The sequence below is a fragment of the Pseudomonas antarctica genome, from assembly GCF_001647715.1.
GTDB lineage: Bacteria > Pseudomonadota > Gammaproteobacteria > Pseudomonadales > Pseudomonadaceae > Aquipseudomonas > Aquipseudomonas antarctica_A.
The window spans coordinates 172,281-229,951 of record NZ_CP015600.1 but is presented as its reverse complement, the minus strand read 5'-3'; the positions used below and the strand labels follow the sequence as shown (position 1 = coordinate 229,951).

Annotated in this window: 34 protein-coding genes (2 of these 34 cut by a window edge); 5 read left to right on the top strand and 29 right to left on the bottom strand. The window is 61.5% G+C overall.

All coding sequences use genetic code 11. The annotated features are described in order from the left end of the window. A protein-coding gene (locus tag A7J50_RS00860; protein WP_064450124.1) for an IS4 family transposase crosses the window boundary here: on the top strand, window positions 1-511 show its end. The gene continues 683 nt to the left of window position 1, outside the view; only the last 511 of its 1,194 coding nucleotides appear in the window; its start codon lies off the left edge, out of view; the stop codon is at window positions 509-511. A 322-nt stretch (window positions 512-833) separates the two neighbouring features. Here A7J50_RS00860 and A7J50_RS30285 read toward each other — a convergent pair whose 3' ends face one another. The 20 genes from A7J50_RS30285 to A7J50_RS00765 all read right to left on the bottom strand — a co-directional run bounded on the left by A7J50_RS30285 (window position 834) and on the right by A7J50_RS00765 (window position 42,450). Further along, a complete protein-coding gene (locus A7J50_RS30285) occupies window positions 834-1,370 on the bottom strand; it encodes a transposase (protein ID WP_237140872.1) in 537 nt (178 codons plus the stop codon). Window positions 1,371-1,719: 349 nt separating this feature from the next. Then, window positions 1,720-2,049, bottom strand: coding sequence for a hypothetical protein (locus tag A7J50_RS00855; protein ID WP_017135223.1), 330 nt, complete (start codon window positions 2,047-2,049; stop codon window positions 1,720-1,722). Beyond that, the gene (locus A7J50_RS31795) at window positions 2,049-12,488 is read right to left on the bottom strand and encodes a hemagglutinin repeat-containing protein (RefSeq protein ID WP_064450123.1); all 10,440 of its coding nucleotides are present in this window, start codon (window positions 12,486-12,488) and stop codon (window positions 2,049-2,051) included. Before A7J50_RS31795 ends, A7J50_RS00855 begins: the two co-directional genes overlap by 1 nt. Before the next feature lie 31 nt (window positions 12,489-12,519). After that, entirely contained in the window at window positions 12,520-14,244 is a 1,725-nt protein-coding gene (locus tag A7J50_RS00845; RefSeq protein ID WP_064450122.1) for a ShlB/FhaC/HecB family hemolysin secretion/activation protein, read from the bottom strand. A gap of 449 nt (window positions 14,245-14,693) precedes the next feature. Continuing rightward, complete coding sequence (gene pgaD / locus A7J50_RS00840) at window positions 14,694-15,176, bottom strand: poly-beta-1,6-N-acetyl-D-glucosamine biosynthesis protein PgaD (RefSeq protein ID WP_064450121.1); 483 nt, start codon at window positions 15,174-15,176, stop codon at window positions 14,694-14,696. Window positions 15,177-15,178: 2 nt separating this feature from the next. Next, window positions 15,179-16,519: a poly-beta-1,6-N-acetyl-D-glucosamine synthase gene (gene pgaC, locus A7J50_RS00835; RefSeq protein WP_064450120.1), complete on the bottom strand. Its 1,341-nt coding sequence runs from the start codon at window positions 16,517-16,519 to the stop codon at window positions 15,179-15,181. 2 nt (window positions 16,520-16,521) lie between these two features. After that, entirely contained in the window at window positions 16,522-18,519 is a 1,998-nt protein-coding gene (gene pgaB / locus A7J50_RS00830) for a poly-beta-1,6-N-acetyl-D-glucosamine N-deacetylase PgaB (protein WP_064450119.1), read from the bottom strand. Window positions 18,520-18,531: 12 nt separating this feature from the next. Beyond that, window positions 18,532-21,012: a poly-beta-1,6 N-acetyl-D-glucosamine export porin PgaA gene (gene pgaA / locus A7J50_RS00825; RefSeq protein ID WP_064450118.1), complete on the bottom strand. Its 2,481-nt coding sequence runs from the start codon at window positions 21,010-21,012 to the stop codon at window positions 18,532-18,534. Between the two features lie 300 nt (window positions 21,013-21,312). Further along, the gene (locus A7J50_RS00820) at window positions 21,313-22,809 is read right to left on the bottom strand and encodes a YdgA family protein (protein ID WP_064450117.1); all 1,497 of its coding nucleotides are present in this window, start codon (window positions 22,807-22,809) and stop codon (window positions 21,313-21,315) included. A gap of 147 nt (window positions 22,810-22,956) precedes the next feature. Next, window positions 22,957-23,589: a hypothetical protein gene (locus A7J50_RS00815; protein WP_064450116.1), complete on the bottom strand. Its 633-nt coding sequence runs from the start codon at window positions 23,587-23,589 to the stop codon at window positions 22,957-22,959. A 96-nt stretch (window positions 23,590-23,685) separates the two neighbouring features. Next, complete coding sequence (locus A7J50_RS00810) at window positions 23,686-25,134, bottom strand: efflux transporter outer membrane subunit (protein WP_064450115.1); 1,449 nt, start codon at window positions 25,132-25,134, stop codon at window positions 23,686-23,688. After that, window positions 25,131-26,039, bottom strand: coding sequence for an efflux RND transporter periplasmic adaptor subunit (locus A7J50_RS00805; protein WP_064450114.1), 909 nt, complete (start codon window positions 26,037-26,039; stop codon window positions 25,131-25,133). Before A7J50_RS00805 ends, A7J50_RS00810 begins: the two co-directional genes overlap by 4 nt. Continuing rightward, entirely contained in the window at window positions 26,036-26,245 is a 210-nt protein-coding gene (locus A7J50_RS00800; RefSeq protein ID WP_016969155.1) for a DUF1656 domain-containing protein, read from the bottom strand. The genes A7J50_RS00805 and A7J50_RS00800 overlap by 4 nt, the downstream gene beginning before the upstream one ends. Beyond that, window positions 26,242-28,320, bottom strand: coding sequence for an FUSC family protein (locus A7J50_RS00795; protein WP_064450113.1), 2,079 nt, complete (start codon window positions 28,318-28,320; stop codon window positions 26,242-26,244). Before A7J50_RS00795 ends, A7J50_RS00800 begins: the two co-directional genes overlap by 4 nt. Beyond that, the gene (locus A7J50_RS00790; protein ID WP_064450112.1) at window positions 28,317-28,736 is read right to left on the bottom strand and encodes a MarR family winged helix-turn-helix transcriptional regulator; all 420 of its coding nucleotides are present in this window, start codon (window positions 28,734-28,736) and stop codon (window positions 28,317-28,319) included. Before A7J50_RS00790 ends, A7J50_RS00795 begins: the two co-directional genes overlap by 4 nt. Window positions 28,737-29,121: 385 nt before the next feature. Beyond that, entirely contained in the window at window positions 29,122-29,367 is a 246-nt protein-coding gene (locus tag A7J50_RS00785; RefSeq protein ID WP_064450111.1) for a DUF2789 domain-containing protein, read from the bottom strand. Between the two features lie 90 nt (window positions 29,368-29,457). Next, complete coding sequence (locus tag A7J50_RS00780; RefSeq protein ID WP_064450110.1) at window positions 29,458-30,972, bottom strand: TolC family protein; 1,515 nt, start codon at window positions 30,970-30,972, stop codon at window positions 29,458-29,460. 41 nt (window positions 30,973-31,013) lie between these two features. Next, a complete protein-coding gene (locus A7J50_RS00775) occupies window positions 31,014-39,746 on the bottom strand; it encodes an Ig-like domain-containing protein (protein WP_420492087.1) in 8,733 nt (2,910 codons plus the stop codon). A gap of 138 nt (window positions 39,747-39,884) precedes the next feature. Beyond that, window positions 39,885-40,727, bottom strand: coding sequence for a sulfotransferase family protein (locus tag A7J50_RS00770; protein ID WP_064454833.1), 843 nt, complete (start codon window positions 40,725-40,727; stop codon window positions 39,885-39,887). A gap of 109 nt (window positions 40,728-40,836) precedes the next feature. Then, window positions 40,837-42,450, bottom strand: a complete 1,614-nt coding sequence (locus A7J50_RS00765) for a glycosyltransferase family 39 protein (protein ID WP_064450109.1) — start codon at window positions 42,448-42,450, stop codon at window positions 40,837-40,839. A gap of 201 nt (window positions 42,451-42,651) precedes the next feature. Between A7J50_RS00765 and A7J50_RS00760 the strand changes: the two genes are divergently transcribed. Then, window positions 42,652-43,239: a phage tail protein gene (locus tag A7J50_RS00760; protein WP_064450108.1), complete on the top strand. Its 588-nt coding sequence runs from the start codon at window positions 42,652-42,654 to the stop codon at window positions 43,237-43,239. 49 nt (window positions 43,240-43,288) lie between these two features. Next, window positions 43,289-43,597, top strand: coding sequence for a hypothetical protein (locus A7J50_RS00755; RefSeq protein ID WP_064450107.1), 309 nt, complete (start codon window positions 43,289-43,291; stop codon window positions 43,595-43,597). Here the strand turns inward: A7J50_RS00755 and A7J50_RS00750 are convergent. The 4 genes from A7J50_RS00750 to A7J50_RS00735 are packed head-to-tail and all read right to left on the bottom strand — an operon-like array spanning window position 43,573 to window position 48,289. Then, window positions 43,573-44,088: a GNAT family N-acetyltransferase gene (locus A7J50_RS00750; RefSeq protein ID WP_064450106.1), complete on the bottom strand. Its 516-nt coding sequence runs from the start codon at window positions 44,086-44,088 to the stop codon at window positions 43,573-43,575. The two genes, A7J50_RS00755 and A7J50_RS00750, sit on opposite strands and share 25 nt — an antisense overlap. Window positions 44,089-44,103: 15 nt before the next feature. Further along, the gene (locus A7J50_RS00745) at window positions 44,104-46,200 is read right to left on the bottom strand and encodes an HlyD family efflux transporter periplasmic adaptor subunit (protein ID WP_064450105.1); all 2,097 of its coding nucleotides are present in this window, start codon (window positions 46,198-46,200) and stop codon (window positions 44,104-44,106) included. Next, window positions 46,200-47,519, bottom strand: coding sequence for an efflux RND transporter periplasmic adaptor subunit (locus A7J50_RS00740; protein ID WP_064450104.1), 1,320 nt, complete (start codon window positions 47,517-47,519; stop codon window positions 46,200-46,202). Before A7J50_RS00740 ends, A7J50_RS00745 begins: the two co-directional genes overlap by 1 nt. Then, window positions 47,516-48,289, bottom strand: coding sequence for an efflux RND transporter periplasmic adaptor subunit (locus A7J50_RS00735; RefSeq protein WP_064450103.1), 774 nt, complete (start codon window positions 48,287-48,289; stop codon window positions 47,516-47,518). Before A7J50_RS00735 ends, A7J50_RS00740 begins: the two co-directional genes overlap by 4 nt. A gap of 164 nt (window positions 48,290-48,453) precedes the next feature. Here A7J50_RS00735 and A7J50_RS00730 point away from each other — a divergent pair, with 164 nt between their 5' ends. Both A7J50_RS00730 and A7J50_RS00725 read left to right on the top strand, forming a co-directional pair. Next, on the top strand, window positions 48,454-50,610 hold the full coding sequence (locus A7J50_RS00730; RefSeq protein ID WP_064450102.1) for a hypothetical protein: 2,157 nt from the start codon (window positions 48,454-48,456) through the stop codon (window positions 50,608-50,610). After that, window positions 50,607-51,311 carry a DUF3142 domain-containing protein gene (locus A7J50_RS00725; protein WP_064450101.1) on the top strand — a complete coding sequence of 235 codons (705 nt, stop codon included), beginning with the start codon at window positions 50,607-50,609 and terminating at the stop codon, window positions 51,309-51,311. Before A7J50_RS00730 ends, A7J50_RS00725 begins: the two co-directional genes overlap by 4 nt. A 535-nt stretch (window positions 51,312-51,846) precedes the next feature. Here A7J50_RS00725 and A7J50_RS00720 read toward each other — a convergent pair. From A7J50_RS00720 to A7J50_RS00700, 5 genes are all read right to left on the bottom strand, one after another. Next, window positions 51,847-53,298 (bottom strand): efflux transporter outer membrane subunit, encoded by a 1,452-nt coding sequence (locus tag A7J50_RS00720; protein ID WP_064450100.1) that lies wholly within the window; start codon window positions 53,296-53,298, stop codon window positions 51,847-51,849. Continuing rightward, the gene (locus A7J50_RS00715) at window positions 53,295-54,353 is read right to left on the bottom strand and encodes an HlyD family secretion protein (RefSeq protein ID WP_064450099.1); all 1,059 of its coding nucleotides are present in this window, start codon (window positions 54,351-54,353) and stop codon (window positions 53,295-53,297) included. The genes A7J50_RS00720 and A7J50_RS00715 overlap by 4 nt, the downstream gene beginning before the upstream one ends. Window positions 54,354-54,368: 15 nt before the next feature. Next, the gene (locus A7J50_RS00710; protein WP_064450098.1) at window positions 54,369-55,904 is read right to left on the bottom strand and encodes an MFS transporter; all 1,536 of its coding nucleotides are present in this window, start codon (window positions 55,902-55,904) and stop codon (window positions 54,369-54,371) included. 211 nt (window positions 55,905-56,115) lie between these two features. Further along, complete coding sequence (locus tag A7J50_RS00705; RefSeq protein ID WP_064450097.1) at window positions 56,116-57,036, bottom strand: LysR family transcriptional regulator; 921 nt, start codon at window positions 57,034-57,036, stop codon at window positions 56,116-56,118. Window positions 57,037-57,088: 52 nt separating this feature from the next. Then, window positions 57,089-57,671, bottom strand: the 3' portion of a protein-coding gene (locus tag A7J50_RS00700) for a TonB family protein (protein ID WP_064450096.1). Its footprint extends 44 nt past the window's final position; only the last 583 of its 627 coding nucleotides appear in the window; its start codon lies beyond the right edge, outside the window — the gene reads right to left on this strand; the stop codon is at window positions 57,089-57,091.

Sequence of the window (57,671 nt, the reverse complement as noted above, 5' to 3'; positions counted from 1 at the left end):
CGTCCGCCATTCAGCCAAGGGTCGCAAGCATCAACGCGTCACCGGCTCAATTGCCAGAAGCAAGCTCAGCCGGCAGTCTGCCAGACGTGAGCGTGAACCGTGGTTGCTTGCCAGCAACCTGAAGCAAGAGGAGTGGAATCCAGCAAAAGTCGTGGCGATTTATAAGCGCCGTATGCAGATCGAAGAAGGCTTCCGAGACGTAAAAAGTGAGCACCTGGGATTGGGCCTGAATCTGCATCGAAGCCATTGTCCAAAGCGCATCGAAGTGTTGTTGTTGATTGCCGCTTTGGCCAACTACCTCATCTTCTTAACGGGGTTGCAGGCGCGGGAGAACCAATTGGAGCGGCGCTATCAAAGCAACAGCCTCAAAGAGAGGCGAGTACTTTCATTGTGGCGATTAGGTTTGGAATACTGGCGCAGTTGCACCGATTTTGGTGGCCGGGAACACTTGGAAATATTGGAGCATGCTCTGCGTGATGAGGTGCATCATCAGGCGCAGAGCTTGGAGTAAATTTGTGGGGATCCCTCAGGGTCAGACCACTATTCTTATAACTCATACTTTTTTGGGCGTCCTGACACGCCCTGCGAAACTCTTTGAGAAAATAGGGGTCAGACCACTATTACTACTCGGCTAATGTATCAATGTAAAAAATATAGTCTTCATCTGAATAAAAACATGCAGACCAATTGTTTCCCCGCTGAATAATATACAACGGGATATCCGGCAGTAAAACTCTAGGATGGCGAGCCATATAAACCCCTAACTGGATAAGAGCTTACAGCTTAGCCGCCCTTCAACAAGCCAACAGATTGGAATAATTACAAAAAATAAATCATGTTTTTAAAGAGCAACTCTGCTGAACTCTAAAAAACGAAAAACGTGGTCTGACCCCTATTTCGCCCGGGCTTATAAAGCCTGATAGCTCGCCCTGTGCGTTTGCCCTATAGCTGGTCCAGCAATAGTCGCCCGGATGAGCAACCATACCGGCTCTGACCGGGTTCGTTTCGATATATCGATAGCAAGCTAAAACATAGTTTTCTTGTTGAACCAAACAGGAGCGGAAACAGCCTTCCCACAACGTGCCCGTTCGTTGATATGTTCGATTGACATATTGAACGTAGCGCTGCCCCAGTCCCTTCATAAGCAAGCCAGCCCCTGCGCAGCAGCTGGGAGTCAACAACAAATGAACATGATTTGTCATCAAGCACAATGCGTGAACTTTACAGCCATACAATTCAGCAAGCACGGCTAATGTATCAATGTAAAAAATATAGTCTTCATCTGAATAAAAACACGCATACCGATTGTTTCCCCGCTGAATAATATGCAACGGGATATCCGGCAGTAAAACCCTAGGACGGCGAGCCATATAAACCCCTAACTGGATAAGAGCTTACAGCTTAGCCGCCCTTCAACAGGCCAACAGATTGGAATAATTACAAAAAATAAATCACATTTTTAAAGAGCAACTCTGCTTAACTCTAAAAAACAAAACCGTGGTCTGACCCCTATTTCCCTATTTCTCTACAAGTCCTTTCTCAACCATTTCTAAACGCATAATCATTGTTTAGCCTTTGGCAGTAGTTTTAATTAAGAAAATAGGGGTCAGACCACTATTCTTTTAATGAGGTGTGCCATCAAGCGCAGAGCTTAGGGTAAATTTTTGGGGATCCCTCAGGGTCTGCCCCCTATTTCCCTTCAAACTTGCCGCTTAATTATCAAGGATAAACAAAGTCTATACTAATTTTAACTTCAACTAAATCCAAGGTCACCTCACAGCCACTCCACGCTGGCAGCCCTCCTGTAAGTTTATTCTCAACATACCAACTACGCAGCTCTGTTAAAAGAGCTAAAATATCTGTATTGGCTCGCCCGCCTGCCGTGAACCAGGCAACGTTACCTTGTTTATCAATGTAGTCATACTCATACTCACAGCTATCTAGCTCTTGGGATAGCTGTGCACGCATTATAATTTTACATGCTCCATCGGGAGCAATCTGAAATAAAATACTCCCAATGTCATTGTAGATATCATCATCACTACGCATCAATTTCCACCCGGTGAGTTTTTAAATACAATCTCTTTTGGACGAGCACCGCCTATTGAATACTCCACATTAAAGCTATCTGGCCGAACACTTTTACCAGAATACACAGGCTCAATCTTCACGCTAACCTGTTTGCCCTCCTTAAGTGCGGACGCCCATGTATTCTCCATAGTTTTCCAAGTACCTTTATTCAAGTTTCCATTCATGGGAAGGAGGTTCAATCTCTCCCCAGGTCCGTTGAATATACTAGCAATCAAGTGCCCACCCTCGTCCCCAGTGACACCGCACTTTCCTGCCACACATTGCTGATATGTATTCCGATCATTTTTAGTCAATGAAAGATTTGACTCGACTTTTTCAACGCGGCCCAAGCCATCTGTTTGGAAGGTTTTATTCCCATCGACTTTATATACGGTATTCGGCACAGGATTATTCAGCTCTTTATTCCATGCACCTTTACCACCAGAACTAATCTCGACTTCCCGTAAAACTTGCTCTGTTCCTTTTTCACCAGCCTCCTTTACCGGGTGGGCATACGGCATGCCAGCCTCAGCATCCGGCGAGGAAATCGAGGTGTATGGCGCCTTTGCACCCTGAATCTCATTACTGGCGCTGCTAATCAGCTTCGATGCTTCGCTGATATCGCCCCTGTTCAGAGCTTTGCGTGCCATTTTCAAGGTGCCGGAAATAATCCGTTCACCTGGAATAAGAGATGCTGCTACCTCAAGGTAATCAAGTGCACTCTCAGCCTCCGCTACGCTTTTAACTGTGCCGATAACTGGTACAAAATTTGCGCCTTCTGACAGGGCACCTTTGAGCTCTTCACGCCGCTGAGTATACATCTTGACCGAGCACGCTTGCTCACTCATGCCAGCGCAGTTTTGCTCCTTGTAGTGTTGGTTTTCTGCTTTGACGCGGTCTTCAGCCTGCTGCTCAAGTGTCTTATGTGCGGCTAATGCTTCTGCAATATCACTGAGGGAGTTGTTCTCCACCGCATTGCTTCCCGCCTTTGCCCCAGTAACCGCACCGCCCAGATCACCACCAGCAATCCCCCCAGCCAACCCTGCTGCTAGACCCGAAAGTGCAACAACCGTCTCTCTCTCCTCCTCCGTCAACTCGATTGTATTCTTGCCCGGATACAACTGATGGGCGATGAATTCACCCGTCGCAGCTCCCGCAGCCCCCGCCCCCGCAGAGTTGCCTTGCGCCTGCGCCACCACTGCACCCAATACGGCATGCGCCATGGTGTTGAGTACAGCGTTGTCTCCGGTGGTTTTCCTAATGACTTGCGCCATGTACGGCGCCGACGCGCCCGCAATGGCGGAACCGATATCGCCGCCCACCAACCCTTGCAACGCTGCTGTCACCGCCTGCGCTACACGTGGGTAATTGCCGCCGACCCCGTAGTCCGCCATGATCCGTTGATAAGCGTCAGTGGCAATCAGTTGTTTCTTGTAGGCATCGACGTCCTCTTTTTTGGCATCTTTTCCAGGGTCCTTGATGCCACGCTTATCAAGTTCAGCACGCGCCTCTTTATCAGCATCGATCTGGCCTTGGGTTCGAACGATGTCTACTGCCTGAGTACCAATATCCGCAATCAACTGCACCTGGCGCAGGCGCTTCTGCTCTTTTTCCTTATCAAAGATGGGGCTGATGCTGCCGTTGGCGTGTTCAACATCGTGGCTCAGCGTTGCAACGTCCTGCTGCTGTTTGGCAGGGTCGCGGATGTCGAGGGTACCGTTGGAAATGGCCGATGAGGTGGTGCCGCTGTCACTGTCGCCGTGATTGAATGCGATCAAGCTGCCGGAGGGCATATTGCTGATGAACGCATTGGCGCCATCGCTGCCGCTACCGCTACCGCTACCGCTGCTCACACTGGCGCTCTGCAACTGGCTTGTGTACTCAGCCTTGTTCTTTAAAACGCTCCATCCCAGCGTGCCGGTGCTCAGGCGGTTTTTGTCCGGCGTGGCTGTGCTGCCGATCACGCTACCATCGAGTTGCGTGTGGTTGCCTACGTCAATCTGGTAGCCGCCCTTACCGCCGAACAGGCCGGTTTGCTCCTGCACACTCTGGTATTTGGAGTCGATCTTGCTTTTACTGATGCTCAGGTTTGCACTGCCACCGGTGCCGATGATGGCGAAGCTGACGCCCCCACTTACGTCCGTCTGCTTGGACTTGTAGTTATCGGTGTCTTGCAGACTTTGCAGCGTAAGGTCACGCCCCACAGTAGCGGTAATTTTGTCTGCGCTGACCTGCGCGCCCTTCAGGGCGGTGTCTCGGCCGCTGATCAGGCTGACCTGTTTGCCTGCGTCCAGGGTCGTTTCCGTCCAGGTGGTGCCGGTGCCCTTCTCTTTACCAGTGCCCTTGTTTGCATTGGCGAAAATGCTCAGGCCACTTTCATCTGAGCCCACCCCCAAGCTGATGCCAATCGCACCGCCACTGCTGTTGTTTTTGCCATCCAGTTTTTGATTATTCGCCGCAGCTTCCAGGCGAATATCGCGCTCCGCCGCCAGTTGCATTTCGTTGCCGGCCTGCAGCTTGCTGCCTTGTACATGGATATCACCTGCGGCCCCAGGCGTGCCGTTGCCGTCCGCCACGATGGTGAGGTTGTTGCCGGCCGTCAGGCTGCTGCCCTGGCTGAGTGTCTGCTCCTGGGTCTGTTTGGAATCGGATTTTTGCGAACCCAGGGAGAGGCTGATCCCCACAAACTGCGAAGCATTCCCGCTGTTCATACCGCCATCTTTCTGCGCCGCTTGCCACGCTTGCACGCCCGTCAAACCTGCCTTCACACCTTGCAGCGCCGAGAGACGGCTGTCGTCCTCGTTCTTGGCTTGCTTGGCAGTCCGGTAAGCGGCGTCAACCGCGCTACCCACGGTGCCGGACAACGCCAGGGTCAAACCACTGGTTTTGCTCTTGGAGGTCTGCTCGCTGCGGTTGTTGTTCTCGGAAGCCAGGATGCTGACATTTTGCCCAACCAGGCTGATGTCCTTACCGGCAACCACGTCAGAGCCGCGAATGGTCAGGTCTTTGCCAGCCTGAATATCCACGCTGCCCAGCACACTGCCGATGTTGCTGGCCCGGGTGGTTTCGGTGCTGCTGGTGAAGGTGTTCTGGTTGCTGCTTGAGCCCAACGTCACGCCGATGCCGCCGCTGCTCATCAAGCCCGATTTTTTGGTCGAGGACGAATGGCTTTGTTCAAAGGTTTCCGTTGCCCCATCAATCACCACATTGCGACCGGCAATCAGGCTGGTGGCGTTGGTGGAAACCACGTCGCTGGCGGTAGTGCCGATGTCACGGCCAGCACGCACGACCACGGTATCAGCGCTGATGGAAGAGCCCTGCTGGCTGATCTGGTTACTGCTGTCGATGCGCGTTTTCTGGCTGCTGGACAGCAACCCTTTGCTGGTTTTGGTTTTGCGGTAATAGCTGTAGTCGCTGTCTTGCGCGGCGTTCAGCGCCAGGTCATTGCCTGCGTACAGGTAGGCTTCCTTGCCGGCACTCGCACGGCTGGCGCTGACGACGAGGTCGTTGCCGGCACTCAGGGAGAGGTTCTCACCGGCCACCAACGATGTGCCCACTTGCTGGACGTGGTCTTCCTGGCTGGTGACCTTCTTGGAATTAAACGCCGAATGCTGTTCATTCGCCGCCGACGCCAGGTTCACATTGCCCTTGGCCACCAGCGCCAGATCACGCGTGGCATTGAGCTGGCTGCCGATGGCGCTGATATCCCGCGCAGCCACCACCTGGAAGTCGCGCCCGGCTTCGATCACGGTGCCGTACTGGTTTGCGCTGCTGCTGCGCATGTAGGTGCTGACGGTGTTGGCATTGCGCTGTTCGGCGGTGGCCAGGTTCACATCGCGCCCGGCTTGAACGCCCAGGTCGGCGCCGCTTTTGAAGGCGCCGCCGGTGCTGTTGACGTCGCGCCCGGCTTGCAGGGTGAGGGTGTTGGCGGCTTCGATGCGGGCGGCGTTGTCGACGAAGTCGGTGCGTTCGGTGCGGTAGCCGCTGCTGCTTTGGTGGCTGGTGACGGTGCGTTCGTTGAGCACATCGCCATTCACTGCGCTGACGCTGACGTCGCGCCCGGCGATGATGCCGCCGGCGCGGTTGGTGAGGTTGTTGCCGGCGAGCAGGTCGAGGCGGTTGCCCGCTTGCACGAGGCCGCTGTTGACCATGTTGCGCCCGGCGCTGGCCGCCAGGTTGTTGGTGGCGCGCAGGGTGCCGACGTTGTTGAGGTCGGTGCCGCTGACCAGGTTAAGGTCGCTGCCGGTGATGAGTGCGCCGTTGGGCGCCAGGCGGTTGTTGGCCTGGGCCAGGTACAGCACGGGCACCAGCACTTGCTGGCCGGCGACGGTGGCGTTTTCCATCCACACGATGTCGTGGGTCAGGGCCGCGACTTGCTCAGCGGTGAGGCTCACGCCTACGGCCAGGTTAAGTGCCTGCTTGGTGCCGATGGCGTTGTCCATCAGGTACTTGAACGTCGAGGCGTCGCTGGTCTGGCCATCAATGAAGCGCTGGCCGGTACGGGCGATGACCGCTTGCTGGATCAGGCGCTGTTCATACAGGCCGTCACCCAGGCGCTTTTGTGCCTGGTCCGGGTCGAAGCCCAGTTTGGACAGCATGTAATCAGAGCTTAAAAACTGGCTGAGGTTGGTCAGCAGCGGGTTGGTTTCGATCAGGTATTTCTGTGGGTTGGAGACGAACTGGCTGTCTGGCAGGCCTTGCACGCGGTTGATCACCACGCCGTCGGCCGAGGTGCCGCTGCCGGGTACGACCGGGCCGGTCACCGGCGTGCGGTCGACGCTGCCGCCGCCCAGGGTCCAGCCTTGCGGGCCAGTAGTGGCCGGCGCGCTGGCGCTTTCGCCACTGAGGCGGAACAGCCCGCCTTGGCCAGTAGGCAAGGTGAAGCCGGGCAGGCTCAACGGGTTGATCTGCTGTTGGGCGAGGTCAGGCGGCAGTTGCTGGTTGAGGGTGACCCGGGTCGAGTAACCGGCTGCGCCACTGGCACCGGTGGCGCCGGTAGTGGTTTTGGCGCCCGCACCGATGTAGTTGTAGCCCAGGCGCACCACGCTGTTGTCGATACCGGCTTGCGCCTTGACGTCTACCGCGCCGGCGGCCTGAATCACCGCAGCGTAACGTTGGTCGTCACTGGCGATTTTGGTGACTTTGCCGAACTGGGTGTTCTCTTTCTCCATCAGGCCGACGAAGTTGGCCACGGTGGCTTCCAGGCCGCCGAGGTCATTGGGGTTGTAGCCGGCGCTTTGGTACCAGTATTTGTTGGTGAGTGCAGCGGCGGCGCTGAACCAGCCTTCCGGGTGTTTGGTGCGGGCGGAGGTAAAGAGCCGGTAGGTCTCGGTTTCGCCGGTTTCGATGCCGGTGTTGACCAGGTTGTTCAGGCGCGCGGTGAAGTTGCCACCGGCCGCAATCGAGCTGCTGCTGTTGAGCAGGTCGCCGCCCGCCAGGGTCATGTTACCGCCCGAGGTGATGCTCGAACCGGCGCTGGCGGCGGTCACTTCCAGTTTGTCGCGGGTCACCAGTTCCCACACGTAGTTGCGCGGTGTGCCACCGGCGTGGCAGTCACCGGCGTTGACGTACTCGATGCACGTGCCTAGGGTGGCGGAGGCGGTGTAGACACCTGCGTCGTTGACGGTGAGTACCGCCCGTTCATTTTTGATCGAATTGGCGGACAGGCTGAGGTTGCCGTCACTCTGGATCGTCGACGAACTGTTGAGGATGCTGCTGGCCAGGCCGCCCTTGCCGTCGCGGTCGACGCTCAGGTTGCCCATGCTGTAGAGGTCGGCGTAGCTGTTGTTCAGCGCATCGACACGCAGGCTCATGTCGCCGCCGCTGAAGATCAGGCCGTGGTCGTTGAGCAAGGCGCCGGTGGTGGCGACCAGTCGTTGGCCACTGCCCAGGGTCGCGTAGTTGTTGAGCGTGCCCGCGTTGAGCAACAGGTCGGTGGCGGCGGTGATGCGCCCGCGGTTGTTGAGCGTGCCGCCGATGTTGGCGGTGGTGACGCCGCCGCCGGCAATGCTTGCCGTGTCGCTGAGGGTGGCTTGGGCCGCGCTGAGGTTGAGGTTGCCCAGGCTGCTGATGCGCCCGGTACTGTTCAATGCGCCGCTCAAGGTCAGGTCGAGTGTGCCGTCGCTGGCAATCAGGCCATGGGTGGTCCAGTTGGCGCCATTGCCGACAAAGCGTCGGGCGCCGAGCAATTGGCCGGTGGCGGTCTGGTCGAGGCTGTCGACATTGACCGTGAGTTGCCCGGCCTGGATCACACTGCTGTTGGTCCAGTTGCCCTGGGTGATGGTCAAGTCGCCACGGGTGACCAGGCTGCCGCCCACGTCGTTGAGGTTGGCGGGTGCAATGCCGAAATTGCCGGTGCCCACGTGCAGTACATTGCCGCCCAGGTTCTGGAAGCTGCCGGCGTTGAGGGTCAGGTCGTTGTTGGCGGTTTCCACCACACCGTTGCGGTTGTCGAACAAGCCGCCGATGGCAAATTCGGTGGTGCCCGCCGTGCCCAGCGCACGCAGGCGCCCGGTCTGGTTATCGAGGCTGGCGGCGCGCACCTTGAGGGTGGTTTCGCTTTCGATGATGCCCAGGCGGTTGTTGAGCGCCCCGCTCAGGTCCAGGTCGATGTGTTGGCCGGCAATCTGGCCGTCGTTGTCGCCGCTGTTATCAAAGTCATGCCCGACCACACGCATCAGGCCTTTGGCATAGAGCCCGCCGTTGCGGTTGTCGAAATTGCCGGTAGTGACCAGCGCGTTGCCGCCCTGCGCCGCGATGCGCCCGCCATAGTTATCCACGCTGCCGGCTTGCAGGTTGAGGCTTTGCCCCTGCATCACGCCGCCCTGGCGGTTGTTGTTGAGGTCGTAACCGTTGCGCAGCACGCCGACCACTTGGGTTTGCAGTGCGGCCTTGAGGCTGGCGAGGGTGCCGCCACGGTTGTCGAGGCTGGCTGCGTTGACACTCAGGTCGCCCGCCTGGGCGATCAGTTTGCCGCTCTGGTTATCCAGCGTATCGGCCACGTCGACGCGCATGCCGCCCTGGCTTTGCACGGTGCCTTTGCCATTGTCCACGCGGTTGGCCGTGAGGCTGAGGTCGGCGTTCTGGCTGTAGATCAAGCCATCGTTGCCGTTCTGCACCAGGCCGCTGGCGGTGAGGCTCAAGCGGTCGTTGGCGGCCAGCGTGCCACGGTTGCGGTTGTCCAGGCCGCCAGTCAGCAGGGTCAACAGGCCCTGGCTGGCAATCTGGCCGCCCTGGTTGTTGATCTGCGCCGCGCGGCTGATCAGCAGCGGGCCGCCGCTGGCCAACTTGCCATTGGTGTTGGTCAGCGTCGCCAACAGGTCGAGGCTGGTGGCGGTGCCGCCGCTGATGCTGCCGGCGCTGTTGTCCAGGTTTTGCGCATTCAGGGTCAGGGCTGCGCCGCTGTCGATCACGCCGCCTTGGGCGTTATTCAGCAAACCGCCCACGGTGAGGCGCTGGCCCGATGCGCTGGAGAGAACGCCTTTGTTGCTGTTGTCCAATTCGCCGGCGCTGACGTACAGCGCCTTTTGGCTGACCAGTGCACCGCCCGCGCTGTTGAGCAGGCTGGCGGTCAGCGTGGCATTGAGGTCGCCGTAACGGCTCGACAAGGTGCCGCTGTTGCGGTTGTCGAGGTTCGCGCCGCTGACGGTGAGGCCCTGCCAGCCGGACATCAGGCCATTCTGGTTGATCAGGTTTTCGGCATTGAGCACCAGCAGGTTATTGCTGATCAGCTTGCCGTTGCTGTTGTTCAACGTGCGACCGCTGAGGTTCAGGGTTTGCGCGCTGGAGAGTTCGCCGCCCTGGTTGCTGAGGTCGCGCAGGTGGTTGATGGTCAGGTTGCCGGCGGTGGTGATCAGGCCACCGGTGTTGTTCAGGTCGCCAGTGGCAGTGCCGAAGTCGAGGGCAATCGCGCTGCCCAGCAGTGAGCCGTTCTGGTTGTCCAGCTCGGCGCTGTTGAGCGTCAAGGCGTTGCTGGCGTTGAGCAGGCCCTGGTCGCGGTTGGCGAGGCGGCCAGCCACGTTGAGTACGGTGTCGCCACGGCTGGTGAGCGTGCCACCGCTGTTGTCGAGGTCGGTGGCCTGCGCATCGACCGAGGCGGCGGCAATCAGGCCTTTGACGTTGGCCAGGGCCTGGCCGATGCGCAGGGTCAGCGCGGCGTTGCTCAGCAATTTGCCGCGGCTGTTGTCGAGGTTGTCGGCGGTGAGTGTGAACGCCTGGCTGCTGGAGATCTCGCCGCCCTGGTTATGCACGTTCTTGAGGTTGTTGAGCATCAACAGCGGTGCGTTGATCAGGCCGTTCTGGTTGTTGAACTCGCCCCGGTTGAGGTCCAGGGTCAGGGCCTCGGCGCTGGTGATCTGGCCGCCTTGCTGGTTGTTCAGGTCGGCGGTGCCGAGGGACAGGGCCTGGCGCGCGCTCAGGGTGCCGTTCTGGCTGTTGTCGACGCTGGCGGCGTTGAGGATCAGGCTGCCGTCGGTGACCAGGCGCCCGCCTCGGTTGTCCAGCGCGCCAAGGGTGCTGAGGGTCAGCGGGCCGGCGCTGGACAGCGTACCGGCGTTGTTGGCCAGGGTGCGCGCCGAGATGCTCAGCAGCCCTTCGCTGCTGATCAGGCCCTGGTTGCGGTTGAGCAACTGATCGATATTCAGGGCTGCGCCGCCACCGGCAACCACCAGCCCGCCATCGCTGTTATCCAGTTGTGTAGCCGTCACCAGCACGCCCGAACGGCTGGACAGCTCGCCGTTGCGGTTGTCGATATTGACGACATTGGCCTGCACACCGCCGATACCGGCGACCAAGCCTTTCTGGCGGTTGTCGAGGCTGTTACCGGCCACGTTGACGACGCCCTGGCTGGTGACCAGGCCGCCCTGGTTGTTGAGGCTGCCGACGTTGAGGCTCAAGGCCTTGCCCGCCGTGATCAGGCCCGCAACGTTGTCGAGGGTGGCGACCGTCAGCGCTGCGGTGTCGAGGCTTGAGACTTCACCGCCCTGGTTGTGCAATTCACCGACCACCGCCGTCAGCGGCCCGTCGCTGGTGACCAGCCCACCTTGGGTGTTCTGCAGGCGATCTGCGGTAATAGCCAAGCCATTATTGCTGAGGATGCGACCTTTGCTCTGGTTGTCGACCGAGGCGGCGGTTATCTGGGTGCGCTGTTTGGCGCCCAGTGTGCCGCCCTGGTTATTCAGGGCTTGGGCATCCACGCTCAACGTGCGGCTGGCGATGACACTCGCGCCGGTGTTGTTGACGGCCTTGCCGCGCAGGCTCACATCGCCTGCTGCGTTGCGGGTGTTATCGGTGTTGACGCCGGCTTCGATGATGTCGCCGTTGGTCAAGGTGCCACCGGCGGACAGCGCAATGCGGTCACGGGCGGCCAGGCTTTGGCGGTTGGTGAGATCGCCCTGGGTGTTCACGTTCAGGGCTGTACCGGCATATACCGGCCCTTTGGCGTCCAGGCTTGCGGCGTTGACGTTGACCGCACCGCTGGCGGCAGCTTGCGCCATGCTCAAATGCCCATTGGCATCGAGCTGGATATCGCCGCCACTGGCCGCCAGCGTGCCGTCGAGCTTCACGCCCACACCGGCTTCGGTGCCCACCAGTTTGATCGCGCCGGCGTACATGCCGCCCAGGGCGGTGGAGTCGATGGCCAGCTCGGGTTTGGTGCTGCCGTCGTCGGCGCGCGGGGTGGCGTTGAGGGTTTTTGCATCAACGTCGTTGCGCCCGGCGATCACCGCCAGTTCGCGGGCGTTGATCTGTGCGTTGATCTTGGCGGTACGGGTGATGATTTCGAAGCGGTCGACGTTGCTGGCGTTCAGGCCCTGGCCGTCGATGGTCACGGCGCCGCCGTCAACCTGGTAGCGCTGCAACTGGCCGCTCGCGTCGAGCACCGGTTTACCGGTGGTCAGGGTCACGTTAGGCGTGTTGATAAAGCCGCAGCCGCTGCAGGTGATGCCGTACGGGTTGGCGACGATGACTTTGGCCGACTGCCCCGCCACTTCGGTGTAACCGCGCAACTGGCTCGGGCTGCCGCCGTTGACTTCGTTGAGGATGACGCTGGCGGCGCCGCCCTTGAGGTTCGGGTTGCCGACGATGTAGCCGCCGAGCTGGGTGTTTTGCACCGCGCCGGTGGCGTTGTTGAGGATCACGCCGTTGGGGCCGACGTTGTAGTCCTTGAACTGGTTGTGGGACAAGCCACTGCCATTGGGCGCGGCGATGTTCACCACCGGCACGCCGTTGCCGGCCTGGCCGACGCTGGTGGCCGGGTTGCTCACCACAATGCCTTCGGCCTGGGCCAGCAACGGCTGCCAGAACAGCGCGTTGACCAGGATCAGCACCAGGCCGCGCTTGGGCAGGCCGAAGAACGCGTCGCGGCGCTTCAGGGCAGCAGAAGGTTGGCGGGCCAAAAAGGCAAAGTGGCGAACATCCATGGTCAAATTCTCGTTGCAGCTGGGCGTTGAATTACAGGAAGAAATCCATGCGGAAGTAGATCGGCGCTTCGCGCTCCGTCACGACTCCCGGTCTTTCTAACGAGTGGGCAAATGTCACGCTGGTGCTGACGTATTTGCCACGGGCGAACAGTTCCACGGAGTTGCTCGAGACGCGGCCGTGGTTGTCGCCGTTGTAACGGTCGTTGCGGATCACGCCCTGGTCGTAACCGAGGCTGGTGCCGTATTCGGCGAAGGCCGGGCGCAGCCATTCCAGGGTGACCGGGCGGGCCCAGCGCACTTCATTGCGCCAGTAGCCACCGCTGTCGCCGGACAGCTGCTGATCCTTGAAACCGCGTACCGACGACGAGCCGCCAAGGCTGATGCGTTGCGGCGAGAACAGCACGTCTTCACTGCGTTGCCCGGTGGCCAGGCTGGTGAAGCTGAACGACTCGCCCCACAGACGAAACGGCTGCAAATAGCTGACGGTGGCGGTGTATTTGCGGTAATCCGGGGTAGGCGTGAGGTTGCCGTACTGATCGCGATGCTGGTCGTCACGCTGAGCGTCAAAGGCGCCGATGCCGTTCTGCACACCCAGGTCGACGTTGACGAAAGCACTGCCGATGCGCCGGCCGTGGTTGATGCCAAACTGTAGTTCGCTGATGCGATTACTGCTGACTTCGAGGTGGGCGTCGTTGACGTAGTTGTTGGTGCGCAGGTGAGCCACACCCACGTTGACCGAGGTCTTGCTGACGTCATCGCGGTGGATCACGCGTTCGGCGCGCAGTTGGTGGTTCTGGTTGTCGCCCGACTGTTTGAACTTGAAGGTGTCGGTCTGGCCGAGGGCGCGGTAATCGCTCTCGCTGTAGGTGTACGTGAAGTTCCACCAGCCCCACGGCACGTTGTAGTAGAGCATGGTGTTTTTCGAGGTTTTCTGGTGGTCGCTGATGGCGTCGTGGCCGCCGCGCAGCACCAGTTGGTCGGCCAGGCCGAGCGGGCTGTCCCACTCCAGGCCCGCGCCCCATTGCTGTTCGCCGGTGCTGCGTTGCCCGTCGTTATTGCGCGACAGGCTGGCGCGCCAAGGCTTCTGTGGGGTGTTCTTGACCACCACGTCGCTGCCGCCAACCTGGCTGCCGGGGGTCAGTTCCATTTGCGCTTGCTTGGACGGCAGGCGGTTGAGCTGGTCCACCAGTTGCTCGACTTCACGCAGGTTCAGCGCCTCACCAACCTTGCCGGGAAACGCCATGGCCAGTTCGCGGTCGGTCACGGTGCTGCCTTCGGCGCTGCGCAACGCTTCGAGTTTGCCCTCGACCACCAGCACTTGCAGGTGGCCGCTGCCGAGGTCTTGTTGCGGCAAGTAGGCGCGGCTGGTGACGCGACCTTTGGCGATGTAATAGTCGGTGATGACCTTGAGCAGTTCATTGAGCTGCGAGACGCCCAGGCATTGGCCGACATAGGGTTTGAGCAAGAGCGTACGGTCGCCGGCGGGCAGGCTGTCGGCGCCTTTGAGTTCGATGTCCTTGATCGGGAAGCAACGGGTGTCGGCAGGCGTGGCCGGTGCCTGGGGCTTGGCCTCTTTGCCGGGCAAGTCCTGCAGTTCTTGCAGGCGACGGCTTTGCTCTTCGAGCAGACGGTTTTGCCGGTCGCGGATCAAGTCCTGATCCCCTGGCGTGGGAGCGGCCGTGGCAGTGTTCAGGCTCAAGCAGGTGAGCAGGAAAGTGCACAGCAAATACCGAGTCCGTGGCAATAACAAAGACATGTTCGATCCATCGAAAATCAAGGGGCGGCAAACTAACATCGAACTCGCGCCGGCCCAAGAAACTGGGACAGTTGCACATTCGCCAACATTAGTTAGGCAACACTTTGATTAATAACAATAAAGAATTATCAAAAAGAGCTTGAGCCTGTCGTTGAAACTTTTTATTCCGACAAGCGGCAACTGTTTTGATAGTCATTCGGCAAAGAAGTGACAAGCGGCCATTATTTAGCCATCAACTGCTTTCCGAGTTAGCTTAGTGCGGGGGAATACAGAAAAGTTCGCGGGAGTTTTGTGAATTGGATCCCATTTATCGGAATTCCAAGCGACGCCGGCGGAATGTGGGAGCTGGCTTGCCTGCGATGGCGGCGTGTCAGGTATTTACTGGTTGTTGGCCCACCGCTATCGCAGGCAAGCCAGCTCCCACATGGGTCTTGGGTGCTTTGGAATTTCTAGCCCGCGCCTTTGTCTTTTTCTGCGCCGGGCACCAGGCTCAGGCCCGGGCGCTCCACGTCGCGCGAAACATGGGCCTTCACGTCCTCCACACCGCCGTCTTCGTCATTGTGGATCACCAGCACACCCGGCTTGCGAAACTGCTCCAGGTGGCCGTCGCCCAGGTTGAAACTTTCACTCAGGCTCTTGTCGCTGAGCGCATTGGCCTCGGCGCGACGCTGGGCGAACTTGCGCCCGCGACGTTGTTGATAGCGCGCCCAACTGATCAGGATCAACGCATTGAACAAGGCGATCCACAGGTAGATCTGCAAGGTGTTGAGCGCGGCAAAAATCGGCGCTTCAATGCGTGGGCCGCCATGGGTTTCCAGCATCGCAGTAATCCCGCGCGCCAACAGCCAAACCAGCCCGCCCCACGCCAATAGCGTGAGCAGCACATCGATGATCCACATCAGGGTGTTCTGGCGAGTTCTGACCAGTTTCATGATCACGCCTCCTCTTCACTGGGTTTGATGCCGCGATCCGGGCTGACCCAACGCGCACGCTTCTGATGCTGGTTAAACAGCACCTTGGGAAAGCTGACCAGGGTGGTGAGCAGGCTGATCAGCCAGAACACCATCGGGTACCACACGGTCCAGAACAGGCTTTTCCACAGGTCTTTCTCATAGCGCCGGTCGATCAGGATGCTCACCGCAAACTGCAACAGGCAGACCATCGCCAGCACCAGGCCGGTAAAGGCCGGTGGCACCAGGGAGTCGACGGCGATCGCCTGTGGCAGCACCACGAATTTGCCCACGCCCCAGAAAATCACCGAGAGCAGGAAGGTGAAGGCCCAACCGGTGGACAGGCAGTATTCGAACAGCAGCGGCCACAGGTAGCGATGGCGCCATTGCCAGATGCCACGGATGTTCTTGAACAGCACCTCGGCACCGCCCTGGGCCCAGCGCAGGCGTTGTTTCCACAGGCCGCCGACGGTTTCGGGCATCAGGATCCAGCACAGGGCGCGGGGCTCGTAGAAGATCGCCCAGTGGTCGAGTTGCAGCTTCCAACTGACATCGATGTCCTCGGTGATCATGTCGGTGCTCCAGTAGTCGATGCGGTCCAGGGCTTTCTTGCGAAACGCCACCACCACACCGGACACCGTGAAGATCCGGCCGAACACGCGCTGGGTACGCTTGATCAAACCGATGATCGAAGAGAACTCGCCCACCTGCACCCGGCCGATCAAGGTTGAGCGCGTGCGGATGCGTGGGTTGCCGGTCACGGCGCCCAGGCGCGGGTTGTCGAGCATCGGCGCGACCATATACGCCGCCGCGTTTTTATCGAGCAAGGCATCGCCGTCGATGCACACCAGGTACTCACTGCGCGCGGCCACGGCGCCCATGCGCAGGGCCACCGCCTTGCCCTGGTTCTGCGCCAGGTGTAGCACCCGCAGGCGTGGGTGTTGCAAGGCCAGGGCGTCGAGCACCGCGGCGGTGTTGTCCTTGGAGCCGTCGTTGACGGCGATGACTTCGATATTCGGGTACAGCTGGTTCAGGGCCGCATGAATGGTGTCGGCGGCGTTATCGCCCTCGTTGTAGCAAGGGATGATGATCGAGATCAGCGGGTTGCCGGCCAGGGTTGGTGCTGGCGTGTCTTCCTTCCACGGCCAGTGACGCTCCCAGTGCAGCCAGAAATACAGGCCGCCGGCGATCCACAGTGCCGACATGAACAACGGGTAGAAAAACACGAAGTCCATCAGGAACTGCCCGGTGACCAGGAAAATCAGGCCAAGGGGCACGCCCAACACCAACGCCAACACGAATAAAGCCAGGATTCTGTCGAACATGGTCAAGGGTTCCATTGGTTGGAAAGGGCCGGACGTACTGTCTTCAGGTCCGGTGAGTTTTCCAGGAAGTTATCCGGGTAGTAGCCAAAGCTCCTGACCCCCTGGCGTTTGAGCACCCCCATCCATTCAGCCATCTGCGCGCCGCTGATATCGGGCGCCTCTTTGGTCCGCCAGTCTTTGGCTTGCAATTCGAACACGGTGCGCTGCAAGGCGTCGGGACGTGCCTTGACCGTGGCCACCAGCTTTTCCAGCCAGGCATTGGAGTTCTTCAGCGTCTCGCCTTCCATCAGCGGCATGGCCATCGGCGCGGTCCAGTCGTAGGTCTGGAGGAAGTCATCGAGGTTCTGCGCGAACCAGGCTTCGCTGCCAGGGTTGAGCATCGGCTCGGCGAAGATGTTGCGCGCGGTCTGCACCTGCGGCCCGCGAATGGCGCGGACTTTACCGGCCAGCTCCTGGGTGAAGTCGATCAGGTAGCGGCTCTTGAAGCGTGTCCAGCGCTGCATCACGGCCGGCTCGGCGCGCAATGCGCCAATGCTGCTCGGCAGGCCGTTGGCGGCATAGGCTTTGAGCGCGGCCGGGCTTGCGTCTTCGAAGTCCGAGAAGAGTGCGTCGTCGTGGAACAGCACGCCATCGATGGCGGTGTTGCGCGCCAGGTCTTCGTAGATCTCACCGATCTGCTGGCGCACCTTGGGATCAAACGGTGACAGGCGCTTGTACTGGTCGGGGTCGATGCCGACCTGGCCGGTCTGCGGGTCCCAACGGGTAACGCGTGGCAACGCCGGGTCGAGGGCAAAGCTCAGCACCGGCATCCAGGCGAAGATGTTCACGTGGCCACGGGTGCGCAGTTGCCAGGTCACGCGGTTGAACAGGTCGCGGCGCACCGGCAGGTGGCGGTTGGGGAAGTACAGCGAGTGCACCAGGCCATCGCCCTTGGGGTCGGCGAAGGCTTGCAGGAACACGGTGCTGGCGCCCATGTCGACTACGCGCTGGATCAACTGGTCGAGGTTGCGCGCCTCTTGGGCCGGGTCGGGGTCATAGACATTATCCAGGTCGACGTGCAGCACGCGCATCGAGGTCTTGGCCTGGGTGCCGACAATCGCATTGGCGTAGTGCTCGCCATCCGGGTCGGATGCCACCAGGAAACGCGGGCTGCTCTTGAGGTTGGCGAGGTCGTCGAGGCCATCGTCCAGGGTCAAAGCCATCTGGTAGCCCTGTTCACCCACCACGGCCAACGAAGTGCCATCGGCCGCGCCGTAAGGCCACACCCACACGCGCGGAGCCTTGCCGGTGACGGCCCGCAGTTTGTTGGAAATGGCGGTTACGTCGGCGCGCATCCGCGCCTGGAACTGGGCTTCGGTTTCGTATTTGCCGGTGGCGGCATCGTATCGACGTGTCGCGGCGGCCGGCTCCAGGTTGCCCTGCGGGTTGGCCAGAATGCCCATGTGGCTGGCGTCGGTATGGGCGGCGATTTCCACCAGGTTCGATTTGGAAACTTCGCGCACTTGCTCCCAGGTCAGGAAGTCGGAACGGGCGCGCGGCGTGCCGGCAAAATCCACCGGTTTGTTCAAGGGCGTGTCGATCCAATACCCGACCGGCGCCAGGATTACCGGCCAGTTATAGGCACGCAAAATCGGCATCACACGGGTATAGAAGCTTGAGTAACCATCGTCGAAGCTGAGCATGATGGCTTTGGGCGGCAGCTCACGCCCGCCACTGCGTGCCGCCAGGATCTGGTCGACACTGACCGCCTGGTAACCGTTTTCGCGCAGCCAGGCCAACTGGTCGATCAAACGCTCGGTGCGCACCGCCACCACGGCCTGATCAGGGTCGCGATCTTCGACGTCGTGGTAGGCGATGCCCAGGAAGTGGTTTTTCGGCCACGGCGCTTCGCGTGCCGGTATCGGCCGCTCGGCGGGGGGAGTATAGGGCGCGGGTTGCTGGGCGCAGGCACCGGCCAGCAATACACCCAGGACCAACAAGCAACGGCTGAGGACAGTCATGGTCAGGCTCTTTTAGAAACGGTAAATGAGGTCGACGAGCAGGCGCAGATCGCGTTCGCGAACGCCGTCGTAAGGTCGGCTGATCAGGCTCAGGTTGGCGCCGGCTTCGAGTACGTCGTTCCAGCGAACGCGTTGGCCGTAGCCGATCAAACCAACGCCACCGGTGGAATAATCCCGCTGGCTGTACGTACCTGCACCGACCTGGAACTGCTGACTCCACTGGGTCTCGTAGCGGTGATAGAGCACATGGTTGACCGTGACGGTGGGCAACACGCTGAAGTCCGATTTCGGGTTGAAATACACCACGTCTTCCTTCGAGTTGCGGCTGGCACCGACCTCCAGGCCCAAGTCCACTTGCACGTGCGGCGAGCTGTAGATGCCCTCGCGCCCGGTCAGCAACGCTTCGAGCCGGTTGTTGCCGTCGCTGAAACGGGACGGGCTGAGGGACAGTTTCCATTCGCGGCTTTCATTCGCACGCCAGCGGATAAACCCGCTGCCGCCGTTGGCCGTGACATCGGCATTCAAGGCCCGCAGCGGCGTGCTGGCCAGGAGGTAGCCGAGGCTGCCGCCGTACTGCCAGTTGTCGTTGATATCGCGGGCAATCGACACGCTTGCGCCTTGTTTGGAGCCATAGCCGTAGGAATGGTTGGAGACTTCGGCTTGCAGGGTCATGTCGCGGGTACGCTGCTCCACGCCGACGCGCTGCCAGCGGTGCTGGCCGGTACCTTCGGTAAAGTCGGCGGTGGCATAACCGGCTCCGGCGAAGACCCGCCAGTCTTCGTCGATGGGCGGGCTGTAGAGCACGCTTTCGATGCCCCAATCACGGCTACCGGCGACCGCGCCGACGTCGCCGTTATTGCCCCCGCCATAGCTTTTACCGGTGTAGGCCTCAACGCGCAGTTCAGCCATGTCGTGCACATCGCGCAGACGGCTGAGGCGCTGAACCTGGCGGCTGTCCGGGTTGCGGGCCAGCACGTCATCGGTCAGCGCGTCCATTTGGCGCCATTCCTGAAGGTCCATGGCGGTGTAGGCCTGGGACACTTCCAGGCCGATATCACGCGGGACCTGGGTTTCGGTTTCCTTGAGGGCGCCTTCGGCCCGGCGCGGCCAATCACGGGCGCGATACATGTCAGCCTGGGCCAGGCGCAGGCCGACGTTACCCGGGGCTTTTTGCACCAGTGCCTCAAGGCCGGTTTCACTGCCCGGCAGGTCACCTCCGTAGGTGCCGGCCTGGGCCGCCAGCTGTTGCGCGTCCATCCAACTGTCGTTGGGGTTGCCGATGGGCAAGCCCTTGAGTTCGACGCGAGGTTTCTGAGTGGTGGCCAGGCTGTTGGCGACGTCGCGCGCTTCCATCACTTTGTCGCTTTCGAGCAGGGCGTAGAACAACGCGGTGCTGTCTTCGACGTGATCGCCAGGGTCGGCATCCGGCGCAGTCAGCACACTGCGATACAACGGCTCGGCTTTTTCCGGCTGGCGCTGGTCGAGGTAAGACGCGGCGACCCAACGCACGGCGTAGGTCGGCAATTGCACGCCTTCACCAGTGAGGGTTTCGTACTCGCGTATCACATCGGCGGTGCGTGCCCGCGCCTTGAGGGCGCCCAGGCGGTCGATGCGCCAGCGCACCACGTCGTCATGGGCGCTGGCGTCCGGGGTCCAGCGCGCGAGCAGTTTGTCGTAATCGTTGAGGGCGCGGTCGGCGACCACGTAGCGTTCTTTTTCGGTACGCGTGGCGAACTCGGCCATACGCACACGCTCGGCGGCGAGGTCGCCTTCCAGGCGGCGCTGGGTGACCGCGTCCAGCACGCCCGGATGTTTGGCCGACAGGCGCAGAGCGGGCTCCGGCAAGCGAGCCTTTTGCAGGGCGACGATGTATTCGCGGACCACTTCGGGCTTATCACCGGCGCGGATGAAGGCTTGGTCGAATTCGAACAGCGCGTCGTAGTTCAAGCCCGCGCGCGTCAGTGCATAGCCCAGGGCCATGCGGCGGTTCGGATCATCGGGTTGCGCCGCCACCAGCGCGCGCAAGCGTTGCACCGCCTCGGTAGCTTGACCACCGTCGGCCTGGGTCAGGGCCTGGCCCAGTTGCAGGTCGATATTTTTCGGTTCACGCAGCAATGCCTGCTGATAGACCGCCAAGGCCTGCGGCCACTGCTTTTGATTGCGATACGTGCGCGCGACCGTGGCCAGGGCTTGGGTGGTGAGGTTACGATTTTTGCCCTGAGCCTCGTACACCTTGAGCACTTCAGTGTCTTGACCGGCCCAACCGGCAATCACCAGGTGATCACTGATCTGGCCGGGTGTCTGGCGTTCGGCAGGCAGTTGGCGCAATTGGGTAAGGGCGGGCGTGAAGTTGCCGTTACGCGCCTGGATGATCAGGGCATCGTAGGCCGGGTCGGCCAACGCGAGGCTGGGCATCAGCAGTTGGCTGCACAAGGCGGCCCCGATGAGCAGTCGCAACCGGCCTGAAGCACTGATGGGTAGGTTTCGCAGCATATCGTGAGCTTCCTTACACAAGGAAAGCTGTAACGATAGGTGGTCCTGAGCAAAACGCATCAGGGTGCCGACGTCTAGTGACCCGGCCTAGCTTTCCTATAGGAACTATCCCTTAGGAACGTAGGCAGAAGGCCAATTCAGAACAATTGTTCAGAATTGCAGGGCCTGCCGGAAATATGAATGTGGGGGCGGACTTGCCCGCGACGATAAGGTGTCAACCGGCATCAACGCCGGTCGTTTGACCCCTGTCGCGAGCCCTTCCGCCCCCACATTATTTATTTCTTACTGATGTAAGAAATCTTACTGCGCGCCGCTGACCGCACCCATTTTGGCCATGACAAAACCAATGAATTGCTCAACGGTCATCTTCTGGCCGTTGAACATCACTTCATTGTTGGCGTAGTGCAGTTTGGAGACCACGTCGGTGCCCACCAGGGTCGCCAGTTGCGTGCCGACCGCCATGCCGCTGACCATCTCGGCAGCCATCTGCGATTGCTGCTCGATGGCTTTAGGGTCGGTCACACCGCCCACTTCGGCCTGCAGGGCGGCAACATCACCAACCATTGGCTTGGACAGGGTCAGGTTGGCGTCCAGCATGGCGATAACTTGTTTGCCCAGCTCAACCGGCGGCAGTTCCATGGACGCAGGCTTGGTCAGGTCCAGCACCAGGTTGAATTTGCTTTCGCCATGGGTGGTTTTCAGCGACAGGTTTTCCACCGCCAGTTGCGGCTTGGCGGCCAGCACCTGGTTGACATTCGCCTCTGCCAGGGTCTGCTCGGCTTCGGTCAGTTGCAGCTCAGGCACGGGCTGGCCGGCAGCGGCAGCGGCTTGCACCGGTTGCATCTTGTCCTGGTAAAGCTTGGTCAGCACCAACATCGCCGGGATGTCGACGTTCTTCATGCTCAAGGCCATGGCCGCCGAGCCGACAGGTTTACCCTGGTAACCAATTTCGTCGATTTTGTAGTCGACACGGCCGGCCAGGTTGTTGTCCTTGGTCTGGCTGGTGTCTTTTTGCTCGAAGCCCTTGAGGGTCAGCACCGCTTTCTGCGGGCCGAAGGTGACCTTGGTGTCGGTCAGCTCAACGGTGTTTTGCCCGGTGTAAAAACCGAAAGTGGATTTTTCCAGCTTACTGGCCACGGTCAGGCCAGCCAGTTCGGCTTCAAACGGCGCACCGTTGGCATCGATTGCGGCGACCTTGAGGCTGTTCATGTAGCCGTCGGCCTTGACCTTCTGGCCCTCGGCGGTGCTGTCGAAGTCCAGGTTGGCGCCGGAGAAACTCACCGAGGACTTGTCGTCCTTGAACTCCAGAGGCAGCAACTCGACGTTGCCGTTGACCGAACGGTTGTAGCCGATATTGGCCACGCCTTTGAGCGGCGACACGTCTTTGCTGGCGGCGAACCACTTTTCGGCGGTGGCGTTTTTTTCCAGCGCGTAGTGACTGGTGGCCATGACCGGCAACCATTTCAGCGACACCAGGCGGGAAAACGGCAGCGGGCCGTGTTCGATATGGTCGACAAACAGCAGCTCAGGGTTCGGGTTTTCTTCGCCGAAGACGCTGCCTTGGCCCTTGAGACGGTAATGGGCGGTGCTGCTGAACAGGCCACGATCCAGGGAGACCAGCTCCAGGTTCACGGTGCCATCGACGCCGGCCATGGAGGTCTGCAGTTCCTTGTTGGCGTTCTGGATCGCGGTTTGCAGCACCGGCTCCAGCTGCTTACCGGTGTACCAGGCGCCGCCTGCACTGACGACGCCGACGGCGACAACAAAACCCAAAAGAACAACTGCTGGCTTATTCATGAAGTGACCTGATCAAATCCTGTGAGAAGTGGGCTGTCTTCCTTGAACCCCGAGGGGGTTGGCTCAAGCCCGCCGAAACGGGGGGAAGATTAGCACTGGCGACCGCGAACGGCCCAGCTTTTCAGAGGGGTCAGGTCAGTAGTTGGTTCACGAGTACTCCAATTCGACTTCATCGAGTTGGTGATCGAAACTCTTCAACCGGGCGGTCCAGGTGTACACCAACACCTCAAACTCGCGGTGTATGACGGCATTGCCGGGGGTGTCGGCCTTGGGGTCGCAGAAGTCCAACTGGTAACGTTCGCGGGCCATGGCGTTGGCCACATCGGACAATTCCCGTGCGTTATTCAGCCAATGCCTGCCATCAGCGACCTGCTGGTCGAGCAGCACGCATTGTTTTTTCAGTGCTTCGAGGCTTTTTTCCAGGGGGGTGCCGGTCAGTTCGCCCATGACCTCCTGGAAAGTACGGCCGGGCTGCCAATAGCTGCCCCAGAAATAACGGTCGAACACGGTTTCAACGCGGCGTAGCGCAACCTTGGTGTCCCAGATCGCCACACGGGTCTTGCCTTGCTCAAGCAGCTTCTTCTTCACCCGTTGATTTTGATAAGACGCCCACGCCACCACACCAATGGACAACGTGCCGATCACCAGGCAGGCACTGTCGAGAAAGACCATGGCCTTGTCGATTTGGTGGGCGAGCATGACGCCGTAGAAATAGGCGGCCGATAACAGCACCAGTGCGAAGAACACGCACCAAAAAGCGGGAGCATAAGGGTTTTTCATTATTGGAATCCCCATGAGCAAACGCGAGCAGTGACAGGTAAGTCGGCCCTCATGCGAAGCGCATGGCGACTCACCTGTCAAAGCATAGCTTTTAGCTCAGGGTTTGCCGGATTGTGACGCTTGCGTTCGTCCGCTTTCCCAACCACCGCCCAACGCCAGGAATAGATCGATCTGGCTCATGGCAACCTGGGTGTTCGCCGCCGCCAGCTGCGCGCGTACATCCGTGTAGGTGCGGGTGGCTTGCAGGTCGGCCAGGAAGGACGCGCGGCCGGCCTGGAAGAAGCGGTGCGTCTGCTCCGATGCCTCTTTGGCGGACTCACCGGCATCGGCCAGCGCATCGCGGCGTTGCAACTGCGCGGTGTATTGCGCAAGGCCGGTCTGGGTTTCGCGGATGGCGTTGAGCACCACCCCGTCGAAGTGCGCCAGGGCGCCCTGGGTCGCGGCTTCAGCTTCGTGAATACGCGCACGGGCACCGTTGGTCGGCACTGACCAACTGATCAGCGGGCCAAAGCCCCAACGGTTAGTGGCCGGCGTGCCCAGGTCATCGAGAAGACCGACGGTGCCTACCGTGGCCCCAATGCTGATGTCCGGGTACAACGCGCCGGTGGCCACGCCGATACGCGCAGTGGCGGCGGCGAGTTGGCGTTCGGCCTGGCGCACGTCCGGGCGGCGTTTGAGCAACGCGGCACCGTCGCCCACCGGCAGCAGTTGGGCGATGTGCGGCAGCTCGGCGCAGGTGTTGGTGCCTGCCGGTAGTTGGTTCACCGGCTTGGCGAGCAGCATCGACAAGCGGAACAAGCCCGCCTGGCGCGACGCTTCATAGCGCGGCATATCGGCGCGCAAGGATTTGTATTGGGTCTGCGAGCGGGTCACCTGGGTTTCATCACCACGCCCGGCGTCGCGCAGGCGTTGGGTCAGCTTGGTGCTCTGACCTTGCAGGTCGAGGGATTGGTTGGCAATCGCCAGCTCTTCGTTGGCTGCGCACACTTGGGTGTAGGACCGCACCACGTCTGCCACCAGGGTGATTCGCGCGACATCGGCAGCCGCCTGCGCCGCGTCGGCGCTGGCCTGGGCGCTTTCAATGCCGCGTTGCAAGGTGCCGAACAGATCGAACTGATACGAGGTGCTGATACCAACGCTGCCGATATTCCCTACCGGGACTTTTTCCGTCAGCAAAAAGGCTTCACCGGATTCCTGCAGGCGCTGGGCTTCGGCCTTGACCCCGGCGCTCCAACCACCGGCGGATTCAGCCTGTTGCGTCTGGTAGCGTGCGCGTTGCAGGTTGGCAGCGGCCACGCGCAGGTCGGTGTTGGAGGCCATGGCCTGGCGCACCAGCTCATCCAGGCGCGGGTCTTTGTACAGTTTCCACCAGTCAGCCGGCACCGGGGCCGACACGACGTTGCTGCCTTCGCCCGCAATCTGCCCTTGCAGGTCGCCCCGGTTGATCGCCGAGGTTTGCGGCAATTTGTAGTCCGGGCCTACCACCTGGCACGCCGACAGCAGCACACCCAAGCTGGCCGTGGCCAGCAACGCCGCCGGTTTCATGGTTGTTCTCCCTGCTGCGCGCGGTCTTTGGCAGCGCTCCGGTCATCGATGATCGACACCGTGGCCGTGCGCCCGGCGATCATGCGAAAGTCCGCCGGTACATCATCAAAGGCGATCCGCACCGGAATCCGCTGGGCCAGGCGCACCCAACTGAACGCCGGGTTGACGTTGGGCAGCAGGTTGGAGCCGCTGGTGCGGTCACGGTCTTCAATACCGGCAACGATGCTCTGCACATGGCCCTGCAGGCGGGTATTGTCGCCGATCACGCGGATATCCACCGGCATACCCACGTGAATGCCGTCGAGCTTGGTCTCTTCGAAATAGCCGTCGATGTGGAAGGAATTGCTGTCCACCACCGAGAGCACCGGGCGCCCGGCCGTGACGAACTCCTGCGCACGCGGCGCACGGTCGTTGACGTAGCCGTCGACGGGGCTGCGGATCACCGAGCGGTCGAGGTTGAGCTGGGCGGCGTCCACGGTCACTTGCGCCTCGGCCAGGGCCGATTGGGCGCGGGCCACGCGGGACTGGCTTTCCTCCAGTTGCTCACTCGGCACCAAATTGCCGAGGCCACGGTTACGTTTGTTCTCACGCTGGGCCTGGGCCAGCGTTTCCTGGCGGTCAGCCACGGCGGCCTGGGCTTGGCGCAGGGCCAGCTTGAAGCGGTCCTGGTCAACGGCGAACAGCACTTGGCCCTTGGCTACCAACTGGTTATCGCGCACGTCCACCTGCTGGATCAACCCGGAGACGTCCGGGGCGATCTGCACAATGTCGGCACGGATATGCCCGTCACGGGTCCATGGCGCAAACATGTAGTACATGACCATGCGCCACACAACGACGACCGCGAACGTCACGATCAACAGCGTGAGGACGACACGGCCGATGGTCAAAAAAGGTTTTTTCATGTCATCAGGTATCGACTGAGTGAGTCCACCGCGCCCAGCAACAGCGCGTAGAGCCCCACATTGAACAATGCCCGGTGCCAGACCAGGCGATAGAAGTGAATGCGCGTCAACAGCCCGTGCACCACCAGAAACAACACATACGTAATGCCCATCAGCACCAACAGCGTGGGCAGGAACACCCCGCTGATATCCAGATCACCGATCATAAAGGCGCTCCATCAGGTAACGGCGCTTCCCGCTCGGTGCCGTCAATAAATTCCACGCCAGGCAGCAACGACAAGCGCAGGCCAGCCAATGCGTGCAACAGATGCAGGCGGGTGTCTTCTTCATTTTGCAGGCCCTGGCCATTGAGGGCGCGGCGTGTGCGGTCGAGGGTCATCAGCAGACCACCGGGCGCGGGCAAGCGTTCACCGGCCTTGAGGCAGGCCTTGAAGTAACCGCCGACGCCTTCGACCACCTGGTTGAGCAACACCCGTGGCACGCCGTAGATGCGTGGCGAATAGGCCAACAGGTCGAGCAGGTTCAGCGCCACACGCAAATCGCGCAGGGCACTGCCGGTGTCCTGGCCGATGAGGGCCAGGCGCGGCAGGTGCTGCATCAGGCGGTCAAGCATTTGCACGGCCATGTGCCGGTGCTCGGCCAGGGTTGCGGGCTCGGTCAGGCTGACAATGTCGCGCCAGCTGAAACGGGTCAGGCGCTTGGCCGCCAGTTCGGCGCCGAACGGCCGTGCGATCAGCGTCCACACAAAGGCAAACAACAGGCCCACCGGCCCCGCCAGGTTGACGTTGGCGAAGTTCAGGAAGTCCGCGTCGTAGGCGCCCTGAATGCTGATGAACGATGAGGTGTTGACCAACGTCAGCAGCATGCCCAAGTAAAACCGCGGCTGCACCGTGAGCGTGCCGATGCAGATAAACGGCACCGCAAACGCCAGCACCAGCATCGGGAAATCGTGCAGGTTGGGCAGCACCAGAAACAGATACAGGCTGGCGAACAGCACCGACATCGCGGTCCAGAAAAAGAACCGATAGATCTGCGGCGCCGGGTCGTCCATTGAGGCGAAAAAGCTGCACGCCACGGCGGCCAGAATCACTGCGCTGCCGCCGTCGGTCCAGCCCAGCAGAATCCACAGCACCGAGGCGACGATGATCGCAGTGACGGTGGAAAACGCTGAATAGAACATCAGGCCATGATCGAGAAATGGCTTGAGCCGACCCAGGCGCCAATGGCGGTAGACGGCGCGCCAGGTGTCCTGGCTTTCGCACTGGATGGCGGCTTGCAGGCTGCGGCAGTCTTGCCACAGATCGACCCATTCGCCGAGGCGATACAGCGCGTTGGAAAACAGCAGCGTGTGGCGGTCGTCCAGTGCTTCGCCCTGGGGTTGGGCGGCGTCGATCTTGTCACGCAGTACGCGCCAACGCTCCAGGGGCGCCTCGTCGGTGGTGCTGTCCAGCCAGGCGCTGGCCGCTTGCAGCAAGGGTGTGAACTGATCAAGAAACTCCGGGGCGCGGTGTTCGATGGCGTAGATCGCATCGTCCAGGGCATCGATCACCGGCAGCAGGTGAATCATGCGCCCGCGCAGTTCCTTGGTATTACGCACCGTCTGCGGCCGCGCGCCCTCGTGGGGCAACTGGCCGATCATCAATTCCAGGGTGTTGAAGGTGGCGACCATGCCGCCGCGCAAGGTGCTGATTTCTTCAGGCGCCACGTTGCGCGTCAGAAAGCGCTGGCTATAGACCTGAGCATCGGCAAACCACTTGGCCACCGAGCCATCAAACACCGGCATCAGGCGCCGCGGCCAGAACATTGCGCCGACTACGGCGGCTACAGCGATGCCGAGGAAAATCTCTTCGGTACGCGCCTCGGCCACATCCCACACCGCCAGCGGGTTATCCACCACCGGCAAGGCAATCAGCGGCAAGGTGTAGCCGGCCAACATCAACGCGTAGTTGTTCGCGGTACGCAGGTGCATGGACAGGAACAGCAAAATGCCCGTCCACAACGCAATCACCACCACCAGCACATACGGCGACTGCACAAACATCGGCACAAAAATCACCGCCGCTGCGGCGCCCATAAAGGTGCCGATAGCGCGATACAACGCCTTGGAGCTGGTAGGGCCGACAAACGGGCTGGAGACGATATACACGGTGGCCATCGCCCAATACGGACGCGGCATTTGCATGAGCATGGCGATGTACAGGGCGATCATCGACGCCGCAAACGTACGCACACCATAGAACCAGTCGCGGGCCGGCGGGAAACCGGCAAAAAATCCGTTCAAGGCGTTGCAACCTCAGCCGCTTCAAACGCGCGCAGTACGCGCAGCGCGGCCTCAAGATCGCCGTGGGCGATATCTGCCAACACGTCCTTACGCAACCGAACCAGTTGCACTTCCACCGCCTGCACCAGCTCACGGCCACGCTCGGTAAGGCTCAAGGCCTTGGCGCGGCGGTCGTGCACGTCTTCGGTACGGCACACGTAACCGCCACTGCACAGTTGGTCGAGCAGGCGCACCAGCGACGGGCTTTCCATCCCGGACGCCTGGGCGACTTTTACCTGGTGCACACCGTCGCCCAAGCGGCCGATCATCAAGAGCGGCACGGCGCAGGCTTCGGAAATACCGTAGCTCACCAGCGTGGTCTGGCAGATTTTGCGCCAGTTACGGGCGCCCACCACCATGCTGCTGCTGAGGTTCATCTGGAGTTGTTCGAGGGTTTGAGGCACTGGATTGTTCGCATACAGTTAGTTTGCTAACTATCAATATGGTGGATGCATCCAAAGCCGTCAAGTTTTGAAACAAATTTATGGATGGGTGGCGAGAAGGTGAAGGTAAGTAAAGCGGGTTTGAGCGCGAGCGTCGGGTTTTCAGCGACACGACTTCGATGTCTGCAACACCGACGACTACCAGTGGGAGCGGGCTTGCCCGCGATGACGGTAGTTCAGTCAATGCAGATGGCGACTGTCACTGCGCTATCGCGGGCAAGCCCGCTCCTACAGTTGGATCAGCGTTGGCATCCGGCCTGCCGTTCGGCCTGAGCATTGAGGCGGCGCTGGATTTCCTCCACCGGGAGGGAAAGGTTTTTTATAGCCCGCGCCCTTTACGCAACAACACATTCAACTCATCCACCACCTCGGCCCAATCCGCATCGTCCAGAATTTCCTCGCGTAAAAACGCGCTCTGGCTGGGCGTCCAGAAAAACGCATCCGCCAGATGCAGATCAGGCTTGAGCGGCGAATGCACGGCCACAAACTTCTCAATACTGACCGGGTCATCCGGCAGCCCAAGCTGTTTGAACAGTGACGGCAAGCTGTGCACCGGCAATTCCATGGCTAACTCCTGGGAAGACGTTTCCCAGGAGTCTAGTCCACGCGCCAGCCAGACTGACGACGAGTGAGGCTCGCCGTCAGTGCTGCCTGGCTATTTGGCGACAGCGTGCGGCGCAGGCGTGGTGATGTTGCCGGCGGCCCATGCCGATTCGCGGCTCGCCAACGCCGTGGCGATAGCTTGCACGCGGTCGGAATCCAACTGCTCGGGCAGCGGGTCGAGACCCGCGCTGGCAAAAATCTGGCCGTAGGCGTTGCGCAGGTCGGCGTAGGCCAGGTCGCGCCGCAGGTCGGCCTGCAGCGTATTGAGTTCGCCCTGGATCAGGTCAAGTTCGCCGAGGCCAGCCGCTTCATGACGGTTGCGCAGCTGGGTGAGGATCTGCCCGTCGATGTTGGCCAACTGGTCGTTGGTCTTGAACTGACGCACGGCGTCCTGGTAGTTGGCGTTGGCCACGTAGATTTGTGCCAGCACAGCGATGGACATCGCCTGGCGGCGTGCGGTGGCGACTTCCTCACCGGCCTTGGCAACGTCGATGGCAGCGGGTGCGGAAATCACGTTGAACAGGTTCCAGGTGATCTTGGCGCCGTAGTCGGCCCAGCGGTTGTCGGTCAGGAACGAGTTACTGTCGTAGTGCCCGCCGGCCGAGAACTCCAGGCCTGGCAACAGGCGCAGCATGGCTTTGCGGGTCTCGGCGGCACTGATGCGGGTCTGGTAGTCCTGCTCGCGCAATTCCGGGCGGTTAGCCAGGGCTTCCTGTTCCAGGCTGGCCAGGTCGACCTTAAGCTCGGGCACGCTGTAGTTGTCCGGCGTGGCCAGCTTGAGGTCGGTGCCCATAGGCAGGTTGATCAAGGTTGCGAGCTCGGTCTTGGCCAGGGACAACGCGCGGCGCTGTTCCTGCAATTGGCGTGTGGCTTCGATCAGCGCGCGCTGGTAACCGAGGGCCTGCACCGGGTCGCCGATACGCTGCTCGCTCATGCTCTGGCTGTTGGTCTGAGCCTGGTCGACACGCGCCATCAGGCTGTCGATCTGGGTCAGTAAACGTTCGGCCGCCACCGCTCGCCAATAGGCCGAGCGCACGTCCTGGACGATGGTGTTGATCACCTTGCGCCGACGTTCCTGGATGATCAGTCGCTGGTCGCCTTGCTGCTTGGCGCTGATGTAGCTGACGCCGAAGTCGAGCACGTTCCACACCATGGTCAGGTCGGCCACGCGGCGGTCGCGATCCTGGGAGGTCGACGGTTCCAGGGATTGGGTGCCGGTGCGTACGCTTTGGCTGCTGGAGGCGTTGGTGTTGTTGCGCCCGGCGTAACCCGCCGAGAGTGCCATGCGCGGCAGCATGTCAAAACTCGAGAGGTCCGACTGGCGTTTGGCCAGGGCCTCTTCCATCACTTTCAAACGGCCTTCGAGGTTGTATTTGACGGCACGGGCCATGGCCTGGTGCAGCGTCAGCGGGCCGTTCAACGGCTCCTGGTCCTTGTACATGCCTTGCAGATCGCTGCGGGCTCGCTGCTCACTGACACTGCGTTCAATCGGCTCACTGGTGACCGCACAACCGCTGATCGCCAGCGCCAGCAAGCTGGCGCCGAACAACTTATGACCTGTTTTCATCCTTGGACTGCCCCTGTTACTGCGCCTTGAATTAAGTGTGTTCAAGCCTGCATTTCGCTGATGCCGACTTGTTGCAGTGCCTGTGCCAGGTCCATCACCTGGCGTTTTTCAGTGTCTTTGAGCTGCTGCAATTGTTGGCCGAGCGTCGGCGCCCCAAATACCCCGCGCAGCGCTTGGGTCGGGTCGCCCTGGCCTTTGATCGATTTGCTGTCGAAGGCCTTTAGTGAGCTACCGTCGCCGCCGGTTTCACGGTTAAACAGGCTGGAGAGAGTGCTTGTACCGAACACCCCGCCATCGCCGCCGCCAAAACCGAGGAAGCCCTTGCCGGAACCGTCTCCGACGTTATCGGTGCTGGTAAACACCTGAGCGATAAAGCTCGGGCTGGTGGCGCCGTTGTTGATAAAAATGTCCCCCAACGGGCGAACACCGTCGCCCAGTACGCGCTGCTCAAACAGCGGCGCAAACGTCAGCGGTGAACCCAGGTTGCCGATAGGCGGGGCGAAGACACCCGGTTGCAGCGGCAGGTGCGGCATGTCAGTCACCGGCCTTGCGATACCGCCGGTGAGGGTCAGAGGGTCGGCCGTGACCGTGACACTATTGATCGCGTAGGCGTTGGACTGGCTGATGCCTTCGCCGACGTTACCGGCCAGGTCGCGAACCGTGCTGTTGTCTACCGTGATGATGTTGCCGCTGACATTGACGTTGTTGTTCGGCGTCAGGGTCGCGGTCCAGTAATAGCCGCCCTCGCCACTTTGCAGGTTGGACAGCGTGCCGTTCGGCACTTTCAGGCTGGACAGGTCGAAGCCGCGCACGGGTTCGCTGAACCAGATAAACACCTGGGTGCCCTGCCCGGCCTTGAGCTGGGTATCCGATACCTCGATGTACACCTGCGGGCCTTGGGTATCGACGGCAAAATAACTCGAGTAGGCATACGTGTTGGCTGACGAGTTACCTGCCGCATCCGTTACCCCTTTGCCATCCAGTACTACCGTGTCATACCAGTTCTGCAGATGATCTTTAGGCGTCAGCGTGGCGGTCCAGGTGATGCCGCCATCGACACTTTTCAAGTTGCTCAACACGCCACTGGCGACACTCAGGTTGTCCAGTTTAAGGCCCGACACCGCCTCGTTGAAGGTGATCGTGACGTTGGCCGTTTCGCCGCTGGCAAGCTCGGCCTTGTCGACCACAATCGTGGCAGTGGCCGGGCGGGTATCGATCGCGTAGCTGTTCGACGTACTGGTCCCCAGGCCCGCGTTGCCGCTGAGGTCATGCACCTGGGTATTGTCCAGGCTCACCACGTTGCTGGTGTCTTCGATGTAGCGCTGCGGCGTGAGCGTAGCGGTCCAGGTGATGCCGCCGTCCACGCTTTTCAGGCCGCTGAGCCAGGCGTTCTGCGCCTGTGGGCTGTTGTAGAACTCAACGGCTTCACTGAAGGTAATGGTCACTGTGGCCTTCTCGCTGCCGCCCAGGCTGGTCTTGTCGACCACAATGGTGGAGGTCGGGCGTTGGGTATCGACCGTGTAGTTGCGCGAAGTGGTGATACCTGCACCGGTGCTGCCGCCGTAGTAGGTCACGCCGGCGTTGTTGAGCCGCACCACGTTCTGGGCACTGGTGGTATTGGCAAATGGCGTCAGTGTTGCCTGCCAGCTGATACCACCATCACTGGTGCGCAGGTTGGACAGCACGCCGTTGTCGGCGCTGAGGTCGCTCAGGTCAAAGTTGCTGACCGCCTTGTTGAAGTAGATAGACACCGTGCTCGTTGCGCCGACCGCCAAACGCTCGGAGCTCAAGTAAACATTGGAACTCAGCGGTGTGTGGTCGACCGTGTAGGCGATCATTGAGCCGGCATCGAACGCGTAGTTGGTATTGCCGGCCCTGTCTTTGACGTAAGCCAGGGACAAACCAATGAGGTAGCTGCCCGAGGAACCCGCGCCCGGCGTCGGCGTCAGTGTCGCCTGCCAGGTCCTGCCACCGTCGAGGCTGTAGAACGGACTCAATGTGGCCGCTTGCAGGTTGACGATTGCGCGGTTGTCGAACCCGGTGACCCACTCGGAGAAGGTGACGGTGACGGTGGCGGTCTCGCCCGGTTCCAGCAACTTATCGGACAGCGTCCAGGTCGCCGTGGGTATAACCGTATCGATTGCAAAAACCGGCGACAGCGCATTCACAACGCCTCTATTACCGAAGGCGTTTTGAACGCTGCTGGTGTCCAGCGTGATCAAATTGGCGGGGGCCGTCACGTTTGCATTCGGCGTGAACACCGCCGTGTAAAGCGTGTCGCTGTAGCGGGTGAGTTGGCTGAAAGTGCCGTCCGGGGCATGCAGACTGCTAAGGTTGAAGCCCTGCACCGCCTCGGAGAAACGCACCGTTACGATCTGTATTTCGTCCTTATTGATAACCGTGTCGGAGATCTCGAGGGTCGCGGTAGGGTGTGAGGTCTGGACGTTGAACGCATTGGAGTTGATCCAACCCCAACCGCTGTTGCCTGCAAGATCGCTCACACCGACGTTGTTCAGCGAAATGGTACTGCTGCTGGCCTGAATGCCATCGGCGGGCGTGAATATCCCAGTCCAGGTGCGCCCGCCATCGCTGGACGTCATTCTGCTGATTCTGCCGGTGGCAACGATCAGGTCGCTGTTGTCGAAATTCGTCACAGGCTCCGAGAACGTTACCGTAAGGAGGCTGGTGCTGCCGGCCGTCAGGAGCGGGTTGGCAATCACGACGGTGGCAGTCGGCGGCTGGGTGTCGATGCTGAAAATGTTGGAGTCTGTGGTACCCGTGCCCGCGTTGCCCGCCAGGTCGTAGACACCCGTGTTGTTCAACGTGATCAGGTTGCGGGTGGCCGTGATACCGGCATCCGGTTTGAACATTGCGGTCCAGGTGATACCGACATCGACGTTGCGCACCGCGGTCAAGGTGCCGTTGGCGATGGTCAGGTCGGCATTGGTAAAGCCTGTGACCGCCTCGGAGAACTTCACCGTTACCTGAGTCCACTGGCCGACTGTAATCGTCGGTCCGGCGACCACAATAGTGGCGGTTGGGCGCTGGGTATCAATCGCGTAGTTGTTGGAGTCGGTGTTGCCGGCACCGCTATTGCCCGCGGCGTTTTGTACGCCGCGGTTATCCAGGGTGATCAAGTTGGTGCTGTCGGTGATATTGCTGGTCGGAGTGAAGCTGGCCGTCCAGGTGATACCGCCGTCGCGGCTGCTGACCGCGCTCAATGTGCCGTTGGCAATGGTCAGGTCGGCGTTGTTGAAGCCGGTGACCGCTTCGCTGAAGGTGATGGTCACCAGGGATGTCTCGCCGACCTTGAGGGCGTTATCGGCAACCACGATGCTGGCGGTCGGCAACACCGTATCGATGGTGTAGTTGCCGGAATTGGTCGTGCCGGTGCCGGCGTTACCCGCAATATCGCTGACGCCGCTGTTGTTCAGGGTGATCAGGTTGGTGGTGTCCCGGACGCCGACCGTCGGCGTGAAGGTCGCGATCCAGGTGATGCCGCCATCGCTGCTGCTGACTGCACTTAAAGTACCGTTGGCGACGCTCAGGTCGCTGTTGTCGAAGCCCGAAATCGCTTCGGAGAAGGTCACGGTGACCAAGGTGGTTTCGCCAGCGCTCAAGGACGGGTCGGCAATCACGATGGTCGCGGTGGGCCGCTGGCTGTCGATTGCATAGTTGTTGGAGTCGGTGGTGCCCGTGCCGGTGTTGCCGGCCAGGTCTTGCACGCCGGTATTGTCCAGGCGCACGACGTTGCTGGTGTCGGTGATGCCGGCGTTCGGCGTGAGGGTCGCGGTCCAGGTCACGCCGCCATCGCTGCTGCTGACTGCGCTCAAGGTGCCATTGGCGACCGTCAGGTCGGCGTTGGTGAAACCGGTGACCGCCTCAGAGAAAGTAATGGTCACCAGCGAGGTCTGGCCAACGCCGAGGGCCGCATCCGCGACCACGAGGGTGGCGGTCGGGCGCGCCGTATCGATGGCGTAATTGTTGGAGTTGGTGGTGCCGGCGCCCGCATTGCCCGAGGCGTTTTGTACGCCGCTGTTATCCAGCGTGATCAGGTTGGTGGTGTCAGTGACATTGCTGGTCGGCGTGAAAGTCGCCGTCCAGGTAATGCCACCGTCGCTGCTGCTGACCGCACTCAAGGTGCCGTTGGCGATGGTCAGGTCGGCGTTGTTGAAGCCGGTGACCGCTTCGCTGAAGGTGATGGTCACCAAGGATGTCTCGCCGGCGTTGAGCGCGTTATCGGCAACCACGATGCTGGCGGTCGGCAAGAGGGTATCGATGGTGTAGTTGCCGGAGTTGGTCGTGCCGGTGCCGGTGTTACCGGCAATGTCGCTGACGCCGCTGTTGTTCAAAATGATCAGGTTGGTGGTGTCCCGGACGCCAACCGTCGGCGTGAAGGTCGCGGTCCAGGTGATGCCGCCATCGCTGCTGCTGACTGCACTCAACGTGCCATTGGCAACGCTCAGGTCGCTGTTGTCGAAACCCGTCACCGCTTCGGAGAAGGTCACCGTGACCAGGGTAGTTTCGCCGGCCTTCAGGGTCGGGTCGGCAATCACGACGGTCGCGGTGGGCCGCTGGCTGTCGATTGCATAGTTGTTGGAGTCGGTGGTGCCGCTGCCGGCGTTGCCCGCCTGGTCGGTGACGCCGGTGTTGTCCAGGGTGATCAGGTTGGTGCTGTCGGTAACGTTGCTGGTCGGCGTAAAGGTCGCGGTCCAGGTGAGGCCGCCATTGCTGCTGCTCACCGCGCTCAGGGTGCCGTTGGCGATGGTCAGGTCGGCGTTGGTGAAACCAGTGACCGCCTCGGAGAAGGTGATGGTCACCTGTGAGGTCTCGCCAATCGCCAATGCGCTGTCGGAGACCACGATGGTGGCCGTGGGTCGCTGGGTATCGATCGCGTAATTATTAGAGTTGGTGGTGCCGACGCCAGTGTTACCCGAGCCGTTTTGTACGCCGCTGTTGTCCAGCGTGATCAGGTTGGTGGTGTCGGTGATGGCATTGGTCGGTGTCAGCGTCGCGGTCCAGGTGATACCGCCGTCAGCGCTGCTCACTGCCGTCAAGGTGCCATTGGCGACGGTCAGGTCGGCGTTGCTGAAACCGGTGACAGCCTCGGAGAAGGTGATGGTCACCAGCGAGGTCTCGCCTATGGTCAGCGAATTGTCCGCGACCACGATGGTAGCAGTCGGCGCCCTGGTATCGATCATGTAGTTGCCGGAGTTAGATGTGCCAAAACCATCGTTACCCGCCAGGTCACTCACGCCGGTGTTCTGCAGCGTGATGATATTGGTGGCGCTACGGATATTCGCCGTCGGCGTGAAGGTCGCGGTCCAGGTGATGCCGCCGTCGGCGCTGCTGACCGCGCTCAAGTTGCCGTTGGCAACGGCCAGGTCGGCGTTAGTGAACCCAGTGACCGCTTCGGAAAAGGTAATGGTCACCAACGAGGTTTCGCCCGCGCTCAGCGTCGGGTCGGCCAAAATAATGGTCGCGGTCGGGCGCTGGGTATCGATGGCGTAATTGTTGGAATCGGTCGTGCCGCTGCCGGCGTTGCCAGCCTGGTCAGCAATGCCGGTGTTGTCCAGGGTGATCAGGTTGGTGCTGTCGGTGATGTTGCTGTTTGGCGTAAAGGTCGCGGTCCAGGTGACGCCGCCGTCGGCAGTGCTCACAGCGGTCAAGGTGCCGTTAGCGATGGTCAGGTCGGCGTTGGTGAGGCCGGTGACTGCTTCGCTGAAGGTGATGGTCACCAGCGAGGTTCCGCCGATTTTCAGCGCGTTTTCGGCCAGCACAATCGTTGCCGTTGGCCGTTGCGTGTCGACCGCATAGTTGTTGGAGTTGGTGCTGCCGGTGCCGGTGTTGCCGGCCCCGTCGCTGACGCCGGTGTTATCCAGGGTGATCAGGTTGGTGGTATCGGTAATGTTGCTGGTCGGCGTGAAAGTCGCGGTCCAGGTGACGCCGCCGTCGGCAGTGCTCACAGCGGTCAAGGTGCCGTTAGCGATGGTCAGGTCGGCGTTGGTAAGGCCGGTGACTGCTTCGCTGAAGGTAATGGTCACCAGCGAGGTTTCGCCAAGCTTCAATGCGTTGTCGGCGACCACAATGGTTGCGGTCGGCCGCTGCGTGTCGATGACGTAGTTGTTGGAGTCGGTGGTGCCAGTGCCGGTGTTGCCCGCCGCATCGCTGACGCCGTTGTTGGCCAGGGTAATCACGTTGGTGGTGTCGGTGATGCCGGCGGTGGCCGCGAGTGTGCCGGTCCAGGTCACGCCGCCATCGCTGCTGCTGAGCCCGCTGACGGTGCCGTTGGCAACGGTCAAATCAGCCGAGGTAAAGCCGGTGACGGCCTCGCTGAAGGTGATGGTCACCAGGGAGGTACCGCCGATGTTTAGCGCGGTAGTGGCCACCACGATACTGGCGGTCGGCCGCAGCGTGTCGATGCCATAGGTATTGGAGGTGGTAGTGCCGGTGCCTGCGTTGGTTGCAACGTCGGTATAGAGAGCGTTGTCCAGCGTCACCACGTTGCCACTGCTGGTGTTGCTGGCGTTCGGCGTCAGGGTGGCGGTCCAGTGAATATTGTCGCTGGTGGCCAGGTTGCTCAGGGTACCGTTGGACGCCGTCATGTCAGACAGGCTGAAACCGGCCACGGCTTCGCTGAAGGTAATAGTCACCGTGCCGTTGGCCGTGGTGCTCAGCGTAGGAGCGCTGACCGAGAGGGTCGCGGTCGGCCGCACGGTATCGATGGCATAGTTGTTGGACGTGGTGGTGCCAACCCCCGCGGTGCTCGTCGAAACGCTGCTGACACCGGTATTGTCCAGGACGATGTGGTTGGTAGCACTGGTGGTATCCGCGCTCGGGGTAAAGGTCGCGTTCCAGGTGACGCCGCCGTCGAGGGAGTTGACCGCGCTCAGAGTGCCGTTGGCAATCGTCAGGTCGGCGTTGGTGAACCCCGTCACGGCCTGGTTGAAGGTAATCGTCACCGGTGACGTGCTGCCTATATGTTGGGCAACGGTGCCGATCACGATGGTCGCGGTCGGCGCCGGGCTGTAAGCGGTGTTCGCCGTTGCGCCGATATCGTTGAACAGCCCGTTGACGGCTGTCGGCTTGTTGCCTGCCGAGGCGGCGGTGGCCAAGCCACCGTTGCCACTGGCACCGGTGTTGGACGTACCACCCAAGGTCGCGAAGTTGGCCGCCGTGATCAATACCGAGCCTTTGTTCCAAATGGCACCGACACCCAGGCCACCGTCACCACCATTGAGCGTAGTGCCGCTGCCAGCCGCCGAACCGCCACCACCACCGCCGCCCGCACCGATGTTACCGGTAATCGAGCTGGTGCCGACGATGGTCAGGGTGGCGCCGCTGGCGTTGTAGATACCGCCGGCCGCTGCGCCGCCCTTGCCACCGGCAGCATTCCAGCCGGAACCACCGCCGCCGCCGCCGATCGACAAGGCGCCAGAGGCCGCTGTGCCGCCAGCGGAACCGTTGGTATAGCCATAGATGCCGGTCGAACCGGCACCGCCGCTGCTCGAACCGCCGATGCCGCCCATGGTGCGGTAGCCACCGCCCGTGCCACCCTGGTTAGCGGTGCCCGCTGTGCCGGCATAGATACCGCTCCCGTTGCCGGTAATGCCGCCATGCCCACCGGTGCCGCCGCCCACTGCGCCGCCCCCGCCGCCAGCACCGCCGACATCCCCACCGGCCACGCCACCACCGCCACCGCCACCCGAGGCTGCGTTGGCAGTCACACTGACGTTATTCAACGTCAGGTGGCCGAAGTTACTGATCCCGGCCCCGAGCAAATTGGCCGCGGTAGTCGCGCTACCGCCACTGCCGCCGTTGCCAGCCATCAGGCCCTTGGTAATGACCAGTCCGTCCAGGGTCGCGGTAACTCCGGAATTGACCGTGAGCACTTGAGTCTTGTACTGCCCGCTGATGGTCACATCCGGCGTGCCATTGTGGTCGAGGTCGCCTTCGACGGTGAGGTTTTTGGTGATCACCAACTGCGAGTTGAGATTGACCGTCATGCCTGGCGTGTTGAAGGTGACGGTATCGCCCGCCACCGCACTGCTAAGGGCCGCACGCAGCGAACCGACGCCGCTGTCAGCTCCGCTGGTCACCGTGATCGTCGCCAGGCCGTACTGATACGCCGACATCGCCTGATACGACAACGCTGTGTGGCTCTCTATAGAGCCCGTGGCAATCTCCAGCGTCCAGTCGCCGCCCGCGCCGGTGCGGTTGCTGGACGCGGCAATATCACGCCCGGTCAGGCTGGCCAGGGAGTCGACAAAGCTGATGCCCTTGTCGCCCTCTGCCGTGTTGCAGGCATAGATCAGGATATCGCCACCGACATTCATGTCCTGACCGATCTGCGCCAGCACCGCGCTGCGGGCCGCGACGTTATCGGCCGACAGGTAAGTGCTGCCCAACCACAAGTCACCCGAATTACCGTGAGCGATTATCTGCACCGAACTCACGCCCTGGTGGCTGCCCAGGTAGTCGGCAATCTGTTGCAGACCCTCTTTACTGGCATCCAGTTGCACCACCTGGGTGCCGGGAGCGACGCCTTTGAGCAGGTCGGCGGAGTCCTTCACGCGCGCATCGACGAACACCACCGCCTGCCCCGGCACGGCAACCGGTGCCGGTGTGGCCGGCGCGTCGGTTTGCGCGTGGGTGTCTTTGCTGGCAGTCGCGTGATCAACCGTCGACGCCTTGGCCGCCGCATCCGCAGTGGCATGGCTGTCCGCCTGGGCGGCATCGACCACTGTGGCCGCGACCGCGCCGTCAAACAACATGCGGGGCTCAAGGAACATAATCATCGGCGATGCCGGGCTGGTGGCGCCTGTTGTTGCCTGCCGTGCCTTACCTTTGCTCCACCACATGCTGCTCACCCGCTTGTCGAAGACTGTTACTCGTAACGAAAAAAGCCGCACTCAACTGATCGCGGCGTCGGTTTTGATGCGAATGACATTGGCCGCGCTCAACGATCCATCGCGCCAGAATTCCATGTGCGCATACTGCTCGAAGAGGTCAGGCGGCAGGATGGTGCGCCGAGGCTGCAACGCGACCTTGGATTTGACCCGATGCAACCCGCTGACGCCCAAGGCGTCATCAAAGTCCGGCGCGTCATAGCTGAGGTTGTCGAAATCATGCTCGAACCACGGCTCGCCGATAAATTCGTAGACCAGCCGCATCACCCGCTCAGGCGCCTGGGACAGCAAGTCGTAGTCGACGACCAGCATGGAGTCGGCGTTTTCCCCGTAGTACGCCTCTTTGAGCGCCGACCAGGCATAGCCCACAAGGCGATTGCGCTGGCCCAGCGTTTCAACGCGGCTGTAGACCGTGTTGCGCTCGACGTCATCGTTGAACAGCTTGGTGTTCTCGAACGGGTTGGCGCGATACAGCCGCTCAAGGCTGTCCATGATCCAGGCCACATTGCGCACGCAGGCGATCACTTTGGCCTGGGGGAACAGGTCATGCAGCGCGGGCATGCGCGCGCACCATTGGCGATTGGTGTCAAAGACTATCGGGAGAGAGGTCTTGTCGGCGTAGTAGGAATCGAACAAGCCTCGCAGCAAACGGCGACGGGTGTCGGCGTCAATCACCGAGCCAAACTCACTGCCGGCGCTGCATTGCCCCAGCACGCCGTTGAACAGGGTGCCTACAGGGCTGCTCATGCCGGCGTGAAAACGCGGGTTCTGCAACAGGATCGCAGAGAGCAAAGTGGAACCGGAACGCGGTAATCCGGAGATAAAGTGATACTGCAATCCGTTCACCACTTTGTAGGACGAAAATCCATTTATCCGCCAAGCGTAGCTGAGGATTGCAGTGCCGACTAGTGGTCATTTGCCACTATTTTGGCATTCGCCCAATGCCGATTTGAAATTAGCGGCAACCCTCTGGTTGCAAAGGTTCTGGACCGCGGCACAGTACGAACAACCGCGCGCGCGCCCCGCCGCCATCCTGACGCAGAAGCTCTCGCCAACCTTCAGGAATCGGTGCGAAATCATCCGGCGGCTCGGTGCTGCTGATCAGCCACGCACGCCGCGTATCGGCGGGTAATGCCGACAGGCGGTCAAGGTAAATACGCCCACCGTTCTGGTCCACCAGCGTGCCGAACCCGTACGCGTTGGGTCTGGTCGAGCTGCCATCAGGTTTAGGCGGTGTGTAAAGCTGCAATTGGGCGTCGGTCTGGTCGTAATACACGTAGCTGAGGTACCACATCATGTCGCTGAGGACGATGCGGTCGTCTTCCTGGTAATTACGGTTGACGAACTCCACCGGGACATTGAACTGGTCATGCACGTCCACCGTGGCGTTGTTCTTCAGCCCCAACAATTCCACGCCTGCGAACAACACGAACAGCGCCGCCCCCAGCCACGACAGGCGCTTCGGCAGGCGGTCGATGGCCACTGCCACGAGGATCGGCAAACCGAGTGCGTACACCGTGAGGTAGCGCTCGATAAAGACCGGTGAGATGAACGAAACACCGTACACCAGCAGCATCGGCAGCAGAAAGAACGAGGCCAGCAAGCAAGTCGGGCGATAACGCTCGCGGTCACGCCATACGGTGAAACCCACCACGGCGATCAACAACAGTGGGAACAGCCAGAACAACGGCGGCCAGAAACCGATGCCTTCGTCCTGAAGCACGAACTGCCAGATCATCGACGGCACCGAAATCAGTGAAACCGGATCTTCCCAGCCGATATCACCGCCGACCTTGAGCTGCTCGACGTGCCGGATCAGGTCCAGCAGGTTCGGCAGCCAGGGCAGGTACAACACCACAATTAATGCGTTGGCGCACCACCACGACGGACGAAGTACCAGGCGTTGGCCGCGCGCTTGAGACGTACACAACACGCCCAGCCACGCCCAATGCACCAACACGCACAAAGCGGTGAAGTAGTGGGTGTAGAAACCGGCCGCCATCAGCAGCAAATAGGCCACCAGGTAGCGCGTGCGCTCAGGCTGACGTACCCAATACACCAGCGCCAGCGTGGCGCCCAGCAGCCACACGGCCAGCAACGAGTACATGCGCACTTCCTGGCTGTAACGCACTGCCGTCGGAAACAGCGCCAGAAAGACGCCCGCCAGCACGGCCGCGCGATGGGTAGACAACTGTCGTGTTAGCGCGATGCCAAGCCCGACCGCCACCACGCCGGGAATGGCACTCATACCGCGAATCGACCAGATGCCGTCGCTAAACAAGCCGATCCAACCGCGTAGCATGAAAAAGTACAGCGGCGGGTGCACGTCATGGGCCGCGTGAAACCACAGGTCATCCATGGCGTATTCACTGAGCAACAGGCTCGAGCCTTCATCGCCCCAGATCGCCGAGGCGGTCAGGCCATAGAAACGCACGGCCATGGCCAGCGCCAGGATCGGCACCCACCATAAGCGGCTCAGCCAGCCGGCACCCTCCCAGGCGGCCGAGAGGCGATTGACTGCGGGAAATGCCCCAACTTTGTCGTCTTGCTCTACCACAGACCGTCGCACCTCAAATCCCCTCATACCGCCCGTTAACCGGGGCGAAACCTGCACTCGCGCAAACAAGCGCCACTCTAGGACAAAAGCCCCGTTTTCGCTCGCTGTTTTGCAACCGCCAGGCGGCGTGCAAAACCGCCGACTACGCTCTGCGATGACGCCAGATCGATTGGCGTCACACCCTCGCAAATCCCACCACAAGGATGAAAGAGCATGGAAGTATTCCTCGGCACCATTCAACCCTTTGCGTTTAACTTTGCCCCACAAGGCTGGGCCTTGTGCGAAGGTCAGATCCTCTCGCTCAATCAATACCAGGCGCTGTTCGCCCTGATTGGCACCACTTACGGCGGCAACGGCACCCAAAATTTCGGGTTGCCGAACCTGCAAGGCCGCTTGCCCATCGGCCAGGGCAACGGCGTAAACTTGTCACCGCGTGTTGTCGGTGAGTTTTCAGGCACCGAAAGCGTCACCGCCACCCTGGCCAACCTGCCCACCCATACCCACGGCACCACAACCCTCGCGGCCAGCACCGCAGTGCAACTGACCAGCGCCGTCAGCAATCCGGTGACAACGCCGACCGCCACCAACGCCTATATCGGTGCTTCCGGCACCGGCCCCGGCAGTGCTTCGATCTACTCCGACCAACAAGGCGCCAACCCGGTGACGCTCAAAGGCGTCAACACCACGTTGACCGGCACGATTGCACCAGCGGGCCAAGGCTTGCCCATGGGCACGATGAATCCGTTCCTGGTGATCAACTTCAGCATTGCCCTGACCGGACTCTTTCCGTCACGCGGCTAAAAACCCGGCCGGGGCTCACGGCCTCGGCGCTTCTGAACTGGAGCCTTTTATGTTGAACCTGGTCACCTCTGAGCATTTTCGACCGTTGCTCAATTGCAACAGCATGCTGTACCTGCCCGATGGCTCGGCGCTGCCGATCCAGATCCAGCACCTGACCGAAGCCCCTAAAGCCACCCTGCCGGGCAGCCCACGCGGGGCATTCAGTGTGTTGTTCGAAAGCCTTGGGCCCACGGATTTCATTGACGGTTTATGCCGTTTGCCGCTGGTGGACACCTGCCTGGAAGAGGTGTTTGTATCCCGCGAGCCCGCCATGGGCCGTGATGAGCAACGCGGTTACTTCTGCATCGTGTTCAACTGAGATGGGTACCACACCAACCGCTGCGCGGCGGGCGTTTCTTCTTCCACACGAAACCCCAGCGCCAGGTAATGCTGGCGCGCATGGGGGTTGCTCGCCCAGACCACCGTGGCCACCGGGCAAAACACCTGGGTGGCCGCCCGCTGCACACCTTGCAGCACCGCACGGCCAAAGCCTTGGCCGCGCGCGGCGGGGATGAATGCCAGGTACAACACGCGGATTTCATTGGGGCCGAAATCAGCACTCAAGGCGCCGATGGGCGTGTCCAACTTCTCGATAACGTAATGCAGGGCACCGGGGAAATGCTCGTCCAGGCCCTTTTCCTGCACGTGGAACTGCTGGGCTATCACGTCCTCCACCAGCGCCTGCTCGCCGTCGATCCACTGCAAATCCGCACGCGCCGAGCGGTAGAGGCGCTGCAAAAACGGCCCGTCGCTGCTGCGGGACGGGCGCACTACCAAGCCCTGCGCCAAGGCGCCATCCTTGTTCAACATTGCGTTCAACTCCTGTCAGAACCCGCTTTCCCTCACACCCAACGCGGCGGCGCGTCGCCAGGCCACGCCCAACAACGACTCACTGCGGCCTTGCAACACCACCACACCGCGCAACGGCTGATGGGGCGTATCGATCGGTTGCTGGCTTTTCAAGCGCGCCCCGTACTGGGCCTGTAACGGCTGCGGGCGTTGATTTTCATCGCGGCGCACGGCAATCGGCCCGTGGTGGTCGGACGTCAGTGCCTCTTGATCCAGATAGGCCACACCGTTAGCGTCGATGTCGGTCAACTCCACCGGGATCGCCGCGTGCATGGGGTCATCGGCGATAAAGCGCCCGGTCGCGCCCGGCGCCACCCGCCACAGTTCGGCTTCTGCCAGGTAACCACGCAGCCGCGCGCCCTCTTCCACCACTTGCGCCAACGGGTCTTTGGGCGACAGCCAGCGGCCCACGCTCAATTGCGGCAGTAAATCGCGTACCGTGCCGGCGTGAGGCGCACGTAACAGCAGGCGCTCGCGCTGCGCGGCCAAACCTCGGTATTCGGCCAAGGCCTGGGACAGGCGCTGATCATTGATCCCGGCGTCCGCCGCTGTTTCGCTGCGCCCGGCCTGGCGGCGCATCTGCAGCTGCAGGATGTCCACTTCACGGCGCACGATGCTTTGCCGCGCATCCAGGTCCGGTGATTCCAGCTCAATCAGCACCTGGCCTTGGGTCACCACCTGCCCGTCCACCACAGCCAAGGCCTTGACCCGCGCCGCCACCGGCGCATGCAGCGCACTGGAGCGCCCGGCCTCAAGCATGGCCGGCAACTCCACGGCGCTGCGCCACGGCAGCACCAGCGCCAGCACGATCAGCAGCAGGGCCAGGCCGCTGAGCAGCACGCGGGGAGTATGGGCCTGGGTGCGGCGGCTCCACCACTCGCGCCACTCCTTGAAAATCGGCAGGAAGATGAACCACACCAGCTCAACCAGCATCAGGAAGATCCCGAGCAGCTTGAAGAACAGGTGATACACCGCCAGGGCGATCCCCAAAAACAGCGCCGCCCGCCACAACCACGCCAGGTAGCCCCAGCCCAGCAGTCGCCGTTGCATCTTCGGTGACCACGGCTCCGGCGCCGGTTCCCCATAGCCGAACAACAGCTCACGCAGGCGCCAGCGGCACAGCGCAAAGGCACGGCCTTGCAAGTTATCGACACCCCACAAATCACTGATCAAAAAGTAACCATCAAAGCGCATAAAGGGGTTGAGGTTGATTGCCAGCGTGGTCAGCCACGTGGCACTGGCCAGCATGAACGCCGCCGTGCGCACCGGGCCATCGGGCAGCAGCGACCAGGCCAGCAAGGCAATGCACGCCAGCAGCAACTCGGCCATCACCCCACCGGCGCCGATCATTAAACGTGCGCGGCGATCATTGACCCGCCAGGCATCACTCACGTCGGTGTAGAACATCGGCAGCAACACCATGAACGCCACACCCATGCTCTGCACCCGGCAGCCAGCGCGCTTGGCCATAAAGGCATGGCCGAACTCATGGCACAGCTTGGCAAAGAACAGCGCCACGCCAAACGCCAGGGCGCCGCCGAGGCTGAACAGGTGCGGGAAGGTCGCCAGAAAACGCTGCCAGTCGCGCGCTACCAAAAACACGCCCAGCACCAGGATGATCGGCAGGCCGTAACGCAACAGCCCCGGCCCGAAACGCGCCAGCCAAGGCCACGCACGGTTGAGAAACGCGTCCGGACGCCACAGCGGAATACGGAAAAACAGATACTGATGCAGCAACACCTGCCACAGGCTGTGCTTTTGCGCGGCGGCTTTGTAGAGGTAACTGGCGCGCTGCTGCGGGTCGAGGGCGGCGATCAAGTCATGGGCGCGCAGAAAACTCAGCAGCTTCTCCACTTCGCTGCCGCCCAACAGCAAACCCGGCTCACGGTTGGCCGCCTGCAGGACTTTTTCCGGATCGCCCAGGGACCAGTGGCGCAGCAGGCGAATGGCGGTCGCGCCGAGTTTGAAATAGCGCCCGCGTACCGGGTCGGCCAGGGTCCAGCGCGGCGAGCCGTCCAGGGCCGCGCCGGCACTGGACAGTTGCAGGTCTTCACGCAGTTTGGGCAGGCTCATCAGAGGCCAACGCTCTGGCGCAGGCCCGCCAGCGGCCTGCGTAACAAATACAGGGCCAGCGGCGCACGATCACCATAGATTTTTGCCGTGCCGCGCAGGCCGATACGCGGCGGCGCTTGATCAAACTGCGCATCGAGTCGATAAGCAAGCTGGCCGCCTGGCGTGGGCTGCGCTTCATACGCCGCACGTTGCAGGGTCGCCAGATGGCGTTGCAACGGGTCGCTGTCGAGGAACAGCGCCACTGGGGCGTTGGGCGCCAGAGCAATCGCGTCACCCACGGCCAGCTCGATACGCAGCTCGGCTTGAGCCGGGTCGGCGATCTGCAACAGGCGTTCGCCGGTTTGCACGGGTTTGCCGGTCCAGCGTTCGGCGTCGGCAAACACTGCGATGCCGTCGCGCTCGGCGCGCACCTCGCTGCGTTTGAGCAGTTCGCGGGCGTAGTCGCGTTCGGCGCGTTTTTGCTCGACCCGGGCCGCCAGCAGGTCGATGCGCGAGCTTGATTCGGCATCGGCAAACGCTCGCTGGGAATTGGCCTTGAGCTCAGCCTCCGCCACGCCCAGGGCGCGCGCCGCCACATCCGCCTGGGCGGTGAGCGTGGTGCTTTCGAAACGCAGCAGCAGGTCGCCAGTTTTCACCGCCTGGTTGGGTTTGACCAGAAACTCGGCGATCACCCCATCCAGTGGCGCCGCCACCACTTGCCCGGCCAACGGCACCACTTCGGCAGGCGCCAGCACCGATTGGCGCACGGGAATCAGCAGCATCAACAGCAAGGCGACCACCACCAGCACCTGGCGTTTGCGCGTGAGGCGCAACCGCCACGGCTGACGCGGTTGCAGCGCGTGCCAGGCGTGGCTGTAGGTATCGCCCAATTGAGCCAGCAACACCTGCTCGGCCGGGTTCCACGGCGTATCTCGCGCCAACCACAAGCCGCCGAACACACGGCCATGGGGATCGATCAACGGCAGCCAGAACACATGCCCGGCGGACAGACTTTGCCAGTCGGCCTGCACCGCGCCGCTCAATTGTTCGGCGGGTACGACACGTGCGGTCTGGCCCAGCGCCTGCTTGTGCAACTGCGCCACTGCTTGCTCGACGAAAGCCACAAACGGCGCGTTCGGGTCGACGCTGCTCACCGCCGTCACAGCCTGTATCTTGCCGGCGATCAATAGCGCGGCATGGCGATAACCGAATAGAGGCTGTCCGTCATTGACCAAGCTGTAGGCCAGTTGCTCGGTAGTGCGTGCGGCGCGGGTCTGGCGTTCCAGCTCCAGAAATTGCGCGAACACCCGCTCGATGTGCCCCGGCATCGGTGCGTTCATTGCAGTTGCGCAAAGTGAGCGGTGCCGCTCATACCAGCCATCAAGCCAGTGGCGCTGGGCAAGGTGGCGACCAGCAGCAGGGTTTGGCTGCCCTCGTCGATTCGGGCGCCAAGGCGTTTGACGGTGGCGCTGAACGCCTGGCCGGTTTCGTCCGGAGTGAAGTCGAAGGTCTGGCCGGGCTTGAGTTTGCCCATCCAGCGCGACGGTACAAGCAAGTGGATTTCAAGGCTGTGGTTGTCGACGATTTCCAGCAGCGGCGCCCCAGCCGACACGCTTTCATAGCGCTGCACCTTGCGTTGCACCACTTGGCCGTCAAACGGCGCCAGCACGCTGCAGCGTTTAACCTGCACCTGGTAGACCTGGGACTGGGCCTGGGTTTCGGTGAGCTTGGCTTCGGCACGCGCCACTTCAAACCGGCCGACCGAATTGAGCGCCGCCAATTGTTTGTTGTGGGCCAACTCTTCACTGGCGCCACGGCTGGCAGCCTGGGCGGCATTCAGTTGGGCCTGGTAAGCCGAACAATCGAAACGCGCCAGGGTGTCACCTTTCTTGAACGACTCGCCCTCGCTGAACGGCAGTTCGACGATACGCCCGGACAACTCGCTGGCCAGCATCGCCTGGTCGCGGGCCCGCAACACGCCGCGTGCTTCACTGCCGTTGCCGGCGGTAGCCTCGAGTGGGTGATCCAACAGCGGATCGTCCGCCATCGCCAGTTGCGCTACGCCAATCAGACACGAAATCCCTAACACCCAGCTACGCAACTGCACCATACGTTTACCACTCCCTGACGATGCCCGCAGTCTAGGGCAGCAAGATCAAATTGCCACTACCTCACAGCCGACAAATCTGAATTTATTGTAGGGCGCTGCCGACGTATTTGCAGGTGTGCGTTATTATTGCGACCTTCCAAGGACTCAGGATCAAGGACACGCTCATGCGCATCGGTTTTCTGTCACCTCTGGCCCTGGCATTGCTCGCCGGCCTTTCATCCCAAGCCCAGGCCAGCGGCGATGACTCGTGTTACCCCGATTGGCGGGTCTCGCGCGACAGCCTTGAAGGGTGCAGCAACCTGCCCTTCCTGAGCCCGGGCAACGACAGCCGGGTCAACCTGCGCCTGTTGCTGGCCGACAAGCAAGTCGCGCCACTGACGCCGAATGCACTGAGCGAAACCGACTTTGAGGAAGGCTTCGGCCCGGTGCCGTTCCCGGTGTATCGCCTCACCCCGATGACCAACGCCGCCGTCGAAAAACCTGACGCTGCGCCCACGCCCAGCAAACTCGATGAGCTGCTCGCACCTCTGGGTATTCAGCGTGAACACGACCAAGCGGCGGGTGACGCGTTCCTGACCGGCGAAGGCAGTCGCTGCCGCAGCAACGACGAAAGCAGCGCCACGGCGTTTATCAGCCAAGTGGTCAACGCCGATCTGCCTGAAGCAGAACGCCGGCTTTTGGTCACAGGCCGTCTGAGTCTGCTGGGCGCCTGTACCTGGGAGGGTGCAAGCCTGGGTGATCCGGAGCAAATCCAGTCAGCCGCAGGCCGCGAGCTGCGCACGTACCTTCAAGCCGCTGGCGATTTTTACAGCGGCCGTTTTGGCGACGCGCAACGCGGCTTTGTCACCGCCGCCACCGGCAACCTGCCCTGGGTCAAGGAAACGGCGCTCTACATGATCGCCCGTACCGAGTTGAACCAGGCCCAGGAAAACGCCTTCGACGAATACGGCATGCCGCAATTGGAGCATGTGGATAAGTCCGTGTTGGCCGATGCGGATACCCGCTTCAACCTGTACCTGAAAACTTATCCACAGGGCGAATACGCGGCTTCCGCCCAAGGCCTGTTGCGCCGAGTGCATTGGCTGGCGGGCGATACCGACAAGCTGGCGAATGACCTGGCCGCGCAATTGAGCACCGAGCAGCGCAACGTGTCGTTGGACGACCTGGTGCAGGAAACCGACAACAAGCTGCTGAGCGCCATCAACAAACCTGCGGCCAACCCGCTGATGCTGGCCCTCAACGACTTGATGTGGATGCGTGCCGGTAACCCGCCCAAACTGACCCGCGAAGCATTGGCCGCACAGAAGCCGATCTTCGCCGAGGAGCCAGCGCTGTACGACTACGTGCAAGCGGCGTTTGCGCTGTACGTCGAGCATCAACCCGACAACACCTTGAAACTGCTGCCTCAGGACGTACCCGCCAACCTCGGCTACCTGGCTTTCAGCCAGCAGACCCTGCGCGGCCTGGCCCTGGAAGCCAAGAATGACTGGAAAGGCGCCGAAGCCCTGTGGCTGAAACTGTTGCCTCTGGCCAAGCAGCCCTTGCAGCGCGACCAGTTGGAACTGGCCCTGGCGATGAATTACGAGCGCAGCGGGCAACTGGCCAACGTGTTCGCGACCGACTCGCCAATCAGCTTCAAACAGGTGCGCTACATCTTGCTGCGCAACATCGCAGGCCAGGATTTGCTGCGCCAGCAGATCACCCAGGCCAGTGACCCGGCCGAGCGTGAAACCGCGCAGTTTGTGTTGCTGTACAAAGACCTGATGCGCGGCCAGTACGCCACGTTCGCCGAAGATCTCAAACAACTGCCGACCCCGGTGCCAGAGAACAAGCTCGGCACCAGCCTGGGTTATGTCTACACCGACGGTCGATCGCTGCGGTTGTTCCAGTGGAGCGGCGATAAAGCGGAGTCCGGCTACACCTGCCCGAGCATTGCGCAAATCGCGAGCGCCCTGCAGGCCGATCCGAAAAACCCCAAGGGCCTGAATTGCCTGGGTGAGTTCATCCTGCGCAACAATCTGGACGGCATGCCGCTGGACCAGGCGCGCGCCGCCGGCAGCCTGGGCAGCACCGCCTCGCTGTTCAAAGGCGAGACCTTCTCGCGACTCGACGGCTACCGGCAGGTCATCGCCAACCCCAAGGCTCCGCATAACGACAAGGCCTACGCGCTGTTCCGTGCGATCAACTGCTATGCGCGGGCCGGCTATAACAACTGCGGCGGAGTAGATGTCGACAAGTCCGTGCGCAAAGAGTGGTTCCGCCAGCTGAAAACCGGGTTTGCCGACACTGAGTGGGCCGAGTCCCTGAAGTATTACTGGTGAAACACCTGTGGCTAGGCTTGCTGTTGCTGGCAAGCCCGGCCTTTGGCGCTGTTGACGCCCGCGACTATGACGCCTTCTGGCTGTGGAGCGGCGTCACGCCGCAGCCGGTACTCAAACAGGCAAAAACCCTGTACATCCTCCAGGGCCAAATCAACTCCACCCGCCGCGCGCCCCAGCTTGGCGTGCAGTTTATCGCCCAAGGCATCAGCGTCCCGCGCATCACCCAAGGCGACGTCTGGGTGGTGTACCGCGCCCACACCCTGCACTGGCCGGAACAGGTCTACACCCAGCTGCTCGGCCAGGTGCAACGCTGGCGCGAGGCGGGCAACCCGGTGGTCGGTATCCAGATTGATTTCGACGCCCGTACCCAATACCTGCACGAATACACACACTTCCTGCGCGACCTGCGCCAGCGCCTGCCCGCCGACCTGCTTCTCAGCATCACCGGCCTGATGGACTGGGGCAGCAACGCCGACCCGACCGCCATCGCCCAGCTCAAGGGCGTGGTGGATGAGGTGGTGGTGCAGACCTATCAGGGGCGCCACAGCATTCCGGATTACGCCGCGTACTTACCTCGGATGAACCGGCTGGGGCTGCCATTCAAGATTGGGCTGATTCAGGGTGGTGCGTGGGAAGAGCCGGGGTATTTGAAGGGCAGTGAATGGTTTCGCGGGTATGTGGTGTTTTTGCAGAACCCGTGATCACGCAGTACTCCCTGTGGGAGTAGGCTTGCCCGCGATAGCCATAGGTATCCACACATCTTTTTTTACGTGTTGAGTGCTGTGCTTTTGCCCTGCTTTTGCTTCAACCACTCAGGTCGGCTACCAGGCCGCCGTGCTCTGCTTTTGATCTTGATCTGCTGTTGATCTTGATCTGACAGGCCCCGTTAACCACGATGGCCAAACGCAGGCTTGAATCCGTGGGTAACCCGGCAGGACGCCGGGTTAGCCGCACTGGGCCAAGGATGGCCCATTGCGGCGGCCCACGGATTCAAGCCGGAGTGCGGGCATGCCGAGCCTGGGCGAGGCACCGAGTGGTGGGGCAAAGACCTTTTGGTTACTTTTGGGGCGTTTGCCAAAAGTGACCCGCCGTAAGGGCGGAACCCCAAGCAGCCGTTACCGCAGCAACGGATATGTACTCAATCTACCTAATCCCTCACAGGCTTAAGGCGACACAAAGAGTTGCGTAGATACCTATGGTCAGCGCAGGCAAGCCCGCTCCCTCAGGGGGTTGTATTCAACCTGCAGGAAGGGAGGCTGTTTCGGGGTAGACGGATTCCCAACCGCCACCCAACGCCTTGTACAACCCCACCATCGCCAACGACACGCCAGTGGAGCTTTCAACCCACTGTTCCTGCGTCGCCAGCAGCGCGCTTTGCACCGTGAGCACGTTGACGAAATCCACTACACCTTCGACGTACTGCTGTTGCGCGGTGCTCAGTGCTATCTGGTTCTGGCGCACCGCTTCGGCGAGGCTGTCGCGGCGCAGTTGCGTGGCGTTGTAGCGAGTCAATTGGTCGTCAATTTCATGCCAGGCGCGCAACACGGTTTGCTGATACGCCAGGGCCGCTTCCTGTTGCTGGGCTTCACGCAGGTTCAACATGCCTTGCAGGCGCCCGCCGTTGAACAGCGGCAGGCTGAACTGCGGACCGAAGGCGAACGCTCGGGAGCCCCACGAACCGAAATCCGATAACTGCAGCGCTTGGGAACCGAGGCTGCCGGACAGGGTGATACGCGGGTAGAAATCGCCTTTGGCCACGCCAATGTTGGCGGTGGCGGCGTGCAAGCGCGCCTCGGCCTGACGGATATCGGGGCGGCGTTCGGCCAACTCCGAAGGCAGGCCGATCGCGATCTGGCGCTGGGTTTGCGGTACGGCGGCGTCTTTGGACAATTGTGCGTGCAGCGCTTGCGGCGGCTCGCCCATCAACAGGCTCAGCGCGTTGATCAGCTGGTCCTGGCGCTGCTGCAAATCCGGCAGGCGCGCTTCAATGGCAGCGACCTGGGCGGCGGCTTCGGCCACGTCAAGGTCTGTCGCCACACCGTCGGCCAAGCGCAGTTGCGAGAGCTTGAGGCTGTGCCGGGCCACGTCGAGGTTTTGCTCGGTGACGGCACGGGTGTTCTGCACACCGCGCAGTTGGATGTAGTCCTGGGCGGTCTCGGCGAGTACCGATAAAAGCACGGCGCGGCGATCATTTTCCGCGACTTGCAGGGTGGCGTCGGCGGCTTCGGTTTCACGTTTGACCCGGCCCCAGAAGTCCAGCTCCCAGGCCGCAGAGAAGCCCATGTCCCACTGGTTGTAAGCCGACCGGCCACTCTCACCAGACGGGTCGTTCAAGCCTTTGCCACTGTTGCGTTGGCGCAGGTAATCACCCTTGGCGCTGACCTCGGGGTAACGCTCCGCGGTGGTCACCTGGCGCACGGCGCGGCTTTGTTGCAGGCGGCTGCTGGCCAGTTTGAGGTCGAGGTTATCGGTGAGCGCCCTGCGTGTGAGGGCCGAGAGTTGCTCATCGTGGAACACGTCCCACCAGCGCTCCTGCAAGGGTTCGGTGACGGCGCGACTGGCAGCCTGACGCCCCTGGGGCTCGCTCCATTGCGTGACTTGCGGACCTTGGGGCCGCTGGAAATCCGGGCCGACAGTGCAAGCGCTCAGGCTGATCAGGCTCAAGGTGAGCCAGGCAAATGGCTTCATTGCTGGGCCACCTCACGCGGTTGCGCGACCGACTGGGTGTCGACACTGGCCTCCACCGACATGCCGACGCGCAGGCGCTCGGTCAGCGGTTGGTTCGGCTCGAGGATGATCTTCACCGGAATGCGCTGCACCACCTTGGTGAAGTTGCCGGTGGCATTGTCCGGCTTGACCGAAGCAAACGTCACGCCGGTGGCGGGCGCCAGGCTTTCCAGGTGGCCGTTGAGCAACTCGCCGTCGAGGCTGTCGACGCGCACCTGCACAGCTTGGCCAGCGTGCATATGCGACAGTTGAGTCTCCTGGAAATTAGCCACCACATAGGCCTCAGCCAATGGCACTACCGCGAGGATCTTGCTGCCTGGCGTCACATAGGCGCCGACCCGCACCGCACGCTCACCGACCATGCCATCCACCGGCGCAACGATGCGCGTGTAGGACAGCTGATAGCTGGCCATTTCCAGCGCGGCCTGGGCACGTTTGAGTCCGCCTTCGGCCGCATCACGCTGGGCGGTGAGGATTTCCACTTGCTTGCGTTCGGCCGCTAACACCGCCGTGGCACTGGCCAGGCGCGCGGTGGCCTGGTCGATGCGGGTCTTGGCCTGCTGCGCGTTCTGCACCGTGCCCGCCCCCACGCCGGCGAGGTGGTTGTAGCGGTTCAGTTCATGCTCGGCGAAGGCCACTTCGGCGCGGTCAGCCGACACGGTAGCCTGGGCCTGGGCAATCACAGAACTTTGTCGCTCCAGGGTCGCCGTGGCGTTTTTCAGCTGGGCCCGGGCGACCAGCGTATCGGCATCCGCCGCCTGGGCGGCAGCGCGAAAATCGCGGTCATCGATCAGCGCCAACAATTGGCCGGCTTTTACGCGCTGGTTGTCTTCCACCAGCACTTCCTTGATGAAGCCGGCCACACGCGGTGCGACCAGGGTAAAGTCGGCGGCGACGAAAGCGTCGTTGGTGGTCTGGCGCTTGCTGCCCAACAGGCCCGACGCGACCAGATAAACCAACACGCCGACGGCAAACACGGCAATAACGGCGACGGCAATTTTGTCTTTGCGTTTCATGAGAAGTCCTTGAGGCTAGGTCGGTGCGCGAGGCGGAAAGATCCGCGTGGGCATCCAGAAAATCAGCAGGATCAACGCCACCGCGACACCGGCCATGACGTAATAGAGGTCCGAGGAGGTCAGTACCACGGCCTGTTGGTGCAGGCGGTGCGCCAGGCCCGCCGCGTCGCCGTCGGCAAGCGGTGAGTTGCCCAGTCGGTCCACCAACATCGTCGAGTGGAAGTGCAAACGCTGGGTGGTCAGCACGTCGATCACGGCAGTGGCGACCACGGCGGCGAGGCCTTTGACGGTGTTGAACCACGCCGAGGCGAACGGCCCGTCCATGGGTTGGATGCTGCCGGTCGAGAGCATCAGCAGCGGCAACACCGCCATCGGCTGACCGAAAATTTGCAGCAGGTACAGGCCGTAGAAGTCGTCGCGAATCCACTCCGAGGTCAGGTGTGCGCTGCCCACACAGCACAGCACCAGCATGCTCAAACCGATCCCCAGCACCCACCGGCAATCGACCCAACGCAGGTTGCACAGCGCCGCCACCAACGGCAACGCGATCAACTGCGGCAACGCCATCAGCAACATTACCGGCGCGGTTTGCAGCGGCCGGTAACCCTGGACCTGGGCGAGGAAACTCGATGGGATGATGATCACCGAGGTCAGCACCATCAGCACGCCGGCCAGCACAATCAGGGCAAACGCCAGGTTGCGCAGGCCAAGCATCTGCAACTTGAAGAACGGAATCGGCTGCGACCACTCGTTGATCAAAAACAGCACCAGCAACAGCGTGCCGCCGCTTAGCAGGAACGTGATCAGGCCGGACTCGAACCAGTCCAGGCGATTGCCCTGCAACAGCCCTATCACCAACATGCAGATGGCCGGGAAACCCAGCAGCAGGCCGCGCCAGTTGAACTGCTTGAAACGTTCCAGGCGCAACGGGTCTTGCGGCAAGCCGTAGGCCACCGCGGCCATCGCCAGCAGGCACGGACCGACGATCTGCCAGAACGCCCATTGCCAGCCGATATATTCAGTCCACAACGCCGCCAACGGCGTACCCAGGCTGGGCCCGAAAGTAGCCGTGAGCGCATAGCCGGCCAGGCCATACAGCTTGACGTTGGCCGGCAGGAAACGCAGCGCCACGGTCATCAGCATCGGCGGCAACGCGCCGCCGGCCAGGCCTTGCACGGTACGCAGCACCAACAGGCTTTCGTAATTCGGCGCAAACGGGCACAGGATCCCCAGCACGGTGAACAAACCGATGGCGCACAGCGTGAAGCGGCGCAGGGAAAACGTCACCGAACACCAGGGCGCAAAGGCCATGGCCGCGACGGAGGTGGCCGTGTAGGCGGCGACCAGCCAGGTGCCTTCGTCAAAGCCGATGTACAGCGCACCACGAATATCAGCGAGGGCGACCTTGGTGACCATCTCATTGAGACCGGAGACCAGCACCGCCAACAACACGCCGACCAATCCAATGATGATGCGCGGGCCGAATACGGGCGGGTTCAGGGCTGTAGGTTTGGCTGCAGCCTGGAGGGCGGGGGCAGCGAGGGATGTCATGAACAGGTAACTCGGGATTATAAATACCCGAGCAGTTTAATCAGGCTTATACATGACAAAAAAGTTACTTGTCGGCAGGTTATAAGTGCGCCAGACGCAACTGTTAAGAACTACGAAATTCTGTGGGAGCCGGGCTTGCCCGCGATGCAGACAACTCGGTCTGTCAGGCAGACCGAGGTGAGGCTATCGCAGGTAAGCCAGCTCCCACAGTTTAAGTGGGTTGGGCTTCCAGCCACGTGGCATGGCAGCTCTCGCGCATGGTCTCACGCAGCCATTTGTGGGCCGGGTCTTTGTCGAAGCGGGGGTGCCAGGATTGCGCCAGAACCAGCGTCGGCAGGGAGATCGGCAGCGGGAATGAGCGCAGTGGCAGGTTCAGGCGCGTGGCACTCAAGAGGGCTTCCTTGGGCACCGGCAGCAGCAGGTCGGAATCGGGCAGCATGAACATCGCACCGTGAAAGCCGGGCGCGATCATCGCCACGCGGCGCTCCAGGCCCTGGGCGTTCAGCGCAGTATCAATCGGCCCACGGGCGATGCCACGCCGCGAGATGCTGATGTGGGAATAACTGGCGAAACGCGCGGCGGTGATTTCTTCGTCGAACAGCGGGTGATCTTCTCGTGCCAGGCCGACGAAGGTGGTGGAAAACAAATTCTGTACTTTCACTTCGGGGCTGGACGGCAGCGTGTTGCTCACGCGCAGGTCCAGACGGCCTTCACGCAGCGCATCGTCGTCGGTATCGCCTTCGGGCACGAAACACAGCTCGCACAGCGGCGCCATGCGCTCCATGGTGTCGAACAGCCGACCGCCATACACGCCGACAAAAAAGTCATTGGCCCTCACGCTGAAGCGGCGGCGCAATGTGCTCAGGTCTACCTGGTCGGCCGAGCGAAACAGTAGCGCCGCCTGCTCTACCACGTTGCGCACCTGGCTTTGCAATTGCAGCGCCTTGGGCGTCGGCACCAGGCCGCGGCCGGCGCGCACCAGGATCGGATCGCCCACGGCCTCGCGAATCCGCGTGAGCGTGCGGCTCATGGCCGCCGGGCTCAGGTTCATGCGCCGCGCGGCACCCACCACACTGCCTTCGTCAAGCAAGGCGTCGAGGGCGACCAGCAGGTTCATGTCCGGTAGTTGCATGCCAAGCACTCGTGACCAATGGGGAGTGAGTTGGGCGCAATCGTAGCAGGCTTTACAGGTAACGCTTCAACTTACGAGGCAGGTATTCAGCGTAGGTTCTCTTGGGATAAGCCTGGCACTTGCGCACGATTTCCGGCAAGGCGTTTTCCAGCTCATCCGCCCGGGCCAGGCCTTCGTTGTAGTCGTCTTTGCCGCTTAATGCCGGGAACATCACCGCCACTCGGGTAATGGCAAAGCTCTTCATGGCGATCAACGGGCGGGTGGGATGGTCGCGACGGAAATGGCGGACTTCCTCGTTCAACGCACTGCAGGATTGATAGGTGGTTTGTGTAAAGGTCAGTTGAACCGTTTCGGTTGTTGGCAGTTCAGGCGTGAAGACCATGTCGTTTTGCGCCTTGATCACCGCTGGCCGATCAGCTGTCACTGCCCAGGATTTGAAGCGCCATTGTGTGGCTGCTTCCACTGCAGCGGCGCCGAAAGCCGGCTTGGTGGCGCTGAGCGCTTTGACATCGCTGACCGTACCGTCGCTGTGAATATTCAGGCTGATGCGCGCATGCCCCTGGGTGGCGGTCAACGTTGCCGGGTAGTGCGGCTTGGCCATGGATATCGCTTCGGGCGCGAACTCAGCAAGCACC

Excerpts from the sequence above, each read along its gene's own strand:
- A7J50_RS30285 (WP_237140872.1), bottom strand. The coding sequence starts at position 1,370 with ATGGCTCGCCGTCCTAGGGTTTTACTGCCGGATATCCCGTTGCATATT.
- A7J50_RS00855 (WP_017135223.1), bottom strand. The coding sequence starts at position 2,049 with ATGCGTAGTGATGATGATATCTACAATGACATTGGGAGTATTTTATTT.
- A7J50_RS31795 (WP_064450123.1), bottom strand. The coding sequence starts at position 12,488 with ATGGATGTTCGCCACTTTGCCTTTTTGGCCCGCCAACCTTCTGCTGCC.
- A7J50_RS00845 (WP_064450122.1), bottom strand. The coding sequence starts at position 14,244 with ATGTCTTTGTTATTGCCACGGACTCGGTATTTGCTGTGCACTTTCCTG.
- pgaD (WP_064450121.1), bottom strand. The coding sequence starts at position 15,176 with ATGAAACTGGTCAGAACTCGCCAGAACACCCTGATGTGGATCATCGAT.
- pgaC (WP_064450120.1), bottom strand. The coding sequence starts at position 16,519 with ATGTTCGACAGAATCCTGGCTTTATTCGTGTTGGCGTTGGTGTTGGGC.
- pgaB (WP_064450119.1), bottom strand. The coding sequence starts at position 18,519 with ATGACTGTCCTCAGCCGTTGCTTGTTGGTCCTGGGTGTATTGCTGGCC.
- pgaA (WP_064450118.1), bottom strand. The coding sequence starts at position 21,012 with ATGCTGCGAAACCTACCCATCAGTGCTTCAGGCCGGTTGCGACTGCTC.
- A7J50_RS00820 (WP_064450117.1), bottom strand. The coding sequence starts at position 22,809 with ATGAATAAGCCAGCAGTTGTTCTTTTGGGTTTTGTTGTCGCCGTCGGC.
- A7J50_RS00815 (WP_064450116.1), bottom strand. The coding sequence starts at position 23,589 with ATGAAAAACCCTTATGCTCCCGCTTTTTGGTGCGTGTTCTTCGCACTG.
- A7J50_RS00810 (WP_064450115.1), bottom strand. The coding sequence starts at position 25,134 with ATGAAACCGGCGGCGTTGCTGGCCACGGCCAGCTTGGGTGTGCTGCTG.
- A7J50_RS00805 (WP_064450114.1), bottom strand. The coding sequence starts at position 26,039 with ATGAAAAAACCTTTTTTGACCATCGGCCGTGTCGTCCTCACGCTGTTG.
- A7J50_RS00800 (WP_016969155.1), bottom strand. The coding sequence starts at position 26,245 with ATGATCGGTGATCTGGATATCAGCGGGGTGTTCCTGCCCACGCTGTTG.
- A7J50_RS00790 (WP_064450112.1), bottom strand. The coding sequence starts at position 28,736 with ATGAACCTCAGCAGCAGCATGGTGGTGGGCGCCCGTAACTGGCGCAAA.
- A7J50_RS00785 (WP_064450111.1), bottom strand. The coding sequence starts at position 29,367 with ATGGAATTGCCGGTGCACAGCTTGCCGTCACTGTTCAAACAGCTTGGG.
- A7J50_RS00780 (WP_064450110.1), bottom strand. The coding sequence starts at position 30,972 with ATGAAAACAGGTCATAAGTTGTTCGGCGCCAGCTTGCTGGCGCTGGCG.
- A7J50_RS00775 (WP_420492087.1), bottom strand. The coding sequence starts at position 39,746 with ATGTTGTTTGACGGCGCGGTCGCGGCCACAGTGGTCGATGCCGCCCAG.
- A7J50_RS00760 (WP_064450108.1), top strand. The coding sequence starts at position 42,652 with ATGGAAGTATTCCTCGGCACCATTCAACCCTTTGCGTTTAACTTTGCC.
- A7J50_RS00755 (WP_064450107.1), top strand. The coding sequence starts at position 43,289 with ATGTTGAACCTGGTCACCTCTGAGCATTTTCGACCGTTGCTCAATTGC.
- A7J50_RS00750 (WP_064450106.1), bottom strand. The coding sequence starts at position 44,088 with ATGTTGAACAAGGATGGCGCCTTGGCGCAGGGCTTGGTAGTGCGCCCG.
- A7J50_RS00745 (WP_064450105.1), bottom strand. The coding sequence starts at position 46,200 with ATGAGCCTGCCCAAACTGCGTGAAGACCTGCAACTGTCCAGTGCCGGC.
- A7J50_RS00740 (WP_064450104.1), bottom strand. The coding sequence starts at position 47,519 with ATGAACGCACCGATGCCGGGGCACATCGAGCGGGTGTTCGCGCAATTT.
- A7J50_RS00735 (WP_064450103.1), bottom strand. The coding sequence starts at position 48,289 with ATGGTGCAGTTGCGTAGCTGGGTGTTAGGGATTTCGTGTCTGATTGGC.
- A7J50_RS00730 (WP_064450102.1), top strand. The coding sequence starts at position 48,454 with ATGCGCATCGGTTTTCTGTCACCTCTGGCCCTGGCATTGCTCGCCGGC.
- A7J50_RS00720 (WP_064450100.1), bottom strand. The coding sequence starts at position 53,298 with ATGAAGCCATTTGCCTGGCTCACCTTGAGCCTGATCAGCCTGAGCGCT.
- A7J50_RS00715 (WP_064450099.1), bottom strand. The coding sequence starts at position 54,353 with ATGAAACGCAAAGACAAAATTGCCGTCGCCGTTATTGCCGTGTTTGCC.
- A7J50_RS00710 (WP_064450098.1), bottom strand. The coding sequence starts at position 55,904 with ATGACATCCCTCGCTGCCCCCGCCCTCCAGGCTGCAGCCAAACCTACA.
- A7J50_RS00705 (WP_064450097.1), bottom strand. The coding sequence starts at position 57,036 with ATGCAACTACCGGACATGAACCTGCTGGTCGCCCTCGACGCCTTGCTT.